Raw genomic sequence first — 57,671 nt, 5'->3', positions numbered from 1 at the left:
GGAATGATTTCGTAGATGGCTTTTCTACCGAGATATCCTGTTTGATAACAAGCATTACAACCTACTGCTACATGATGTGTGTTAATATGTTTGGGCAGTACAACATCTTTTGGCAACGTCGCTGTTGCTATAGAAGCTACTTTTTTACAATGATGGCAAAGTTTTCGAACTAATCGTTGCGCCACACTCATGTTCAGTGTACTTGCGATAAGAAAAGGCGGAATGTCCATATCAATCAATCGTGAAATCGTTGCCCAGGCGGAGTTGGTGTGTATGGTAGATAATACCAAATGTCCCGTAAGCGCTGCACGAATTGCCATATTGGCGGTTTTTGCATCACGAATTTCTCCTACCATGATAACATCAGGATCTTGACGTAAGAAAGTTCGAAGTGTACTCGAAAAATCGAGTCCGATATTTTCTTTGAGTTGTACTTGATTGATACCTTCTAATGTATATTCAATCGGATCTTCAATGGTGAGAATATTGGTTTCTGCATCATTTAATAGTTTGAGTGTTGCGTATAATGTGGTAGTTTTTCCAGAACCTGTCGGTCCAGAAATCAAGATGATTCCGTTAGGTTTTTTGATGATTTCTTTATAGGTGTATAGTTCATCATCAGAAAAACCAAGTTCATCCAAATTGATATGATTGGCATCTTTACTTAAAATACGAAGCACAATTTTTTCTCCGTGTAAGGTTGGCAGAGAAGATACACGAATGTCAAATTCTCCTTGCGCATTATTGATTGTAATACGTCCGTCTTGTGGCAATCGTTTTTCAGAGATATCAAGTTGTGCTTTTATCTTAATTTTATTGATGATTACAGGATATTCTGCTGATGGAATGACATATTGTTCTTTTAGTTTTCCATCCAATCGAAAACGAATACGACAGGAATGTTCATACGGTTCAAAGTGAATATCACTACTGCCAATGTCTTTTGCTGCCATGATGATTTTTTGTAAAAAATCGTCTGTGTAGTGTAATGCTTCTGCTTTGCTGCTTGTAGTTTTACGAAAGTTTGTGGCTAAATATTTGTCAATTGTTTCCGCAGTAGTTACTTCAAGATTGATTTTTTGATTAAAAACAATCGAGAGTTCTTTTTTTAATGATTCATCGGTAGTCTCCGCTAAAAACGTAATGATTCCATTTTCATTTTCTTTTGGAACAATGCGATAGTGATACGCTTGCGAACTGCTGATGAGTTGCTGCAACGAAACGTGTATGTTGTAGTCTTGTACTTCCATTTTAGATGCTGTATATATTGGATAAAAAACCTGTCCAATTCAGTAGATAGACAGTCATAAAAAATAAACTCATGTAACCTGCGAGTGGTACGGATGTTTCCTGTGTTTTATTTTTAAGTAGTATATGTAAAAGCAGAGAAAATAATAAGGAAAACACAAAGAATATGATAAATGTTGCTATGGGAAATGCGATACTTACTGCTAGAAAAAATAGGACATCACCTAAACCGAAAACTTGTTGTAAGTCTGTTTGTAATTTGAATTTTGAATAGGCTTGGAGCACTAAAATAATACTAAAAATAATCCCTAGATTGATAAGTGATGTTGTCCAAAATAGTTCAAAAAAAGTGTTCGTATAGTACAAATATGCAGCAGTAAAAGCGACTATTGGAAATAGAAACCAATATACTTTTCTTTCTTTGATATCTTGAAAAAGTATGCTCATAAGCGACAGAATTAATATGATTTTAATGAGAACTATCAATCTTTTACAATTTCTTTTGGATTCCCTTTTTCATCAATTTCCCATACGTTACGGACTCCATCACCATCAAAGTCTTCCACAGCTTCTGCGCGTGCTTTAAATGTTGCGCCTTCTGCCGCAGTTATTTCATAGCGATACCGTGCTGTGCCTCCTTTGTCTGCTGTAATTGGTGGTTGAAAATCTATTTCGTTAAAGTCGTTAGAGTAACGCGAATACAAATAGCGATACTGCGTTTGCATGGAGTGAATCGCTTTGAGTTGTGTTTGCGCTTCTATAGATTTTGCCTTGGAGATATATGGCATTAAATTGGGAAGTGCTAATAAGAGTAAAATTCCGATGATCGCCAGTACAATCAGGATTTCTTGTAAATTAAATGCTTTAACTTTATGGTTTACTAATGATTTTTTATGGAGTTTCATCTACGTTCTTTTTCAATATCAATTCGTGTATTCTAACAGACTCAGAATAGGGAAAATTGATAGTGACAAGGTAACGAACGTGTGTGTTTTATTTTTGACGCTTATATATTTTTTGGGAGTGTTTTTTGTTAGAAATAATGTTCTTTTTTCCTTGACAAAGTAGGATATCTTAAGTAATGAGTTGTGATTCTATTTCGTTCAATATTAAATTATTCTTGGCTTACCAATTTAAACCACAAAAGGAAATGAATCCCTTATTTTATTTATTCTAAGAAGCTTTTATTACTTCAAAGAACTAAAATGAGCCCCTTAATTGAGGCTCATTTTTCACTTAAATTATTGATAATCAGTATTTAATTTTTGTTTTTTTCAAAAGCATCATTTTGCCCCCATTACTTTGCTATTTTTATTTCTAAACTAATTGTCATCGTTAGTTCTCTTTTCATAACGCCTCCCTAATCTGTAAAGAATAAAAAAAAGAATAATTAAAAAAGTAATAGGTATCATTTTTAAAATAGCATATGCGATATCTATATTATCTGAAAAAACTATGAGATATATAGACCCTAAAATCACTATTAAAATGAGAGCTGCTATGACATAAAAACCATTTTTCATTTTAATTCCTTAAAGTAAAAATTCAATACTTCCCATTCATCTTTAGAGTTTTTTTCTAACTTTAGTATAATATTCGCTTTGCCATTTTCTCCATAAACATCGATCTCAATTTGTGCTTCTTTTTTTTTCAATACTCCTTGAGGCATCAAAGAAAAATCTTTTATTTTTCCTATACGTTCTTCGACTTTTTTACTTTTTAAAATTTCCTTTTTAGCAAACTCATATGCATCAGAATTTGAAACTTTAATTGCAGCACCTATGCTTCCAATAGCTATTAATAAAATTATTGCTCCAACAACAATTAAAAAGACTTTTAAAAATTTTTTACTCATTTTTATCAGTTAAAGTGTTGATTATTTCAAAAAATAAAGATTTATATTTCTCCATATTATTTCTAATAGCACTCCCCCTGTAAATTACAACTTTACTACCTTGTTTTTTCCAAACAATTAGTTCTGCTATATCTACTTTGTAAGCTTACAAAAAGGGTAAGTCTTCACAATGAACATAAACAAGCCCCAAAAAGGAGCTTGTTATTTATTTAAATTACTGATAATCAATATTTAGTTTTAGGTAATTGATAAAATCACCCGTTTGGGACACTACCCATTCTGTACCATTACTATCATTATATCTAAATCTTTCATCAATTCATTTGTAAGTGGTTTTATTCTTTCTAGCATTCCTTCTAAATTTTCATATTCTTCTTCAATAAGTTTGTTATCAACAAAACCTTCATCATAACTAGACCAACCTAGTTCTGAATGGATCTCCCATTTATTATTTTTATTTGGGAAAAATGTAAAAGAAAAACTTAAGCAGTGTAGATCATTTTTTAAGGGTACAGATAAATCTGCATTCAATGAACTTGAAATAGACGGATATTTCTCATCTGGATAACCAATAAAACTTGATGTCCTTGAGACATTTTTAAATTCTTTTAATTTCTTTAACTCTACTGCTTTATTTTCTAAAATAACTTGAAAATCAACAAGAGTCCCAATCAAGTTTTTAACTTGTTCTGACATAAAAATATTTTAATTTATTTATTTTTTAGGGTATTTCCCGCTTTTACTCTTATCAATAGCTTTAACAATTTGCTCTGGAGTTGCTGTGACAGAAACGTGACCTGAAGGATTTCCATTTACACCTCCATCTACTTTGACCGTTCCTTTAGGTAATTTATTTGTATCTACAGCCATATACGGTTTACCAGGTTTCATAACGGTAGCACCATCTAAAGGGTTTGAGTTATGAGCTCTAAAAGAAACTGCATCATCACCAGGTCTATATTGCACATCTTTTATTGCTGAATCATTTGTTCTACCTCCTCTATAAATTGTATCTGGAATATCATCAACAACATCCGCTGCTTTCGATGCAGATTTCGAAGCTTTTACAGCTTTACTTACAACATTTAGAGCTTTACCTGTTCCAAACCCAACAGCTTCTTCAGTAAGGTTCATCCCTCTATCAGCAATATTATCTGCAATTGCATCAGTATCTCCATCAGCAACAGCAGATACAAGGTTGATATCATTTACAATAGCATCTCCGATTGGTCCACCTACAGCACTTAAGCTTAATTGAGATAAAGTTCCCCAAGGATTTTTTTTAACCGTTTCATAAACCTTTCCTGCTGTTTCCCTAGGATTCGTTACAGCATGCCATTTTCCTTTTAATTTATTAACGTAAGAATTTCCTACTTTTTTTAAGAAATTCCAGCAAGTTTCACAATTTCCATCAGGATCTGTATAATTAATAGGATTATCTAAACCGTATTTATATGGCGTCCAATCATAGAACTCTTCTGCCATATTGTCTACAGAAAACCATCTACCTAATGAAGCATCATAATTTCTAGCTCCGTAATCAATCCAATTAAGATCTAATTCATTCTGCTCTTCTTTTTCACCATTAAATCCATATCCGTATTGATGATCTCTCCCTGTAATCTGGTTATTATACCCTTTATGTTTCAAGCCAAAGGGATAGAAGTTATTTTCTTCCTTGATTTCAGTTTCAGCTTTGATGATTCCATCTCCATCAATATCTTCATAGGAAAGTCTGATGTTTCCTAAGTGATCTTTGTATTGATAGGTGTAGTTAAATCCTATGATTTTTGTTGGCTTGTTTGGATCAAATTGTGGCTCTACATAGCCTTCTTCACTATTAAAGAACGTAAGTGCAGGCGTAGTTTGCGTATTTGATTTTTTGTAGATGTAATTTCCAGCATATAAGGTGTTTTGTACACTTTCATTGCTTTGGTCATTCACAATTTTCTCTTGCTTTACCCCGCTTGCATCGTAAATGTAAGAAATACTACTGCCATTATCAAATGAAATTTGTATCGGTAGGTTTAAGTGATTGTAACTGATACTACTAATGCCTTTATTTTTATCTTGGATCATATTTCCGTTGGCATCATAGCTATAGTCATTACCTACGGTATTTCCATCTTTAAATCCAAAGTCAATTGCAACATGATCGGTTACTTTTTCCAATTGATTTCCGTTGTACTCGTATACCAACTGATCCATCACACCAAATATAGTAGCTGCCTGATTTCTGTGTCCGCTACGTTGAAGGCGTTTTATGTTTCCATTCACATCATATTCTACTTCATCTAAGTTGTAGTTTCCTGTATTATCCACAGCACTTATAATTCTGTTTAAAGGGTCATAATCATATACATAGTTCTTTAACGAGCTGTCTTGTCCTTTAGTTTTCCATGAAGTACCAGAGATATTTCCATTGAATAATTGCTTAGTTGGATCAGCGATATCATTGTAATTAAGCGCAAAGCTAAACAAGTCATTTCCTTGATTGTTGACATCATTGATTCCTTTGAGCCAACCTCTTACATTGTAGGCATAATCTACCTCTTGTAATTCTTTTTCTAAATCAACTAAAACTAGATCGTTAATTTTACTATCAATATGGTACATCGCCACATCCCCAAGTAATGGCGCACCATTGTCTACTATTGACGAAACATAAATGATTTGATTGTTCTGCAAATAGTATATTTTATGATCTCTACGTTCTATCTTAAACTCATCGCCTGCTGAATAGGTTGCTACATCCCAAGTGATACTTCCATTGTCTCTGATATGAACCTCTCTTGTAGATGTGGTATAAATGGCATATTTGATACTTTGATAACTATCGTTACCAACTACATCAGAGAGTCCTATCATCATGGTTTTGTTTGACTGAGAAAGTATATAACTCAGGTATCCATCACCTGTAATAGTCTCTACTGTAGTAAGTCCACCATCCCATGCGGTAGCTGATGTTTTAGCGAGTTGCTCTTTATCTTGTGTAATATTATTAATATTCGTGTAAGCACTTATTTTTGGCAAACGACTACCTACTTGTTTTTGTACTAATTGCCCTAATTCATCATAGTGATTTCTAGCAATCAGTTCTTTATCTTCATTATTAATTTGCTTTGTCTGATAGCGCAATCGGTTATGAGTATCATACATATACTCATCACGAGTTACGATTGGATCATTGTTTTCCTGTTTGTGTGTAGTATTGGTCTTCAGTACTTTTCCTGTAAAGTCCAATAAACTACTAACAGCATCGCTAGTATCAAGATAATCATTTGTTGAACTTGTATGAATTACACGTCCTTTTTCATCGTAATAAGACACCGTTGTGATCCAGTCATTAGTCTCTAGTACACGTACTTTACTTCCTGTTGCCATACCTTTGACATTGCTTGTGAAATCTTGTCCTAACACAGAATACCCAACGTATACATTTTCTATCGCGGTATCTGGATCACAAAAAGAAGCATCTCCAACGAGGGTTCCCAGATCACTTGTGATTACCGAATGAAAAGTTTCTCCGTTTTTCTTGTATAAGATTTGATTCCCTGAGCGTTCTACTCTAAAGGTGTCTCCTATGTTGCAGTAGGTAGCAGGGAAGGATTCTGGTAATCCATTTTTATAAGCGTATACACGTTTGCTGGTTCCATAGCCTGTGTATATGGCATAATCCATCGTATTATAATGTATTGCACCTGCCGTTGCTTCGCTAGTAAGTCCGACCATTACACGCTGATTGTCAGTTTGAGTAATGGTATATTGAATGTATCCGTCACCCTGAATCGTAGCTTCGGTATCAAAGCCTGAATTTGTCCATGAGACTGGTAATCCTACACTTTTTTTCTGAACAATTCCTGTCGTGGTCACTCCATCATTTCCATTAAGATTGTAATTCGCCTCGAAGGAAGTCCCTGTATCCCAATTATAATTGTCATAGTAATTGATAGTAAGCACTTCTAATCCCGTTGTTGGGAAAACACTATTACTGTAAAATACAGAGCTATCTCCAATGAGATTAGATGTAGCTATTTTTGTCTCATATAAACTATTGCTTGTAGCAACGGTATTCTGTAGGTTTTCCCTAGTGGTATTGGTAGCACTTATATATTTCCCTGTATAAACGACTCTTCCAAGCGCATCGTATTTGGTAAAAAGCCAAGTATCAGTATTGCTTAAGTTTACATCTTGGGTAAGTACTGGACGATCAAGCGTATCATACACAATATATTCCCATCCTTTGCCAGGGATTTTCTTTTCAATGAGTCTGTTTCGATGATCGTATTTGTATTGATAACAGAATTTATTTAATACATCGTTTGTAAAAATATCCGCTTGAGCTGATGCCATAGGAGGTAATACATAGGTTAGATTTCCAAAGTCATCATAGATGTAATAAGTATTTAACTGTTTTGCCCCATCATAGGTGCGTTTTAGTACGATTTGTCCAGATTTGTTTTTAAACTCCTCAGTAGTGTGATCGGTTGGATACGTTTGATTTGGCTGCCAATTTTCATCTTTCGTAACTGTTTTGGTAAGTTCTCCTGTTGGATAAACACCATTAATCACTAACTGAATATCTTCTGGCTGACCAAAAGGATGCGTTACATCATAACGTTTTACAGCATCTACAACAGCATCATTAAGATCATATTCCATTTTAATGGTGTGATTAAATTCTAATGACCAATCTTTCCCTGGTGCTGCTACTTGAGTCGGTCTGTCAATCTCATCATAGACATTGGTGCTATAAGATGGATATAAAAGACCTGTCTCTGGAGTGTTATTGGCAATGTCATCAAGCAGGTCTTCAGGAATATTCTCCAAAGCATTTAGCATGGTGAGTCCTCCGTTACTGGTAGTAAAAGAGGCTACTTCATCTTGATATTTATTATGATAGAACTGTTGTTGCTCTTTAATCTCCTGATTGATGTCTGGATTGGTATTAGGCGCGCCAACTACTTTATTGACAAAACCGCCACCTTTTTGAGTCCCTACGTATGGTAAAAAACTGGTATTAGCGCGTCCATAGCTATCATAGGAAATAATAGTTTTAATATCTCTATTATCTTTTGGTGATTGTCCGATAGCCACTTGTAACTCTGCGCGTCCCATACCATCAAAATAAGTGACTTGTTCAATCTTGTCTTTCTCTGCAATATTTGAGAGTTCTACTAAATATACTGGTTGTTGGTATGCCACACTATGTACATAGTTCTTGTTTTGACTAATCCCTTCCGTAGTGGTCACATCAGGACAGCCGTTATACTGACCAAAGGTATTAGGACAGCTATCTCCTGCATTGGCTACATAACCCGCTGGCGGTGACCCTGCACAGGACATGGTAACGACTTCAATATCTCCAAAACCATCACCATCACTATCTTGATAATATAGGGTTGATTGTTTTAGATTACCATTGGTATCATCGCAGTCTAATTGTAAATAGGAAAAATTCTGTAATACGGCATCCGCTCCGATAAGTACTGCATTGGGATCAGTTGGTGTACATGCTTTCTCAACACTTCCGATGACAAAAAAACCATCACCGTCTCCATCAACTAATACTGCCCAATTGGTATTAGGATTGATCTGCGGATCAGTATCATCACAATCACTGCTATTGCAGACTAATTTATTGAGTTCTCTAAACTCTGGAGTTACGGTCTGTGTGCCTGTATAGGCAGTAGTTCCTCCAAAGCCATCGCGGTCTAAATCGTAATAATATGTATCACAATTCACAGGACCGAATTGCGCTTGCATGGTGGCTGTAAAACCACAGATAAGCAAAAGGGTATATATGTATTTTTTCATTTGTATATGTGGTTTTAGTTATTCTTATAGTGGTAGTTGTTGGTAGTTAGCACATGCTGATCGTGATCTAAGGTGTGCTTAAGACGTCCCATACTATCGTATATGTAGTACATACTCCTGCCTCGTGGATCAGTTGTTCTTGTCACTCCAATAAGTGGATCATATACATAAGTACTTACCATTGATTGTGGCAATCCATCGCGAAGTGCTTGTAAGGTATTCTCTAAGGTTGTTCCAGTCATATTTTGAATACTGTTCTCATCCACAATGGCAGCAACTTGGCTGTAGGTAGCATTTTCAATTTTTGCGATCGGGTAATTGTAATTATATCCCCATAGGTAAGTAATGTGCGTTCCATTGGTTTTTGATACCTCACGTACTTGTCCGTATTTGTTATATCCGTGATAGCTTACACGTTCTTCAAGAGGATTGGTCTTTTTAGCCCCTGAGACCGATTGCAATAATAAATTTGTAGGATTGGTTGCAGGATCAGTTCCTGTAAAACTTCCATATTGACTTACTGCGGTTTGCATTAGCGTTGCATCTTTATACTGTTGTGTTTTTAAAGGAACCGTGAGTCTGTTTTCGGTAAGTAATCCAGTATGATTTTCTTCATAAGGATAACGAATCACTGTTTCATATACATCTCCCTTACTATCGGTAAAACGTGTTTTGGTTGGATTGTAATGATTGGGAACGCTCTCATAGAAAGTCTCGGTCACCTGCGTAAGTTCACGTGTTCCTTCTTTGCTAATTACCGTTTGTCGGTTAGGAAGCTTTTGGCCTGGCCAAATGTTGTAAAGGTTTAGTGAAATATCACAGCCATTATCATTCACACAATCCATTACATTATCATGACTTGCAACATCAAAAGGAAATAAATGATATTCTCTACTCAGTACAAAGCCTAGAATATTATTTGTACTCTGTTCTTCAAAGGTTTTGTATCCTGTAGCAGTACTACTTTTTCCTGTGATTTCTTCTAATTCAGGGTTTCCACCTACCCAATCTTGAGTATACGGCGCTCCTGGAAAAGCTATGTCTGTTGAAGCTGGCGTATAGGTGCGTCTTACTTGTCTGGTTTGTGAACTTCCCGCATCTAAAGTACTGTAACCCGTTTCGGTGGCTACCTCATGGATATTTTCAATCACTGTCTTGTAGCCTGCATAGCCTGATTGTGTAGTCTGTAAAGGCACCCAACTTTGTGATACATATTTATAAACACCACCTGTACCTACTGAAAAATAGAAAGGCTGACTTAAAATATAGCCATCACTATAGTCAAAGCTTTTGTAAGCTGTAAGTTTTTCTTGGTCATAGGTCTTGATGGCTTTTACGCGAAGCCCTCCAAAGTAATCAAATACTTCTGTAGTTTGATTAGGGTTGTCATCAAACCATGAAAAAGTCACATCGCTGTAATAATCCACTAAATTATACTCAGCATTGGTTGCGCTAATCTCTATTTTTATTTTATAGGTTCTCCCTTTATCCACTAATAGTGAACCCGATTCCCATATAGAAAAACGCTGCACTAGGGTTTCATTGAATCCATTTACTTCATAGAGATCAAAAAACATGGAGTTACATACCTGATCTGCACCCGTGTAGAGTGCATCGACATTGTCACATCGATTTGAAAATCCGAAATACTCCATTTGGACTTTATTTTCATCACTCGCTGATGGTTTGGCATCATTACTTACGGTAAAATTATTTGACCAAAATACATACGTAATTTCATTTCCATTCTCTGTGAGACTGTGCTGATTCGAAGCTACTGCTTCAACTTTTACTTTATTTTCTATATAGGGAGGCAAAACAACATTACGTACATCTCCACGATTATTTTCAAAGTATAATTTAGTAACACCACCTTCTGGATAGGTAACTTTATTTAAAATACAAGCACTACTGTAGTCAGGATCTACCTCACGATTGGCTTTTTGACTGGTACTGATACTGTAATATGGAATTAAATTACTATTACTTTTTCCATTGTAATAGCCCCAATGATCCTGTGCATAAGATCGTTTGTGAGGAAGCATTATATCTGTGTTATAACCAAAACTATAGCTATAATCATCCGAAGGATTGTGTCCGCCATAATGCCCTTCAAAGGTTACTTTTTGTAAATACAATCGTTTGTTTAAAAAACTGTCGGTGTTTGCTGAAATGTACCCATTAGTTCCTGTAGCAATAAATTCACTATTAGTTACATATGGACTATTGAAATATCCATGCGTAAGTTTGATACGCTGAGTAAGTTGATTATCACTGTTATAGACTTCTATATATTGCAAGCGTTGTTTACTAGATTGAGTATCTAGACGATTGGTTGCATCGCGTACAAAATGCAGCGAGCCTTTACTACTTGTGATTTTAGAAAGTAGCGTATAATGACGTTTGGTAATAGAATAGGTGTCAATACGTTTTTTCTCCGTAAGTTCTTCTCCACTTTGATGTGTAATGAGTGACTGTGAACCTTGCGTGGTAGTGATATCATTGAATGGGTACGCTGATGGATAACCGTCTAATATTGGACGATCATACTCTAAAGTAATCACATCTCCGTTTGGACTGGTTACACTTATCAAATTCCAAGTTTCAATATAGCTATTCCCTTCTCCATCTTCTGGAGAAAGTTCTATTTGACCTGAAACACTTTGAAAGGTATCTGCACTATGGAATTTATTTCCTTCTGTAAATTCATACACGATACCATTTGTATCAGTAATTTTCCAACCTGTGATGATATCACCTGTATAACTTGGAGCAATCTTTACGTTCTTATTGGGAAACTGCACAATTTCTCCTTTTGGATTTACATCACGTTTTTGATTAAACATAAAACGTCCTGACTGCCCAAACATACTATAATTAAAGTCATCTGGCTCATAGTCAAAACGCTGATCGATGGCTTGTTGTCCTGTGTAGTATGCACAGCCATTAGGGTCATTGGTAATAGTTTGGTCACATACATCTTTTATGTACTGAACCGTATATTGATTGTAAATAAATCCATGAGTACTATCATCTGGATAGCCTCTGACAGTACGACTGATTTGTCCTCCTGCTGAGAGGCTCCAACCGAGTCCAACCCAACTGGATTCTTCACTCACGCGGTGACCACCTGCGTGATACGATAAATTAACGGGTGCGGAAAGCTCTCTTCCTTGTAAGGTATAGATCGGCACACCAACATTAGGAATACCATTATAATACGAAACAGGAACTTCGCTGTAACGAAGTAAGGATGCCACTTCTGGCGCTTGAGGAATAACTGCTGGTGTGCTGTATTCTGTATTACTGATCTGAGCATAACTCAGGGTAAAACAAAATAGCATGCAGACCACGGCAATACGATTTTTCATATAATTCTGATTTTTGTTTATTAATTATTTTTATTTTAAAAAGATTCTTGTGTAGCTATACTGCCGCTTTCAAAGCAATATGTGATGTAGTTTTTACCATTTTCTTTGAAATCACACGATTTTTTCGAAAACTCACAGGTAAGACCGTTTCCCCTTTGAGATATACCAAGCGATACTTGGATTCATACGATTTTAAATGACTCATATTGATTAAATAAGAGCGATGAATACGAACAAATCCATCATCTGAGAGTTCTTCTTCATAGTATCCAATCGGTTTACAACTTAGCTGACGTGTACCATCTGTTAAATGAAACCATGTATAACATTCGTTGGCTTCTATATACCTAATCTGTTCTTTTAGCAAATACTCACCCTTGTGTTTGCTACCCAAACGAATATGTTTAGTGCTGTTTGAAATATCCTGTTTGTAGTTGTTTTTTTCTTTTGTCATTTTCATGTATTGCTGTTTTTAAATTTCTAGTCTTTTTTAGCTTGGGTGATTCTTTAGGAATTGGGTTTGTAAATCAAAGTAGGGCACTTTTTCTGTTCGATACAATTATTTTGTATAAGCGTCAAATTGCCACCAGCAAGCGTCATATTTTGATAAAATATTATGTTTTTTCTTGTTAATTTCATGTTAACAAATAATTTTAAATCATAATGATTCCTCTTGCAAAAATGTTGAAACTCATCAAATTTTTGCACGTAATTCTAGTTGCAGTCCTGTCATTGCAGTAAAAAATATTTAGGGTAGTTTTTCTAAGCAGGAGTTAAAAATTGACTTCTGTTTTAAAAAATTATATGAGTGGGTGAATGTTTTCAAAAAGGAGCTATTCCATTACAATTTATTCCCAAACTAAAAATTGAATTCCCTAAGTTGCTTGATGTGGCCATTGAGACATTAGATTCATTATCAGAATTTGAACTTTTTGAAGTTACACAACTTAAAAATTATACTGATTTAGGAATCAATCTCAATAAGCGTGAACTAAATAGACATTGGCAAATTAACGGCTTTGATCTTCTCAAGAAAATTGGATATCCTACTGATTTACAACATCCTTACGTGAGTTTAAGCAAAGGATATATTTTACTGCAAACACTCAATCAAATTCTAGATAATAAACAAAAATATCCCTGGCTGTATTTAATTCAGAATTTTAGACCTGTAGCTGATCTAACAGAAGGAATGAACATCATTGATCGGAAAATAAATAAATTATCTAAAAAATTAGACTATTTAAAAAAAAGGCAAAGCTTATTGGATATTTAGTATACCGAACATGTAAAAAAGCGTGAGTACATTCAATCGCAAGTAAGCGGTTTATTTGTATCAAGAAAATGTATTGAAACCTACATTAAAAATATACTTGATAAGCAACTTGAACAAATGGATTTCATCAATACTGATGTAGTGGATTACGAGCCGAAAATCCCCAAATTTTACTTTGATAGCTTTGTTGCGGGAATGAGTTTATTATATTATAAACATAAAAAACCAACGCTTTTACAAGTAGAAAGTTTTAGTAAAGAAAAGAAGGTTGCTAGCGATGAACTATTACAAGAAGCCATTGAATTAAGTGCCATTGATTATGTTAGAGATAGATACTTCCATGATGAAAACTATGTTTGGATAGATGGAATGCGTTATTTTTGGCAGAACTTGTAATTCGATAGAAGTTTTGTGGATGATAAACAACGATCTGAACATAGCCATATACTGCCCTTACCTATCGCTATGATGATTGCAAGATATTTGCAAATGAATGAAGATACTTCAGTTTTGATACCACCGCAGGAACAGGAAATTTATTGGTTCGAGCAAATAAACGCGTTACCCATGCCAACGAAATTTCTAAATTGAAAAGAAGATCACTAAATTTTTTAGATTTTAGTAAAATTACTAAATACGATCCTACTTCGCCTTATCCAAAAGAAATGCATAAATCCTTTGATCTAGTAGTTTGCAATCCGTCGTTTATGAAATCTACCAATACCAAAAATGAAAAACTAGATATTATTGAACAGCATTTTGACAATGCTTATTTCATGGCTGATGATTTTCAAGTTCGTGAATTGATTATGGCGCTTGCACTATTAAATATGAAAGATGATGGAAAAGCGGTTATTGTTCTAAATTCTCATATATCATTTGATGAACAAGGCATGATAAAACACAAAAGAACATTTTTAAACTGGCTTTATAAGCATTATCATATATGTGATATCATCAATCTAGATTCCACAATCCTCACAAAAGATAAAAATAAGAAACAGAAAAAAATGTTGGCACTTATTAATGAACGAAAAACAAAGCCACTCTAATACGCCCACAAAAGAAACTCAACCACACCTAGCCGATGTGATTGGTTCATTGTATGAGCTTTGGGAACGCTTAAAAAGAAATCGAATCCCAAGTATTGATGTGATGATTAAACAGCTTCAAATTGCTGTAAAACAATAATGAATCAAAACTTATTGATTGCGGGCATTACGTAAGTTTTTTTGTCGCTCTGATGAGTTCAGCATATCCATTTACAAAGTACTTAGAAACTTTAAGTACTCCATAAACTGCCATACCACAAATGACTACTTTAGTCACAGGGTGCGTCAGTATCTTTTTTGAATCAATGAGTGGCTTGGTAGATTTAGGAATTGAATCCAAATCTAGCTTATCTAAAATTGATTTTCTTTTAGTTTGTTTTTTACGTACCATTTTTCCGCGTATTTATGTTATAATTACATGAGAAAACGGATACTTTTTAGCGATGGATAAACAGCTAAAAATCTAATAAAATATAGTGGAATTTAAGGTGTCAAAAAAGTACCGTTTCAGAGTACCGAAAAGCATGGAAATTAACCATTTTTCGGACTTCTTACCTTGTAAATTACTGAAAATCAGATATACAAAAATTAACCAACTGCTTGTTGTTTGTAGCAATATTTATTCTATTTTTTAAATCGAAATACAAACTTGTAAACCTTTCAACTTCTAAACTTCTAATTGATCTATTCGTTTTTCTTTTTTTGTGAAATTTTTCTACGAGAATAATTATTCAATACAAATTTCAAATCGTCAGTTTGAGCAGCATCTAGTAGAAATCGAAAAACGCTCACCTTGAGCGCAAAATCAAAACACGCTATCAATGAAGATAACGTGTTTCAAATCTAACGATAATAATCATAAAGATTATCGCACTATTGTTCCTGTTGGGAATGATGAAGCGTTTAAGTTAAAGTCGTTAGTTGCTGGCGCAGTGTCATTTCCTGCAGTTCCTACTAGGGGCTTTAGTAAGAATGGCGCCGGACTGTTGTCTGGACTAGGCTCTACAGAAATTACTACGGTACGTCCGCGTACATCTAATGGGAATGTAAAACCTGCTGGTTCGTTGAGGAAAAAGTCTTCTCCAGGAATTGGAGGTCCTACTGTATTTTCAGCTCCGCTAAATCCGTTAAACTCATCAACAGCTCCAAAAGTTGTAAATGTTCCTGTTGTCAATGGTCCTACACCATCAACGACAACCCAACCTTCATATTTCCAACCATCTGCTAAAGGTGGCAAGTTCAAACCAGATGTTGGTGGCATTCCTGGATTGCCATACCAAACACCATATTGATCGTTTCCATTGTTTCCTGCTCCTGGCATTTCATCCGTTGGAGTTCTTAAAAAGAATACACCTGAAGCATTATCAAAGTTTCCGCTACTTGTTACAGGATTCAATCCTACACTTGCGGTGTTTCCTGAAAAATCTCCTGCTAATAATTTTGTAGCTGCTGGTGCTGGATCTGGGTCAACAGTTGGTTCAATAGAAAGCACAAAAGTTGTCGCTGCGGCTAATTGATCTGCATTTACCGCAAAAGAAGTTCTTGATAAAGCTCCTGAATCATTTACCGTAAATGTTCCTGTTGAAACTGGACTTCCATCTACAATAATCCATCCTTCATATACAAAGTCTGCACCTAAATTTTCTAACCCATTAAGGTTTACATTTAAATTGGATAATGCTACTGTGGCATCATCATCGTTACTACATGAGACAGCGAAGAATCCTAACGCTAATCCCAAAAACATTTTTTTTATCATTGCGAGTATTTTTTTATGATTATGATACAAATGTATTGTAGTAAAATCACCTAAAATGTTAGCTAGCTAACACTTCTTAAAAATTTTATATTTTTTTTAAAAAAACTCACTTTTTTGATCTTTTAAAAATTAAGTCATTAAAAATTTCAATAAACTAAATATCAGTCACTTAAATAAATTTAATTAAACAAAAAACACAACATAAAAACAAAACCCAAAACTGTCATGCTGTCATGTCAATTTTGGGCAACTTTTAGTCAAGTTTTAGGGAGAATCAGTAGTTTTTCAAGCTATGTTTTTTAACCGATAAAACGAATTTCTTTTCGATTGAAATCAATGATATTTTCTTCTTTTAATTCGTTCATAATGATGTTTAATGTTGGTCGTGAAGTGCCAATTAGACTTGCAATATCTTTTTGTGTGTATGGATGTTTTACTACATGATCGCCTGTTTCTGGACATTCATATCCATGTTCTTCACAGAGTTCTTTTAGGAATTCTAGCAAGCGAGTTTTGGTATCTTTAAAGAGTAATAATTGCAATCTGCGTTCTAGTTTTTTGATTCGAAAACCGATGAACTTATAAATTTTTAATGTGAAGGTTTGATTATCTCTCATTAAATCGTGCATGGTGTCAACAGCAATTGGACAGATAGACGTTGAATTGTCAACCGACTGCGCAAATTCGTTTCGTTTTTCTTCGCCCAAAATTGCTTTTTCGCCAAACAATTCTCCTTTCGATAAAATTGATTTTACTACTTCTTCTCCATCTTCTGTGTAGTACCCAAGTTTTACTTTCCCTTTGTCAATTAAATAGACTTTGTTGGCGGAATCTTCTTCAAAATAGATATAGTCTTGTTTTTTGTACGCGTCAAATTCATGGCTTTTTTTGTACTTCTTGAATTTATGCGGACATAGGATATTAAAGAGATTTACATCATTAAAATACCAAAGAGAATTCATAATTTGTGTTGTTACTTTTTTTAGGCTTTATCGAGGTTATTAATTCAGAAGTCGCATAAAAAAGTAAGAACTTACAGTAAGGCAAAAAAAAACTCCAGTGAATTGCTGGAGTTTTAAATATATATTTTATAGCTTTTTACACGTGCAATGCTCTATCTTCTGTTGCGGCTAATGCAGCTTCTTTGATTGCTTCTGCAAATGTTGGATGTGCGTGTGACATGCGCGCGATGTCTTCCGCAGATGCTCTGTATTCCATAGCAACAACGGCTTCCGCAATTAAATCGGCAGCTCTAGCGCCAATCATGTGAACTCCTAAGATTTCGTCTGTTTTTTCGTCAGCTAAGATTTTGATGAAACCATCTAAATCCATACTTGCTCTACTTCTACCTAAAGCACGCATTGGAAATTGACCTGATTTGTACGCAATTCCAGCATCTTTTAATTCTTGTTCTGTTTTTCCAACGGCTGCAACTTCTGGCCATGTATAAACAACGCCTGGAATTAAGTTATAATCGATATGTGGTTTTTGTCCCGCAATGATTTCTGCTACCATTGAACCTTCTTCAGAAGCTTTGTGTGCTAACATTGCTCCTTTTACAACATCACCAATTGCGTAAATATTGGAAACATTCGTTTGCAAATGTCCGTTTACTTCTACGCGTCCGCGATCGTCTAGTTTTACACCAGCAGCTTCTGCGTTCAATCCGTCAGTATATGGACGACGACCTACAGAAACTAAACAGTAATCGCCTTTAAATTCTACTTCTTCTCCATTTTTATTATCCGCTTTTACGATTACCTCATCACCAACGCGTTCTACTGATTTTACTTTGTGCGACGTATTGAACTTGATCTTTTGCTTTTTAAGCACTTTCGTTAATTCCTTAGAAAGTCCTGCATCCATTCCCGCAATAATTCTGTCCATGAATTCAATTACTGTAACTTCTGCTCCTAAACGTTTGTAAACTTGTCCAAGTTCCAAACCAATAACGCCACCGCCAATTACTAGCATGTGTTTTGGTACTTCTTTTAGTTTTAACGCTTCTGTTGAAGTGATAATACGCTCTTTGTCTAAATTGATAAATGGCAAGTTTGATGGCTTACTTCCCGTAGCAATGATGATATTTTTTGCTTCAATTTCTTCTGTAGCACCATCATTCTTAGCGATGTTTACGTGTGTAGCATCTTTAAAACTACCCAAACCTTCATATACATCAATTTTATTTTTTTTCATCAAGAAATCAATTCCTCCTGTGGTTTGATCGACAACTGCTTGCTTGCGCGCGATCATTTTTTCAAGATTTACTTTTACATCTCCTGAAATTTCAATTCCATGAGTGTCAAAGTGCTTGATCGCTTCTTCGTAATGGTGTGAAGAATCTAGCAATGCTTTCGATGGAATACAACCTACATTTAAGCAAGTACCTCCTAAAGTGCTATATTTTTCAATGATTGCAGTTTTCATTCCTAATTGCGCACAACGTATTGCGGCAACATATCCGCCAGGACCAGAGCCAATTACGGCTACATCGTATGAATTCATATTCTTGTGTTTTTTGAACTATTTTGATTGTCAAGAATACAAAAGTACAACTATTTTAGGGTTGTGCAATGCTTTGCCGTGAGAAACACTTCTGCTTTTAAACTTGTTTTTATATTGATGCGAAACTCTTAGGTTATTTCGCGATTATGCGATTCAGTTATTTGATTGAAAAAACCATTCAATAGCATTATGAGCTAACTCGGAAAACCTAGCATTTCACCCATGCCAACTGTAAATAACCAACTTCCATAGATTGCATGTTCTATAGAGACTAGAAAGGTAGAACGTGTTTTTTGAAAGGTAAGCGCAAAGAGAATTCCGCCAAGGAAAGTTAGAATTAAAACCAAGCTATTTTTAAAAAAGAAATGTGCCAAACAAAATACAATTGCATTGATAAATACTACTAAATTCTTGTTTTTGAATAGCGTTTCATACCGTAAGAAGAAAAATGTACGATAGATAAGTTCTTGTGGATATACTGAAAACAGACTATATATGAATAAAATGATAATCCAAATTAAAGGTTTGGTTCGCACAATGATGAACAATTTAGAAGCATCTGTAAAGTAAACATAAGCTATAGTAAGTATGATGATTGCACAGAGTAAAAACAGCGTGCGCCGCCAAAATAGTTTCCAGTTTAACGATTTGTTGATTTTGAAACGTTGTTTTTCCACTTTGAGTAAAATCCAAAGTATGTAAAAGAATCCGATGAGAATTGCTGCTATTTTTAGATAGATCGGATACTTCAGTACCAAACTCACGGGCAATGCTATGAATAGTAAAAAGAATTCGGTGAGTTTGTAGGAAGTACTTTGTATCTGCATGCTATACTGCTTTTTCTTTGATTTCTTGTTGAATTTGCTTGGAAGTCTTCCGCGAACCATCATGACTCCATCCTGGTGGATAAAATACGTATTTTAAACGCTGTCGCCAATTTAGATTGGGAGTTTTTACATCATTCCAAATGGCTTTCCATTCGTGAAACACCACATTTACAGGTCCTTTATCTTTTAATTTTGAAGTTAAACCATATTGAATAGGTTCGTAATTGTCTTCTTCTTTTTGAAATGTTCCGAAGATACGATCCCAAATAATGAGAAACATGCCCATATTTTTGTCTAAATATTTTCCATTGGAAGCATGATGTACTCTATGATGTGATGGCGTGACTAAAATCCACTCTAGGAAACCCATTTTTTTGATCGATTCCGTATGCACCAACGTTCCGTAGATTTGCAATATCGCGTACGCCGCCATGACATGCAACGGATGAAATCCTAAGAAAGCCAACGGACAAAAGAATAAATATCTGTACAACGGTTGAAATACCGAAGCTCTGAATCCCGTAGAAATATTAAAGTATTCTGAGTTGTGATGTGTGACGTGAACTGCCCAAAAGAAACGACTTTTATGATCTACATAATGTTGTACGTAATAAGCAAAATCTTGTAGAATGAAAACGCCAATCCAATACCAAAGTGTAAATTCCAAATCTAATACTCGGTAATAATAAAAGTACAACATAATTCCAAACGAAATACCTTTCATCAGCAGATCGAGTCCAAAATTAAACAAAGCCGCATATACATTCGTAGCGGTATCTCCAATGGTATACAACTTGCGTTTTAAAATAGAAGAATAGATCATTTCTCCTATAATTGCAGTTGCATGTATAGGAACACTCCACATGTATATGAATTCTTGTGTTAGATACTTTTCCATCTCAACAAAAGATAAATATAAAAAGTTTCTGTATTAAATATTGATTGATGTGGTATGTTTTACTTCATCAATGACAAATATACTATGCGTATTTCCAATATTTGGAATCGCTGTAAGTTTTGTAACCATGAAATCGCGATACGCTTCCATATCTTTTACCAAAACTTTCAGAATATAATCATAATCACCACTTACATGATAGCATTCTAAAACTTCTTCTAGTTTTATGATTTCACGTTCAAATTTGACAACAAATTCTTTTGAGTGTTGCGTAAGACGAACATGACAATGCGCCATAAAGTTTTTTTCAATTTGTTTTCTATTCAATAACGCCACATATCTTTTGACAACTCCTTCTTTTTCAAGCTTTTTCACACGTTCATAAACAGCAGTTACGGAGAGGTTCAATTTATTAGAAAGCTCTTTATTGGTCTGTTTACTATCATTTTGAAGCAATGTGAGTAATTCTTTATCGGTTTGATCGAGTTTTAACATGGAAAATAATCTATACGTTTATATTTATTAAACTGTCTAATTTATTTTTTTCATTTAAATAGCTAATTTATAGTTTTATTTTCTATTAAATAAAATAATAGTTGATTTTAATTCCTATTTTATTGAATTTTGATTGATATTAAAAACATACTCTTATGAAATTCAATCCCGCAAACAACATTCAAGATTTACAATATTTTGGCGAATTTGGAGGTGTCAATCCTTCCATTTCAGATTCATCAACCTACACGTTTCTTTCTGCAAAAACCATGTTTGATACATTTGAAGGCAATGCCGATGGTTGTTATTTATATTCACGACATAGTTCTCCAAGTAATTTATACTTAGGAGAAGCTTTGGCAGCAATGGAAGGAACAGAAACCGCCAATGTTTCGGCTTCCGGAATGGGCGCAATTACACCTGTGTTGCTTCAATTGTGTAAAAGTGGCGATCATATCGTGTCAAGTCGCACAATTTATGGTGGAACGTATGCTTTTTTAAAGAATTTTACACCGCGTTTTCAAATTGAAACTTCTTTTGTTGATATTACCAAATTGGACATGGTAGAAGCTGCCATCACACCAAACACAAAAGTACTGTATTGTGAAGCAGTAAGTAATCCTTTGTTGGAAGTTGCGGACATTGCTGGACTTTCCAAAATAGCAAAAAAACACAATATACAATTGGTTGTAGACAATACTTTTTCGCCATTATCAATTGCGCCTGCAAAATTGGGTGCTGATATTGTTATTCATAGTTTAACAAAATTTATCAATGGTTCCAGTGATACTGTTGGTGGTGTAGTTTGTGGAACACAAGCATTTATAGATCAATTGCGAAATGTAAATGATGGCGCAAGTATGTTATTAGGTTCAACCATGGATAGCTTACGAGCAGCTTCGGTATTAAAAAATCTAAGAACACTTCATATTCGCATGAAACAACACAGTGAGAATGCCGCTTATTTGGCTGAAATGTTCGAAAAAGATGGTTTAAAAACTGTATATCCAGGATTAGCGTCTCATCCTTCACATAAATTGTTTAAAAGCATGATGAACGAAGATTATGGGTTTGGAGGAATGCTAACTGTAGATGTAGGAAGTATTGACAAAGCCAATGAATTGATGGAATTGATGCAAAAACGCAATTTAGGCTATTTGGCAGTAAGCTTAGGATTTTACAAAACACTATTCAGTGCGCCAGGTACATCGACTTCCTCAGAAATTCCAGAAGATGAACAAGCAGCAATGGGCTTAACAGATGGCTTAATTCGTTTCTCTGTTGGTTTGGATAATGACATCAAACGAACGTATGCAATAATGCGCGAATGCATGGAAGCACTAAATATCTTAAAGCCTGAACTGGTGTAATTTACAATATTTAGTTAACATTATTTTATGTAGAAAGGAACGCCGAAAAAACGTTCCTTTTTCTTTTTTGTATTACAACCTAAAAAGAAATCACTTAAGTAATTCTACTTGATTTAGAATAATTTTTTTCAAATTACGGATTCCCGTAAAATAAGGCGATTGTTTTTAATTATTATTGAAGTCCCAGATAATGGTTAAACCACAATATGTTTTATGAGTAAGAATGTCTATATATTACGAGAAAGTAAAGAAACAGGAGAATTACATCTTTTTTTGGCAAATTCTACTGAAAAAAACGAATGTAAATCACAGCATAAGTCTATTTGTGGACAGATGAATATTGAAGATAAATCGAGAACAATTTTTTCCTGTCAGCCAGAAGATCGTGCGCGTACACAATGTGCTAAAATTGGCAGAGCTGTTTGTACTACTTGCGTGAGTCATTTGTATATGGATAAAATTTAAACAAAAAACCTTTTCCCGATTCTCCCTCTTTTTTGAGTACTATTAGATTTTATGGCTTTCCGTAAGTTTCTATATGTACTCATGTGTAATTTTGTGAGGAATTTAAAATCTGATTAGAATTATGAGCGATTACAATCTGTACACTTTAAAAGAAAACGACCAAGAGCAATTTCATCTATTTAAATCAAGAAGGGAACTAGATGGTAGTTGTTCAGCTAGAAGTAAGTCTATATGTAAAAAAATGGATCACAAGAGAGCAAGTAAATTTACCTGTAAATCAGAAAAAGAAGCAAGACTTAAATGCGCAGAAATCGGCAAAAGCGTTTGTGGCACATGTGTGAGTCATTTGTATGCAGATTATGAGTAAATGACGAGATTCCTGCCTTCGCAGAAATGACAATTACACAACAGCTAACAACCAACAGCCAACAGCCAACAGCCAACAGCTAACAGCTAACAGCTAACAGCTAACAGCTAACAATTTACTTCCCCTTTATCCGCTCCCAAAAAATATGCAATACTTTCTCCATAGTAACATCTTCATCAATTTCAGGATCAAGTTCTTCCATATTGAGTCGGTCGCCTTGTTTATAAACTCTAAATGAAAAATCAATGCTTTTTCCGTTACCAATATCTAGCGAAGGATAACGTAAATCTGTATAACTATAAGAACCGTCTTCGTTTGCTTTCAAATTGTAATAATCATCACTAAACCAATTTAGCTTTTTCAAATCAGGATGAGATTCTGGAATTAAATTGTGACTTTTAGGAATAATCTTCCAATCAGTAAAAATCGCTTTTGAGTCAAACAACGAATAATAACCAACTTGATAATTTTTTTCTGTCTCTGCAACTCCGTACCATAAAATATTATTAAAAACAGACGTTTCCGTATTGTAACGTTGATATTCTATTCCTTTTTCTGCCAACGTTTTTTTAAACAATGTATTGATATACAACTTATTCCCAATCGTAAATAACATGTACGCAGAACTGATTCCCAACCCCAACTTTAACCATAATCTTCGTGTCGGATTCTTTCTATTGAAAAACATTAGTACAATTAAACACAATAAAAATGGCACTGTATAACTAGGATCTACCACCGAAATATTACTAAATGCTACTCGATAATCACTAAATGGTAAAAATAACTGTGTTCCGTATCCTGTAAAACAATCTAAAATAGGATGTGTAAAAATTGACCAGAAAAAGAGCCAATTCCAGTCTTTCCGTGTTGTTGTGTCTTTCCGTTTACCTTTATCATACAATTTATGAATCAACCATCCGAAGAAAAAAGCTGCTGGAATTGCAAAAAAAATGGAATGCATAAATCCTCTATGAAATAACATGGCGTCAATTTGATTGTCGTAGATCATGTTTCCCACAAAAACATCCAAATCGGGAATTGTGCCACCAATAGCGCCAAATAACAAGGCCTTATTACCTATTTTCTTTCCCATTGCAGCTTCGCCACAGGCAGCTCCAAGTACAATTTGTGTCAATGAATCCATAAATAGATTTAATTATAAGTTTGCAAAGGTACGCAACCAAATTGATTTGCATAGTAGTTTACAAAATCGTAACATTACGCTAAGAAACTAACCGAATCATTATGCAAGACAAGAACAACATTTCTGAAACAAAAGCAAACGATCAAACCATCATAAATAATAAGGAGTTAAGCATTTGGGAAGCATTAATTCCTGTGGTAATTTTGATGGGTTTATTAGCATATAATATCTTTCTTGTAGAAGATCAGGAATGGTTTGGTGGCTATACCAATCAAATTATTTTACTCATTGGTGGTGGCGTTGCCATGATAAGTGGCTTTTTTAATAAAGTATCTTTCGGGTTAATGTTAAAAGAAATTTGGGAAAATCTACGCAGCGTTTTTGTTCCAATTATGATTTTATTTTTGGTTGGAGCTTTAGCTGGAACTTGGCTTGTAAGCGGAATTATTCCTGCCATGGTATATTACGGTTTGCAAGTGCTGAGTCCAGAAATATTCTTGCCAGCTTCTGTAATTATCGCCGCTATCATTTCGATTGCTACAGGAAGTAGTTGGACAACTTCTGCTACGGTGGGTATTGCGTTGATTGGAATTGGTAGTGCTTTGGGAATTCCAACAGGAATGATTGCTGGAGCCGTAATTTCTGGAGCTTATTTTGGAGATAAAATGTCTCCATTAAGTGATACTACCAATCTAGCTCCTGCGATGGCTGGAACAGATTTATTTACACACATTCGTTACATGACATTTACAACTGTTCCTACAATTGTAATTACGCTTATTGTATTTGCAATATTAAGTTCAACGATTGAAACGAACGGAAACGGCGCAGATACGGCTTTTATTCTAGAAACTATTAACAATAACTTCAATATTACACCTTGGCTATTTGTGGTTCCTTTGGCAGTAATCGCACTAATTTTACTCAAAACAAAACCACTAATTGCACTATTAACAGGTGTAGTACTTGCTGCAATTTTTGCATTTATCTTTCAACCAGATGTGATGAAAAAACTTTCTGATTCAAAAATGTCAGTAATCACAAATGCAATCTTTACAGATACGAACATTGAAATTCCAGATGAGCAATATGTAGCAACATTCTCGGAAAAAGAACTTGAAACGATTAAAGCTGACGAAGATTTAAAAAATATTTTTACAGGAGATGATGTAAAGAAAATATACACTAAAAAAGACTTAGCGGAAGTATTTGCTGGACATTCATTATCGCAAGAAGCTGTCGCAACAAAAGCAGATAGTTTGGAGAAACTCATCACAATTAAACGATTGAAAAAATTATTCGGTTCTGGCGGAATGAATGGAATGTTATGGACAATTTATTTAATCATCTGTGCCATGGTTTTTGGTGGTGTGATGGACGCAATTGGTGCGTTATCAAGAATTACACAAGCATTACTAAAAATGGCAACGAGCGTTTTCGGACTCTTTGCAAGTACGGTGGCAAGTTGTTTAGGATTAAATATTATTGCTTCCGATCAATATTTGGCATTGGTAATTCCTGGAAAAATGTTTAAAAAAGCTTATGAAGATAGAGGTTTGGCTCCTGAAAACTTAAGTAGAACCTTAGAAGATTCAGGAACGGTTACTTCGGTATTGATTCCTTGGAATACATGTGGAGCATATCAATCTGGCGTATTAGGTGTTGGCGTTGGCGAATATTTTATGTACGCTATTTTTAACTGGTTAAGTCCATTTACAACCTTATTATTTGCTGCATTTAAAATTAAAATCAGACAGTTGCAAGGGAAAACAGCCTAATACACAACAACATACAAAAAGCCTTGAAAACTTAATATATTCAAGGCTTTTGCCTTTTTATAACAATAACCTATTGTTTAAAATTTGACTTATAAGTATTATCTATTATTCGATAAAAAATTAAAATTTTCTTCACACAAAACTCCTTCTTACTTAGCTATATTTGCTACTTGAAAATTAATAATTTTAAAAAGATATAATTATGGCATTTGTAGGAAAAAAATTTCCAAATTTAAATGTAGACGCAATGAACGAAATGGGCGATACTTTCAAGTTAAACGTCCTAGAAGAAGCGGTCAATCACAAGAAAAAAGTATTATTATTCTGGTATCCAAAAGACTTTACTTTTGTTTGTCCAACAGAATTACACGCTTTTCAAGCAGCTTTGGCTGAATTTGAAAAAAGAAACACAATTGTTATCGGAGCTTCATGTGATACTCCAGAAGTACACTTTGCTTGGTTAAACACTGCAAAAGACAACGGAGGAATTGAAGGTGTAACGTATCCTTTATTAGCAGATAGCAACCGTAACTTATCAAGCATCTTAGGAATTTTAGATATTACAAACGAAGTATATGACGAAGAAACTGGAACTGTACAAGTAGAAGGTGATAACGTAACATACAGAGCTACGTATTTAATTGATGAAGAAGGAACCGTTTTCCATGAAGGAATCAATCACATGCCAGTTGGAAGAAACGTGAACGAATTTTTACGTTTAATCGATGCGTATTCTCACGTGCAAACAAACGGAGAAGTTTGTCCTGCAAACTGGGAAGAAGGTAAAGAAGCAATGCAACCAAATGCAAAAGGAACTGCAGAATATTTAGCAGCAAACTAATATAAAAATTGCTATGATACAAGAATTATCACAAGACAACTTAGCAGAAGTAATTGCAGAAAACGATACCGTTTTGGTGCAGTATTCAGCAACTTGGTGTGGAAATTGTAGAATTATGAAGCCTAAATTTAAAAAATTAGCTTCTGAGAATGAAAATGCTGTTTTCCTTATGGTTGATGCAGAGAAATTCTCAGAATCTAGAAAACTAGCTACGGTTGACAATTTGCCAACATTTGCAGCTTTTAAAGGTGGAGAATTCGCAAAACAAGTACAAACCAATAAGTTTGACGTATTAAAAGAACTCGTTGAAGAAGTTGTGTAATTAGTCAACATTAATACAAGATTTCCTTTTGCAAGGGAATAAAAATTATTTTTATGAAATTACCAGTAATAAAACATTTAACTTCTTTCATTTCAGAAAATGACGAAGATTATGTTATTGAAACGATTGAAACTTTAGAAGCTTTAACGGAAGTTCCTTCTTTAAAAGACGAAGAACTTGACGTGATTGGCGAACTGATTTCAAACATGTACGCGCTATTGAAGTACACAAAATGGAAAAAGAAGGAACGCCAAGAAAAGAAGCATTGAATAGTTTTATGCAACGTGTAATGGGATCGATTGATAAGTAATACACAAAAGTGTACATGCTAAAAAATCCGCTTCGTTTGAAGCGGATTTTTTTATACATGAATTTTGATTCTTATACCAAATCTACTATAAAATGTGATTTTAGAAACGAAGTTGCTTTGGTAGTGTAGAACGTAGTGGATTCTTTGCAGCCGTAGCTACGGAAAGGAGCTTCTAGAAACTACACTACCAAATGAACAAGCTTATATGTTGCATTTTATGGTTGCTTTGGTATTACTTTAAATCAAAACGATCTAAATTCATTACTTTTTCCCAAGCTTTTACAAAATCATTTACAAATCTCTCAGTAGCATCATCACTTGCATACACTTCTGCAATTGCTCTCAATTCAGTATTAGAACCGAAAATTAAATCTGCACGTGTTCCTGTAAATTTCACTTCTCCTGTTTTGCGATTACTACCTTCAAAATAACGATCATCATCAGAAGTAGCTTTCCAAGTATATGTAAAATCTAAGATGTTTTTTAAGAAATCATTGGTCAAACTTCCCACGTTATCTGTAAAAACTCCATGATGAGAACCATCGTAATTTGCACCTAATACACGCAAACCTGCAACTAAAACGGTCATTTCAGGTACCGATAAAGTCAATAGATTAGCTCGATCAATCAATAAATCTTCCGCAGCAATGTCTAAATCTGATTTGATGTAATTTCTAAAACCATCTGCCAAAGGTTCTAAATAATTAAAACCTTCAATATCTGTTTGTTCTTGTGTAGCATCTCCTCTACCTTGTGTAAATCCGACAGTTACAGAATGTCCTGCATTTTGAATTGCTTTCTCCACACCAACATTCCCTGCCAATACAATTAAATCTGCCATAGAAATTTCTCCGTTAAAATCACGTTGAATATTTTCTAAAGCTGATAATACTTTTGCTAATTCCGTTGGATTGTTTACTTCCCAACTTTTTTGTGGTTCTAAACGAAGTCGTGCACCATTTGCGCCACCTCTTTTGTCTGAACCTCTATAAGTTGAAGCTGAAGCCCAAGCTGTGGTTACTAACTGAGAAACACTCAACCCAGAAGCTGAAATCATTTTCTTCAAATCAGCAATATCGGCATCACTTAAAGTGTAACTTACTTTCGGAATTGGGTCTTGCCATAACAATTCTTCTGAAGGAACTTCTGGACCTAAATAACGATCAATTGGTCCCATATCACGATGTGTTAACTTGTACCAAGCGCGTGCAAAGGCATCTTCAAACGCTTTATGATCTTTATGAAAACGTTGAGAAATTTTTAAATATTCTGGATCTGTTTTCAATGCAATGTCGGCAGTTGTCATCATCAAAGCCTGTTTTCCGTTTGGATCACCTGCTTTTGGAGCCATTCTTGCATTAGATGCTGCAGTTGGTGTCCATTGATGCGCTCCCGCAGGACTTTTAGTTAATTCCCACTCATAATTTAATAGTACATCAAAATAGTCATGATCCCATTGTGTTGGATTTGGCGTCCAAGCACCTTCTATTCCACTTGTGATGGTATCATCTAAAACTCCTGTTCCAAAAGAATTTTTCCAACCTGTGCTCATTTCTTCAATTCCTGCTCCATGTGGTTCGGCTCCAACATATTTACTAGGATCGGCTGCTCCGTGTGCTTTTCCAAAAGTATGTCCACCAGCAACCAATGCTACCGTTTCTTCATCATTCATTGCCATTCTTCCAAAAGTTTCTCTCACATTTGCCGCAGAACCCATCGGATCAGGATTACCGTTTGGTCCTTCAGGATTTACATAAATCCAACCCATCATCACTGCTGCAAGCGGATTTTCTAAATCTCCATCTTCATAACGCTCATCATTTGCTCCCCATTCTGTCTCGCTTCCCCAGTAAACATCTTGTTCTGGTTCCCAGACATCTTCACGTCCACCCGCAAAACCAAAGGTTTTAAAGCCCATAGATTCTAAGGCACAGTTTCCTGCAAGGATCATCAAATCTGCCCAAGAAATTTTGTTACCATATTTCTGTTTTATCGGCCATAACAACAATCTTGCTTTATCTAAATTTCCATTATCTGGCCAACTATTTAAAGGAGCAAAACGCTGTGTTCCTGATCCTGCGCCTCCACGTCCGTCACCAACTCTGTAGGTTCCGGCACTGTGCCACGCCATACGAATCATAAAGCCTCCGTAATGTCCATAATCGGCTGGCCACCAATCTTGTGAATCTGTCATCAAGTCGATAACATCTTGTTTAAGTGCTGCAAAGTCCAAACTATTGAATGCTGCTGCATAGTCGAAATCTTCACCTAGTGGATTTGATTTTTCAGCATGCTGTCTTAAAATATTAAGTTTCAATTCGTTCGGCCACCAGTCTCTATTTTTTACACCATTACCAGCAGTTTCATTGGTTTTTCCACTAAAAAAAGGGCATTTTGCCATATTTTCATTGAGTTCAAAGCTTTCGCCACTGGCATTTCCATTTGAATGGGTGTTGTTTTCCATGAGTTTAAGGTTTTTCGATTATTATTAATAAGTACTAAAATTAACCATAATTTATTTAGAAAGCATCATGGGTAGATTGATTATAATTATTAATTAATAGTTTTTGACTATGAAAACATATTTTCAATAAGAAAAACTTATTTTATAAATTTTTGTGAAGTATTCGCCATTAAACTCATTATTGATTAAATTTACATGAAATAATTTAAACCAAAATACCATGGCAACAGTAAAATTAGGAGAAAACGAATTTCAAACCTCTGGAAATTTACCAAACGTAGGTGATAAAGCACCCGATTTTAAACTTACAACAGTTGATTTAGACACAAAAAGTTTGAGTGACTATAAGGGTTCAAGAGTAATTTTAAATATATTTCCTAGTATTGACACTTCTGTTTGTGCCACATCAGTAAGAACTTTTGACAAAGAGGTTGCGGAACTCGATAATACAAAGCTACTTTGCATTTCGCATGATTTACCATTTGCGCATAGCAGATTTTGTAAAGAGGAAGGACTCGAAAATCTTGAAGCACTTTCTGACTTTAGAGACGGAAGTTTTGGAAAAACATACGGTTTGGATTTGTTAAATGGTCCTATGCAAAAATTACATTCACGCGTCGTTATTGTGTTAGATGAAGAAGGTACTGTAATTCATACGGAGCAAGTTCCTAACATTGCCGATCAACCAAAATATTCTAAAGTTTTAGAAATACTTGGGAATGCGTAAATTTATTTTGGGAAGAATTCGTGGAATCGGATATGCGTTTAAAGGTGCATATTTGCTCATTACTACGGAAGCCAGCGTAAAAACACAGTTTTTTATTGGTGTTTTGGTCACTATCGCTGGTTTTTATTTTGAAATCTCTAAAACGGAATGGATGATTCAAATAGCAACTATTGGACTTATCATGAGCTTGGAAGGTATCAATACTGCTATTGAAGAAATTGCAGATTTTATTCATCCAGAACATCATAAAAAAATCGGATTGATTAAAGATTTGGCTGCAGGCGCAGTGTTTATCTTTGCGATAACCGCAGTGATAATTGGTTGTTTTATCTACATTCCAAAAATTATTCATTCCTAATTATCAAGAAATTAATTCTTCAAATTCTCATTTCATTTTTCTATCTAGTCTAAAAACATACGATAACTTCTCTCCTATTCGTTATAAATACAAGTATTTTGCGGAAAAACGTTTCGCATAAAGATTAATTTTAAATATCTTGCAACTTAAGCGTAATTTGTAATTTTGCAGTAAATAGCGATTCCTGAATGGCAAAGAAAAAAACCGTAAAGAAAACTAAAAAAACTCCGAGAGTCCCGAAATTCAAAAAACCTGATTTTACACTTACCCGACAGCATCGACTGATATTGGGAAGCTTACTCATGTTATTTGCAATTGCTTTGTTTATTGCGTTTGTTTCGTTTTTCTTTACATGGAAAGTCGATCAGAGTGAATTAGGCGGCGTTTCTCCATCAGCAGAAACCGCTAATTGGATGCAAAAATTTGGGGCAAATATTAGTCACTTTTTTATCTACAAAGGATTTGGAGTTGCTTCTTTCATATTTACAGGTTTACTTTTCTACACAGGATTGCACATTTTCTTGGATTCCAAAAAGAAGTTATTCAACCATTGGTTTTGGGGAAGTGTTGTGGTTATTTGGTGTTCCATATTTTTTAGCTTTTTCTTTTCTGATGTATCGCTTTTAGGAGGAACTGTTGGTTATGAAGTCAACTATTATTTAGAAAGTTATATTGGTAAAATTGGTATTGGACTTTTATTACTTTTTGGAGCCATTACGTATGCAGTATTGCGTTTGAGGCTTACGCCAGAAAGTGTCATGGAATATTTCAACAGGAAAGCAAAAGATATTAAAGACGATTTCGAAACTGTTGATACTACCGCCGAACCTACGTTAAAAGAAGAAACGACAGCATCAGAAACTGTTCCTTCACCAGAAAATGCTACCATTGAAGAAGCAACAGGCAAAAAAACAACAGTCGCAACTAAAACTACCGAAGATAAATCTGAATTTGAATTATCGGTTGAAAATTTACAGCCAACGATCAAAAATCATTCAGATCGAACTAAAAAAGACAACACTATCAAAGATGCTTCTTTCGAAGTTGAAATTCCAAAAGACGAAGAAGAAACTACGATTGAAGTAGAAAAAGTTATCGAAGAAAAAACCGTTACGGAAAATCTATCGGACAAACTTGTCAAAGAACACGGAGAATTCGATCCGAAACTCGAACTTGGAAACTTCCGTTTTCCAACTATTGAACTTCTGAAAGATTATACCAACGGAAGTTCCATCACTATCAATCAAGAAGAACTCGAAGAAAATAAAAATCAAATTGTTACCACGCTTCGTAATTATAAAATAGAAATTGCCAGCATCAAAGCTACGGTTGGACCAACGGTAACTTTATACGAAATCATTCCAGAAGCTGGTGTGCGTATTTCAAAAATCAAAAATTTAGAAGACGATATTGCACTTTCACTTGCCGCATTAGGTATTCGTATCATTGCGCCAATGCCAGGAAAAGGTACTATTGGAATTGAAGTGCCAAATAAAAAACCTGCCATTGTTTCCATGCGATCTGCAATTGCTTCCAAGAAGTTTCAGCAAGCAGAAATGCAGTTGCCAATTGCGTTTGGTAAAACGATTAGCAACGAAACTTTAGTGGTCGATTTAGCTAAAATGCCACATTTACTAATGGCTGGTGCAACAGGACAAGGAAAATCGGTTGGATTGAACTGTATTTTAACGTCCATTCTCTACAAAAAACATCCTGCTGAGGTAAAATTTGTATTGGTCGATCCGAAAAAAGTAGAATTGACTTTATTCAACAAAATAGAACGTCATTACTTGGCGAAACTTCCTGATTCTGAAGAAGCAATTATTACTGACAATTCTAAAGTAATAAACACATTGAATTCCTTGTGTATTGAAATGGATCAACGATATGACATGTTGAAAAATGCAATGTGTCGAAATATCGTAGAATACAACACAAAATTTAAAGCTCGAAAACTGAATCCGAATGACGGACATAAGTTTTTACCATATATCGTATTGGTTGTGGATGAATTTGCCGATTTAATCATGACCGCAGGAAAAGAAGTAGAAACACCAATTGCGCGTTTGGCACAGTTAGCACGTGCGATCGGAATTCACTTAATCATCGCGACACAAAGACCTTCTGTAAATGTAATTACAGGAATGATAAAAGCCAATTTCCCTGCCAGAGTTGCGTTTCGTGTCATGTCGAAAATAGATTCACGTACGATTTTAGACAATGCAGGAGCCGATCAACTCATTGGTCGTGGAGACATGTTATACACGCAAGGAAACGATTTAATTCGTATACAATGTGCCTTTGTTGATACGCCAGAAGTTGAAAAAATAACCGATTTTATTGGCGCACAAAAGGCATATCCTGACGCACACATCTTACCAGAATATCAAGGTGAAGAAAGTGGCACAAGTCTTGATGTAGACATTGCAGACCGAGATAAATTATTCCGTCAAGCTGCGGAAGTAATTGTCATCGCACAACAAGGTTCAGCTTCGTTATTGCAACGTAAGTTAAAACTTGGGTATAATCGTGCAGGACGAATTATCGATCAATTGGAAGCAGCGGGAATTGTAGGTCAGTTTGAAGGAAGTAAGGCGCGACAAGTGCTTGTTCCCGATATTTTAGCTTTAGAACAATTATTAGAAAACGAAAAAAATGGATAAAATGAGAAAATTAGTTTTAGTGTTCGTATTAAGTGTATTTGCGTTCAATGTAAATGCTCAAAATGCAGAAAAAGCCAAAAAACTATTAGATGAAGTTTCTGCAAAAGTGAATAGTTATGAAAATATTCAAATCGAATTCAAATACGAATTAAACAACAAAGAAGCCAATACCAAGCAAGAATCTAAAGGAAATGTAACGCTTGAAGGAGATAAATACTTGTTGAACTTTTTAGGATTTACCAAAATGTACGACACTAAAAAAGTGTATACCATTGTTCCTGCCAACGAAGAAGTAACCATTACAGATGCTGATGAAGATGAAACTTCTTTGTCGCCTTCGCAAATGCTTACTTTTTACAAAAACGGCTATTCGTACGCTTGGGATATATTACAAAACGTTCGTGGTCGAAAAATTCAATATGTAAAACTAACACCAATTGACTCAGAATCAGACATCAAAAGTGTTTTACTCGGAATTGACATCAAAACAAAACATATTTACAACTTAATTGAAACAGGAAAAAACGGTACAAATACGACTTTAACTGTTAATTCTTTTAAAACTAATCAGCCTTTATCAAAAAGCTTATTTATATTTGACGAATCGAAATACGAGGATTATTATATAGATAAAAACGATTAGTCTACTTGAAAATATTAGATAGATACATATTAAAGAGTTACCTCTTTACGTTCCTAACGGTGTTTGTAATATTTATGTGTATATTCATATTACAAACCGTTTGGCTTTTTATAGGCGAACTTGCAGGAAAAGGCTTAGATGCTGGAGTTATTTTTAAATTTCTACTCTACACTACACCAAAACTGATTCCGCTCGTATTGCCGTTAAGTATCTTGGTATCTTCTATTATGACTTTTGGTCGATTTGCGGAAAGCTACGAATTTGCCGCAATGAAATCTACAGGAATCTCGCTACAACGCGCCATGCGAAGTCTTATCATATTTATTGTAATTCTTGGTGTTGGAACGTTTTTCTTTAGCAATAGTGTTATTCCGTGGTCAGAATTCAAACAATACAACTTACGTAAAAACTTAGCAAAGAAAAAACCTGCTTTGGCTATTGGTGAAGGTGTTTTTAACGACATTGGAAACATCAATATCAAAGTAGACAACAAATACGGCGATAACGATCAGTTACTAGATAAAGTAATAATTCATCAAAAATCGAATGACAAGAAAAATCGTATTGTGATGAAATCAAAAAAAGGAGAATTGAAAAGTTCGCCAGATTCTGATATCTTACAAATGGTGTTGTTTGATGGAAATCGCTATGAAGATGTAAAATCGAATGATCCAAAGTCTGTCTTGCGCATGCAACATGCCAAAGTTTCTTTTGACAAATACATTATGAATGTTGACTTGCGTGACATTAATAAGGTTGACTTAGACGCGACAGATTACAATACATACAAAATGTTCAATGTAAAGCAATTAAATGATACAATTGCACTCTCAGAACGCAAATACGGACAAGAAAAAGTTGGTTTTGGAGATAATATGTACAAACGTACCGGAATGGTTATTATCGAAAAAGATTCGACCAACAAAGTACATCAAGATTCTATCATAGCTAACAAAAGTATTACTGACATTCTTTCGCTTAAAAACAAAAAACGTGCTTTAGATATTTCAATCACAAACATCAAAGGACGTATCACTACGCTTGAAAATACAAACAATCGTTTCAAACGTATTGAAAAGAAAATAAATCATCAAAAAATATACATGCACGATAAATTTGCTGTTGCTATTGCGTGTATCATTCTATTCTTTGTAGGCGCGCCATTGGGAGCAATCATTCGTAAAGGTGGAATTGGTTTGCCAATGGTTGTGGCAATTTGCTTATTTTTAGTATATCACTTTATAGGAATCTTTGGTAAAAACAGTGCTGAAGATGGTAGTATTCCTCCGTGGCTCGGTACATGGCTTTCTACTATGATTATGCTTCCTTTAAGTATTTACTTTACTCGTAGAGCGACTTCCGATCAAGGATTATTTAGCTTCTCATTAAAAGGATTGTTTGTAAAAGCAGAAAATGACGATGAAGATGTTGTAGATGAACCTGCTGTTATTACGAATACAGACCGAGAAAGCACTGACAAATTCAATGCTTTAAGCGATCAACAATTGATGGACGTTGCAAAAAACTATCGTCAATACAATTATACTGATGGTGAACGCAGTTTAGCAATTGAAATGTTGGGAGAACGTGGTATTTCTGAACGACGTTTAAAAGTATTAGGCTTCTTTGAAAATAAACAATACACTAAGGCACAAAATGCATACGATCGATTTGTGAAAAATTCAAAAAAAGCGATTATATACTATATTCCAACACTTATCATTAGCATTGTTTTACCCGTATTAGCCAATAATGTAGACATGCCTCTTTATCTTGCAGTTAGCATACTAATCGTAGGAATTATTGTTTCATTGCTTTATCTCTACTTCTTAATAAAATCATTCTTCAATTACCAATCGCTACATGAAGCACTAGATAAAAAACTAGATTTTGGAGGAATTTTAGCATTTCTTTTATTGGGAATGCCATTGTATTTTATTGCCTATTTCTACACATTACGTGTGGCAAAAGACCGCATGAAACTATTGAATTAAAGCTAACATAGCGACAAATAATACTCACATCAATCTTTACTATCTTTTAATCGATCTTTTTTGATAAGAATGATTATTTTTGTCTTCAAATTATACAGAACAAATGACCACATCTACAAAAGTGAAAGCCAATACACAATTAGACAGCATCCACGAAGCCATTGAAGATATCCGACAAGGAAAAGTAATTATTGTAGTAGATGATGAAAATCGTGAAAATGAAGGTGATTTTTTAGCGGCGGCTGAAAAGGTAACGCCCGAAATGATTAACTTCATGGCAACTCACGGACGCGGCTTAATCTGCGCACCTTTAACGGAAAATCGTTGTAAAGATTTAGAACTCGGAATGATGGTGAGCAACAACACCGATCCGATGGAAACCGCTTTTACCATTTCTGTAGATTTGAAAGGAAACGGCGTAACTACTGGAATTTCTGCTTCCGATCGTTCAAAAACCATTCAAGCATTAATTGATAAAAACACAAGACCTTTTGATTTGGCACGTCCAGGACATATTTTCCCGCTCAAAGCGAAAGAAGGTGGCGTATTGCGTAGAACTGGTCATACAGAAGCTGCTATCGATTTTGCACGCCTAGCTGGATTGCAACCTGCTGGTGTGATTGTGGAAATTATGAACGAAGACGGAACCATGGCGCGTTTACCACAATTGCTTGAAGTTGCTAAAAACTTCGATTTAAAAATTGTTTCTATTGAAGATTTAGTTGCCTACCGAATGGAACATGATTCCTTGATTGAAAAGAAAGAAGACTTTGACGTACAAACCCGTTTTGGCGATTTTCGCATGCGTGCTTACCAACAAACCACCAACAATCAGCTACATATTGCTCTGACAAAAGGAAGTTGGGCAGATAATGAACCCGTGCTTACACGAATTAATTCCACTCTTGTAAACGATGACATTTTAGGAACCTTGACCAACAATGCCGATAAAAAGCTAGATGACATGTTTCGTTTGATTAACGAAGAAGGAAAAGGTGCGATTGTATTTATCAATCAAGATAGCAGTTCGCTGAATTTACTTCGCAGAATCAAAGAATTGAAAGCCTTGCAAAGTGATGGTGAATACAAAGCTCCAAAGATAAAGATGGATTCGAAAGACTTCGGAATTGGTGCGCAAATTCTACACGACATCAACATTAGCAAAATTCGTTTGGTTACTAACACACATCAAGAAAAACGTGTTGGAATGATTGGTTATGGTTTGGAGATTGTGGACTATGTTTCTTATTAAGTAGAGCGCACTTTGTGCTTTTAGATCGCTGCGCTTTTAGATGTCAGATCGCTTCGCTTTTAGACTTTTTCTTGAATGCTGAGTGTTGAATGTTGAATTTTAAATTGTTTAGCTTGTTTGTGGAAATGTTTCAAAGTTTACACAGTATTTCCTTTGAAATCTCTCAATACTAATATCTCAATTCTCAATACTGATTTTTAGACCGCTTCGCTTTTAGACTTATTCTTAAATGCTGAGTGTTGAATGTTGAATTTTAAATTGTTTAGCTTGTTTGTGGAAATATTTCAAAGTTTACAACGTATTTCCTTTGAAACCTCTCAATACTAATATCTCAATACTCAATACTTTTTTTAGATCGCTTTGCTGTTAGATCGCTGCGCTGTTGGATGTTAGACCGCTTCGCTTTTAGATTTATTCTTAAATGCTGAGTGTTGAATGCTGAATTTTAAATTGTTTAGCTTGTTTGTGGAAATATTTCAAAGTTTACACAGTATTTCCTTTGAAACCTCTCAATACTAATATCTCAATTCTCAATACTTATTTTTAGATCGCTTTGCTGTTAGATTTTTTCTTGAATGCTGAGTGTTGAATTTTAAATGTTGAATTGTTTAGCTTGTTTGTGGGAATATTTAAAAGTTTACAACGTATTTCCTTTGAAATCTCTCAATACTAATATCTCAATTCTCAATACTGGTTTTTAGATCGCTTTGCTGTTAGACTTATTCTTAAATGCTGAGTGTTGAATGTTGAATTTTAAATTGTTTAGCTTGTTTGTGAAAAAGCTTTAAAATAAGCACCGTATTTCCTTTGAAACCTCTCAATAACTTCGTTTTCGATATTTGAAATAAAAGAAAATAATACTGATTCCTACAATCGCAAAACCGATAGTTTTCCAAATATTTACAGAGGTTGACAATGCTTCGGTGTTGCCAGTTAACACCATTCCGCTCCAATAATAAGGAGAGCTTTGACTCGTATTTGCATACTTTTTTAAATACATCAATTTTGCATGGTGTAAGGCTTCTGACTTTGTTTGTCCTGCGGCTAAATTTGATCGGAAAGTTGTAAAGATTTCCATTCCTGATTTTTCATTCAAATTCCATAAAGAAGCCACAACACTTTTACTACCTGAATTCAAAAATGCTCTTGTCAAACTAAATACACCTTCACCTTCATTAAAAATTCCCGCAGATGTTTTGCAAGCATTCAACACTACAAGTTCCTTCGGATTGTTCAAAAAGTAAAGCTCATTTGGATATACTTTTTCATCAAACATTGCCAACCAAGGAATTGTATTTGTAGTTCCCGCATGCGATGATATATATACTTGTGAAGTTTCATTGTATGCTTTTAAAAACCTTTCTTTCGTAGCATTTTCATTTAAGAAAGTTGTTCCTTCAAATACGTTTTCAGAAGTTGTACTTAAGCTTGTCAATGTAGTATCTTTAAATTTTGTAAGCATAAATGAAGTACTTTCTGGTTTTCCGTTACTGCGATTCAACTCATTTTGTCTATCTAATGAAAACGAATACCGATAACTTACTTCTTTCTCTTGTATAAGATAGGTTTCTTCTAGTTTTTTAGAGATTGAAGTCGGTAATAGTTCTAAAGGAAGTGTATGAATATTTCCATCAGAAACAACCGTTAATTTGGTTGCTTTTTGATACATAGTACTTTCCCAAAAAGGCAACAATTGCTGATATATTTTAAATCCTTCTTGCTGAAAATTTGTTGCTTCTGCTGTAGTTTCAAAAGGTTTGGTATATAGTTTTTGAAAGGCAGTTATGCTACTTTTCAAAGATTTCAAATCTTTCAAAGGATATATTTGCAACGACTTTTGATTCATCAACAAAACATATCCATCTTCTTCTCCCAATATATAAGCGATGACAACTTCATATTCTGCCAAGCTTTCTTGAACTTTTTCAGTAGCAATTATTGGCAAACTTGTTCGATACCGAAGGTAATTAGGATATTCTTTTTCAATCCCACGTACGTATTTATGATACTTTTCTTTTGCTGTAAAATAATGTGATTTTAAACTGTCTTTCTTCTTATCAGATACAAACAATTGCTCCATTTTTTTTACGCTTTGAGAAAGCATTTGCTCTTTCTCTATCACTTCTTGTGGCAACTTAGCCATTCGCTTTGCGCTAAATGCGGAAATATTTTCTAAAAGTGTAACACCTTTACTTTTTTCAATATAATAAAATGCTTTTGCGGGATTATTAAGTAAAAAACAGATTTTAACTGCATTTACATATAGCTTCGCTCCTTCTTTCCGCCAAAATAGTTTGGATAGTTTTTCTTTACTTTCAAAGTAGATATCGTCAATTACTTTATCAATCAATTGTAAGGTTTGTTCTGCTGCTAATAAGTCTTTTTTGTTTTTTGTAGTTTCATAAAAACGAAGCCAAGCATGTTGTTTATCAATCAAATAACCTAAAATAAACTTTCGATCAGAAGAAGCTATAATCTTCTCATAATCAGGAAGATTTTCTTTTGTTTCCCAATGAAAAGGCAACAATTCATTCACAGCCTTATTGTAAAATTTTATTCCTTTTTCATATTGCTTTTGTCGCACATAAATATCGCCCAAATTATCATAAATAGTACTTTTTTCATCCACAGCATTTCCAACAAACAACAATGCTTTCTCATTTAATAAAAGTGCTTCGTCGAGTTCCGATTTTTTAACATAAACCAACGCTTTGTTCATGTAGATTTGAGCAATTTTTAGAGAATCTTCTATTTTTTCTGCAATTAGTAAAGACTTATTATAATACGATAAGGAAGTTTTGTTTTGCTGGCTGTGGTATAGTATTGTTCCTAGATTGAATAAGATCATCAATCGCTGTTTTTCCGTAGCCTTTGCTTTATCCGCAAAATTTAAAATTTCACTTTCCAAAGCTTTAAAATCACTATTCGTAAAGCGGTATTTTTGCTCAACAAACAAGGTCAATTTATTGATATAAACACCTAATAGATTTCTTTTAGCTTCCACTTTTTTAAAGATAGTTTCTGCTTGGTCAAAATAATCCAATGCGCGTTGATAATCGCCAGTGTTTTTGTAAACACGCGCCATAAGTTCATAGGCTTTTCCACTCCTTTTATCTTTTACTTTTACAAAAGATAACAAACTGTCATGATAGGTCAGCACATTGTTGTAATCTTCTTGAAACCAATAGAAATATCCTAAATTATAGTACGTTCTCGCTATGAGGTTTTTATTAGATGAAACATACTTTTTACGCAGTGCCAATTCTTTTTTCAGGAAAGGAATTGCGCTTGGTTTGTCCACTTTATTACATAGTTTTACAACCAAATAGCAAACGTCTGCATGCGTTTCCTTGTTTGAGTATTCCTTATGAAGTATTGTAGTTTGAAACGCAGTAATTTTTTCTTTCTGAGAGATTTGAAGTTGCATGACAGAATCATAAACTTTTTGTGCATTATGTTGCGCTTTTACCGTACACATAAAAAAAAGCAAACAAAAAGTGAGCACGATATATTGTATAATACGATTGTTTTTCACTTTTTGCAGGCTCATTATCAAATCTTCTTTTTTTTAGTAGAAGATTCTAAAATACTATAAATCTAAATAAGAAGCATATTTAATTTGGTTTAGACTGCTCGATTGAATTTTATCTTGTAAAATCCTGTGATATAACATATCTACAGACATTCCTTGTTGGTATTTTAATGCTGCAAATCCTGCAGTTTTTGCTGACGAATACGAAGACCCTGTAATTGAAATTGGAGCTGTTTCTGGTGCTGAATAAAACGGAATTCCTATGCCTTTTACAGCAATATCAACAGATACAAAACCATAATTGGAAAGCGACAAAACCAGATTTGGCGGTATTTCACCATCTACAGCCGTTACTGACAGCACATTTGCCGTGGTGTAAGACGATGGAAAATGTGGAGTCAAATCATTATCAGCACCTGTATTTCCTGCGGAAGTTACCATTAAAATATCGCGTTCTGTCTCTTTAATATAACTTTCAATAACTGTTGAGGGAGTTTCTGTCCATCCAAAACTCATATTGATAATATTTACTTTTTTCTGAATAAGATAACTCAACCCACAACCTATTTGAAACAAGGAACCTTTTCCTGCTGCATCAAAAGCTTTTGCGGGTATAATCTCAAAATTAGTTCCTGTATTTTCAAGTTGTTCGTATGCCAAATAACTGACCATTGTTCCGTGTCCGTTGTCATCAAAAGATAGATTATTATTTTCGACAAAATTCCAACCAAAAAATTCATCGCTACACGTTTCTTCATCTAACGCGCTATTGTGCAAAAACGCTTGCTGAAATCCGAAGTACGTAGGATCAATTCCTGTATCTAACACACCAATAGTTACAGCCGCTTTTTGTGTTTTTATTTTTGGCAATACATCTTGATAATGTATCGTTCCGACAACACCATTAGGTACTTGACTCGAAATATTGATATCAAAATTAAAATCTGCGCCTTCCATTTCTGGGTCTTGTTCCATAGAAGTCACGCGTTCTTCAATGGTAGCGCCTTCGTAAATGGTTTCTAAATCCCATGATTCTAAATTCTTATCTCCACAAGAGCAATTTTCAAAGGCAATAACGCCGTATTTTGCTCGTATGATGGCTTTCGCTGTAGCGGATAAACCTTCCGTAAATCGGATGACAACTGTTTCGTCTTTAGGAATTGTTGTTCCGCCAGATGATTTTTGATTTGTGAATGATTCGTGTACTGTTGATGCTTCAATCGTTTCAGATTCGCAACTCATTAAACAGCTAATAAGTATAAAATATATTATTTTTTTCATGATATAAACGTTTAGGTTTTAGTAGGAGAAAGATAGCAAAGCTCTTTAAAACAAGAGCTTTGTTTGTATATTATACCACTTTACACATAAAATGATGTTTATAAACTCGTTCATTTGGCAGTCTAGTTTCTTGCGAATACTTTCCGTAGCTACGGCTATGCAAAGGATTCACAGCGTTCTACACTGCCAAAGCAACTTCGTATCCAAAACACCATTTTAAATGTAAATTGGTATTACTCTGCTGGACTCCAAGAACCTGATAATTCTCCGGGTTCGTTAGCGACACCTCCAGGATTTGACACAAATCCCGTATCATCAGGAACGGCACATACAAATCCAACTACAACACCATCATAACATATCACAAAAGAAATTGCTTGCCCAGTAGCATTTGCCTCGGCTTGTTGCGAAACTTGTTCATGTACAATCGCTTGTGCTAACGTAATTTCGCCCGCTAAAAACTGTAATGCCCAAGGAGACGAACTATTTGCCAAGTCATTAAAATAGTTACATCCTGCAAAAGGCAACGGATTACCAATATTTGGCATTCCAACATTCATGCGTCCTGCGTCAATTGCATATATGGGTTGGTTCGGAACTTTTAAAATTTCCATGCCTTGAGTTCCTTGTCTTCGCAATGAATTGTAATGTCCGTACGTCATCCAAATCTTTACCGCTTCTCTGTTTATAGGATCGTATGTATTGATACTTCCCCATTGATCGTAGCTATAATTTGTTTTGTTTACTACGGTTTCAGCAACTGTTCGCGCTTCTTCTTGAAAGGTTTCTTCATGGTCTGTACTACAGCTACAGAAAGCAAAGATGATGATGATAAAAATGGTTTTTTTCATAATAAGGTTAATTTTAAATGGTATCTAACTTTGGTTTTGCGTGTTAGATATTAGACGCTGTTTTCCCATGTAGAGTATTTTTAGCATCTTTGTTACGGTTTTTTTATTAAAAAAATAATCATAGCTTTTTAAATGACTGAAAACGAAGATTGTATTCGTAAATTTATAGATGGAGACGCTGCTTTTCTAAAGCAACTATACGCTAAAAATTACTTCGGAGTTGAAGCTTATATCTTAAAAAATAGTGGAACTAAAGAACAAGCAAGAGATGTTTTTCAGCATGGATTATTGGTTCTTTACACATTGCTAAAAAAGGAAAAGTTACAGATTTCTAATTTTGACAATTACCTATTTACGGTGTGTAAAAACTTCTGGATAAAACAATCTTCACAAAATAGCGTAACAAAACTAAATACGGTAACTCTTGTTGATGAAAGCCCTGATTTGGCAAGTTTTCACATAGAACAATTGCAATGGAATCTTTTTAAAGAAAAACTTGAATCGCTCAAAGAAACTTGTAAAACCATCATTAAGCTAACACTTGCCAAGGTTTCGTATGCGGAAATTTCAAAGAAACTAAAGTTTTCTAATGAAAATGCAGCGCGACAGAAAGCTTTTCGGTGCAAAACTAAATTGTTTAAAATGATACAAGCTGATGTTCGATTTAAAAAACTTAAAAATAACTAAGCATGGAAGATTTTCTTTGGGAATTAAAAACCGAACGTTTCTTAAAAGGTGAAATGACACCTGAGGAGCTTCTTGACTTTGAACAGGAGCAAAAAGATCAACCTGAACTGAAAGAATATGTAACGCTTAGCAAACAGTTACAACAAGCCATAAGTGAAAAAGATTGGTTTGCACATAAAAATACGAGTAAGCATTACCATACTGTTCAAAAATGGTATCAAGAAGTTGATGTACTTGATTTTAAAGAGAAATTGCAACAACATGCTGACACTGCTTTTGAAACAGAAAAGAAAACATTCACTTTAAAAAAATATTGGTTTCCGCTTGCTGCTGCTTGTATTGCGTTGTTGCTAACTATCGTATATCAATTTACTACGCAACCAACTTTAGATGAATTGTACACACAATACGGAACTTGGAATGATACACCTTCGTTTATTGTACAAGATCAAAATACGACAGATATAAAAGAAAAAATTGAACTTTTGTATAAAAATAGTGAATATCAAAAGTGTATTTTGGTAGCTGATCGCTTTTTAAATTCTGCTACGACAGACAAAACAAACGTGAGGATTTACAAAGGATTTTCGTTGGTGCAACTCCATCAAAATTCGGAAGCATTGCAGGTATTTAAGACTATTTCTGAAAGTGATGCAATTGATGCTAGCAAAGGATTGTGGTATATGGCGTTGGTGTATTTGAAAACAGAAGATGCTAAGAATTTACAAGAAACTTTAAAGAAAATTACGGCTTTAAAAACAAATTATAAATACTCAGAAGCCTTGGAGTTGTTGGAAACTTTGGAGTAGATTTAGTTGTTAATTCGTTAGTTTCACTAATAAACGCCTCAACTTATAAACTTATAAACTTATAAACTCATAAACCAACCTTTCCCAATCGTCACTTCGAGTCAATTTGTATCACAAATTTATATCAATAAGTATTTGGAAGCAAGATGTTTATTTTGAATAATGTAGCAGATCTCGACACAAAATTCTTTCAGAATTCCACTCGATCAGACGGTCTCATTATCAATTTTATTATGGGAAGCTGTTTATTGTAGAACTATTATGTATTGATTATGAGATTGCTTCACTGTGTTCGCAATGACGTTTCAGATACTTTTCAATTCAACATCCAACATTCAACATTCAACATCCAACATTTAAAATTCAACATTTCAAAGCGAAGCTAAAATCACTTCACGCATTTTTGAAGCTCTGGCTTTTGCTTCTTCTGCTGTCCATGACATTTTAATCAAACAAGAAATATTTCGCGCAATATAATGATCTGACTGCTCGTAGGTTTTCGTATCTAAATACTTCATTCCTTCTTTGACTTCCGCAGAAATTGGATATAATGATTTTAAGTTTTTCAAATGTTCCCACTTGCGAATGTAGTGCCAATTGTTATCGTAATAATGAAAACACACATCAATTCCGTTGGCTTTGAATCCTGCCATGACTTTTTGTGCGACACCTAATTCTGGTAAGAAGAAGTTGAGAAACGCACAACTTTCTACGCCACCTTCAGGAACGGTTCTAAACGTCACTTCTGGAATGTCTGCCAAAGCTTCTCTAAGTATGTTGTAATGCTTTTTTTGAATGTTTAAGAATTCCGGCAAACGGCGAACTTGTGCCAAACCAACTGCCGCGTTCAATTCGGAAATACGAAAGTTATAGCCTAAAAACGGATGTGTTTCTGCACCTCTGTCGCTTCCCACATGATCGTGTCCGTGGTCGCTATAATGATCGGCATTTAATGAGTATTTGCTATTGTTTGTAATGATTGCGCCACCTTCTCCACAGGTCATTGTTTTTACAAAATCAAATGAAAAACAACCAACATCACCAATGGTTCCGAGCGCTTTTCCTTTGTAGGTTCCACCAATTGCTTGACAGGCATCTTCAACTAAGATTAAATTATGTTCGTCACAAATAGACTTAATCGCATCCAAATTCGCCATACTTCCGCACATGTGCACAGGCATAATGGCTTTCGTTTTTGGTGTAATGGCGTTGCGAACTGCTTCCGGATCTAACGTAAGTGTATCATCAATATCTACTAAAACAGGAATGGCGCCCAACATCATGATGGCTTCAAAACTTGCCACAAAGGTAAATGTTGGCATAATCACCTCATCTCCTGCTCCAATACCTGTTATTGCCAACGCGACAGAAACGGCGGCGGTTCCGCTGGAAACTAATTGTGTATGTTTTACATCAAACTGTGCTTCTAACGCACGTTCGAGTTCTTTTGCTTTCCAATGTCCGTTACGCATTCCATCAAATCCGTAACGCATTAATACACCACTGTCTAATACATCGTGTACTTCTTTACGTTCGGCGTCGCTAAATAATTCAAATCCTGGCATAGTGTTTTTTTTGCTTGATTTTAGGTTTTTTAGAAAATCAAAAAAGTTTAAATCACTTCAATATTAAAAAACCTCTTTCCTACACTACAAAAGTATAGAAAAGAGGCTGTATTTTATGTACATCTACTTAATTGTTTTCCATTAATTTTTCAAGAAATTTGTAATGTCTTGATGTATCGCGCATCATGTTATACGACATGATATTGTCGATTTCTTTTCCTTTATGGTCTACCGCAACAATGTTTGGAAATTTATTTTTGGTATTGTATTTCCTTGCTAGTTTTATGTTTTGCTGACGTTGATCTTCTGTAATGATATCAATTCGTCTTGGAAAATCTGCCATGACCAATACAAAGTTTTCAGCTTTTTTCTTGAATTTTTCTGTGTAGAAGAAATCTTCTTTCAACATTTTACACGGCGGACACCAATCACTTCCCGTAAAATATATTAAAATAGGCTTCTTTGTTTTCTTTGAAATTTTCTTTGCTTTTTCAAAATCTGTCAGCCAATTTAGTTTTACTTCTTCCTGCGCTACAGCAGAAAATCCGATAAATAATACGGCTAAAAAAAGTAGTTTTTTCATGTGTGTACGGTGTTAAGGCGTCAAACAAATATATATGTTTCTTCTCTTAAAACAACAATCTTGCCAAAATATTACATTTCAATCACACTTTCTGCAACCGACTTGCGCACTTTTGCCATATCTGAAAACATATCATCGGCAGCTCTGTAACCAACAGGCAATACCAATACTGAGGAAAGTCCTTTTGCTTTTAAGCCTAATACTTCGTCATATTTTTCAGGGGAAAACCCTTCCATTGGACAAGCATCTATTTGTTCTGCCGCACAAACTGTTAGCAAGTTTCCAAGTGCAATGTATGCCTGTTTGGACGCCCAAGTGTTGAGTTCTTCTTGTGTTTTCTTTGAGAAAGTATCAATCATAAAGTTTCTAAACGGTGCCAAGATATCTTCGGGCGTTTCTCTAAGTGTTTTTACACGATTGAAATATGCTTCGATGGTTTCACTGTTGATCGTCGTTTCAATACAAATGACTAATAAGTGAGACGCATCTGCTACTTGGCGTTGTTTCCAAGAGTATTGCACCAATTCTTCTTGAAGTGCTTTGTTTTTGATGACTACTAAACGGATAGGCTGCAATCCGTAGGAAGTTGCCGTTAGGTTAAAAGCTTCTTTTAAGGTATGTATTTGAGTTTCTTCTAAAAAGCGAGTTGCATCAAATTTTTTTGTTGCATATCTCCATTTTAGGCTGTCTACTATTTGCATATGGGTTATCTTTGAGTTCTAAATTTCACTTTAGAAGTGATTTTAATTTCTGAATCAAAAATAAGCAATACCCAAAAAGAAATAGAAGCTTTTGCGATAAATTAAACCAATTGCTTTATAACAAAATACATTTTCCATGAATCCACAAATTACCGAACGCATTAAAAATTCTGAAACACACATTTTTAAAGCGGTGTTTCCCAATACTACCAATCATTACGATACGTTGTTTGGAGGAACTGCATTACATATGATGGACGAAGCTTCGTTTATTTGCGCAACACGTTTTAGTAGAAAGAAAGTTGTGACTGTTTCTACCGATAAGATTGATTTTACAGAACCCATTCCGCAAGGAACTTTGGTAGAATTAATTGCTAATGTTATTAAAGTCGGAAATACGAGTTGTGTGGTACAAGTAGATATTTTTATGGAAAATATGTATGAAGAAGGACGCAAAAAAGCAGTGACAGGACTATTTACCTTCGTCGCGATTGATGACAACAAGAATCCTGTAAAGATGGTGGATTGATTGAAACATAGTTTAATAAAGCTAATACGTACACCTTTTTTTACACCTAAAAAATAAACCCTTATAAACATTTCGTTTACAAGGGTTTTGCGGAGAAAGAGGGATTTTGTTCCAATCTCCCTCTTACAGCATTTTGCAAATGCCAAAGTCTTAAAATCAAAAAAACCACTCAAGTAAACTTGGTGGTTTTTCTTTTCAAGCCTTGCGCTTGTTTGCGGAGAAAGAGGGATTCGAACCCCCGGACCTGTTACAGTCAACAGTTTTCAAGACTGCCGCATTCGACCACTCTGCCATTTCTCCGAGTGTCTCATCAGGTATTCCCTGATTGCGGATGCAAATATAGAAACCTTTTTCAATTCTTAAAACAAAATGATAGCTTTTTTTAAGACTTTTTTTATTTCTATTGGTAATTTATTGTTTCTGTTGATTTTAGGATGAATTTTTTAGATGCTTTCTAGTATTAAAAATAAGTATCATTATACACATACGCTCCAATTTCATAGCAATACCGCACGCTGATGTCCTTTTTGTTTTACTGTTTTTACTATAAACCATCCATTATTTAATTATGACAAAGTAGCTTTTAAGCAGTTTCAAATCACAATCTAACCTAGTGTTATGCAATACCTACACCACTCTTTCTATGGTTTTTCCATAATTTTTTTAGCATTTACTTTTCTATATTACTATGATAATCAAAACTTATAATCATGAGAGAAAAAAGTATGAAAAGCCTAGCGCTTCGTAAAAAAGTTATTAGCAATATCAATCCTGTTGGATTAAAAGGTGGTAGAGCTTTACCAACTACATTACAATCTACCGTAGTATTTACAGGTTGTGTTTGCGAAAAGAGCTAATACCAAATCTACTTAAAAAAGCAAACTTTTTGGAGTTTGCTTTTTTTGGTTAGTATTGTATGAGTTATAAAATTACAGGGAGTTTCACTCCTATCACACTAAACTCTGATAACTTTTGGTTGATACTAATTTCTTCTCCATCTTCGTTCGATAATATTATGGTGCGTATAGTCTCATCGAATAAACCTTTTTTATGCGATTCTTCCCTTACTTCAAATCTTTTTATTGTCAAGCCACTTTTTTTATAAGCATCGTCATTTATTTTTGAATGATACGCTAATACTATTTTACCTTCTAGCTCTTCTACTATACATGGTTTACTATCCATTAATATCCATTTGTTCTTGAATTCTTCACCTAAATCACTGTTCTTAACGATGGTCGCAAATGTGGTTTCTGTGTATGTGTGTTTATTTACCTTTAACCATTTTGAAGACTTTGGTTCTTTATGTAAAATAAATTTAGAATAAGCTTGTTTTGCTTCGTATGCAGGAACATACTCAATAAATTTTAAATCGCTTGGTACATCTTCATCTAAGACAACTTCCGATCTAGTTTGCAATTGTTTAAAGTACTCTTCTGCTTCTGCTCTAAACTCATCAAATGATTTTGTTAGGTCTTTTAAATTCTTCATTTGCACTTCAAAGACAACCATACCTACATAACTATCTACCTTTCCAATACCTTCTACATTATTTAGTTCTAATAGTAATCTATTCTTTTTAACATTGGAAAAAGCTTCTCCCTTTATTTCTATCACATATATAATTTTCTTGTAGAAGAATATAAAATCAGGGAAATACTTATGTGTACCATACTTAAAGTGAATATTACGTTCATTTCGTAACCAAAACGGCTCACTTTTCTTTTTGTATGAAGCATCATATTCCTCAGCTGCATCTGCTAGATCGTAACTTACTTCTTCACGTTCATCTTCATAGTTTAATGATATTACCTTTCCTTTTCCACTGGTATCTTTCGTAATGAGATAGTCTACGTAATCCGCTAAAAGCTTTTCAGGATAGGAATCAAACTTATCATAATCATACGCTGAATTCTCATAGCCATAAAAGTAATACCCATTTTTTATAAGAGCAATCAATTCATCTTTATCAGTACTGTTTCTTGAATCGTTGTTTTTATCCTTTGTTCGGATTTTTATCTTTTCTGTTTTAAACTCACGCTGTAATAACCAAGAGTTTGATTCAGAATCTAAGGTATCTAGATCTAGCTCAAAGTATTCATTTTCTACATAATGTATATAGAAATATGTAAAGCTATCTTTAAACCTATTGACAGCTAATTTATGATCTACCTCGTCTAAGTTGTAAAAGTAAAAACCTATCTTATTTAATAGTTTACCATATTCCTGAAAAGTAGTATATGTTTTAGGTATGTCTGGAATTGCTTGTAAATCTTTTAATACTCTACCATACACCTCTTTCATATCTTTTTCTGAAATACGCAAAGGTTCATATGGCCAGTCTTGGTCTTCACCTAATTTATGAAATATCTTTTCATCCGTAAATAAGTCTACTTCTGTAAAGAAATTATTTGGCGTGTATTTTAAGAATTTGCAAGAAGTACCATTAATTGTTCTTGGAAATGAATTAGAAGCAAGAAAGTCTTTAATGATCTTGTCATAATTAGTAATTACCGCTTGGATGTTAGCGCCTTGTTTACGTTTAAAATCAATAGTAACTTTGGGAATTTGAATTCCTTTTAACTTTTCTGTTTTTACAGGATTTTCAATAACTTCTTCTGCACCACGTTCCATTGCAAAGGTTTTGTCATTTAAGCCAAACTCTTGTTGTATTTGCAATACCACTTCTTCAAAAGACGCTCCTTTATCACAAACTATATGTAGCTTTTCGGTGTGTGTTAATAGGTCATTATCTTCAACCTCATCATACTCTCTTTGTAGTTTATTTAATCGTACACCACGACCTACTATTTGCTTTACTGACGTTTTAAACTCTGAAGGTGTATCGTTAATAATTACCATAGAATAGATATTTGGCATGTCTATTCCTTCGTTTAGCATATCAATAAAAATTACAATTTCTACTCTATTCTTTTGAATATCATCAAATTGCTTTTTTACTAATTTATCTGATTTAGAATGTAATAAGATGGAGGTTTGAGCCACTTTATCTATGTCTTTCAATAAAAGAGAAGTATCTGAATTGTAATCAGACTCGAACATTTCCAGGATTAGATTTGTTGTTTCTGTATCTTCTGCTTTCGCTTTTTCTAATATTACGTCAAGTATTTCAGTATCCATTGCTAAAACCGTTTTGATATAGATTTCTACCTTTTCTGCAAATGCTATCTCATTTTTAACCTTTACAAAACCAATGGGTTTTAGGTCTCTACATTTAATATCATTGTTTAAGGCTTTCTTTTTTACCAAATGCACTAAAAAGAAGGTAAGAAGCTTATATTTTTCTAAATCTGAAAGTTCCGTCTTTTTACCTTTAGTTTTTGATTCTTGCCCTGGTAATGCTAGTACACGTACTTTTTTACCATACTTGTCTTCTAAAAATCGCTTGATATCATATTTATATACAATGGTTTGATTCTTTTTAGCCTGACTTCTTTCTGTTTCTATGGCAGTTGCTGTGAATTCTATAACGGCTAAAGGATGAAACGCATTAATCACTTGCTTTGCTTTTCTACTTTGAGCGTGGTGGGCTTCATCTGTAATAATTACTAAATCATTTTGAGATAGAAATTCTAATAAACTAATGGTATTACCCTCTTTATCTTTCCAATCTGAACCTTCCCATTGCTTTTTTGTTTGTGTAGCATTCGTGCCAAACTTATCTATGTTGAATATGAAAATGTTTGCATCTGTATCTGTTGCGAAAAGGTCTTTTGTGTCTTTATAATTATCTCCAGTAATTAGGTTAAATTTAAAAGGAACTTCATCATTCCATACGGTTTCATTTGTACCTATCGTAAAGTTACGTATGGTCTTTTTATAGATTTCGGTAGATGACGGTGTTACAATTAAAAAATTTTTGACATTATGGTATTTATTCAAGTAATATACAGTTGCTCCCATAAGCATAGTCTTCCCTGAACCTGTAGCCATTTCATAGCCAATAAACGGTGCTAATTGCCCTGTTTCTTTGTCTACTTTCTCTAACAAAGGTTTTATATGCTTATAGCCTACTTGGCGTAAGAGATTCTTCTGAATATCTTCTGGTGACTTACATACGTCAATTGCTTGTTTATAAATAGAGTGTAGCGTATATATAGCTTCTTTTTGATAGTATCTAAAAGGATATTTAGTGACACCTTCTGCTAAATCTTTAAGGAAAGAGGCTTCTGGTGTAAGGTTACCAAATATATCTCCAGCAGTTGAATCTATTCTACCTTTAATATCTTCTAATTTAGAATGCAATATTTTTTGAAACTCTTGATAGTAAGGTTTTACTGTTTTCTTTGCCATAATACTATCTTTCTAATTCTGAAAATATTGCGTGGGGTACTTTTATAATAGCCAAATCTTCTGGTATCGTATCTTGTGCTATATCTATACCTTTATTACTGTAGATAACCAATGATTGAAAGTCTGGTTGATTCCTTAAAGTACTGTAGATAGTTTTCACCTCTTCGTTGGTAATCGTTAAATTACTTTCTTGTGGAGTTGCTAAAAACGCTAGACCATATACTGCTACATTAGAAGAACCCACTATTTTACCAACTGTAGGCTTATTGTCTTCATCCTGGAATATTTGGGCAGGAAATACATTAATATCTTGTACTACAAAATCATAAGATTGTAAAAGTGATTCTTGAATAAACTGCTTACCTAAAGACCAATTAAATTCTCCTTTTTTAGTTTCTTCATCTATGCTAATAATAGATTCTCCTAAATGATAATATTTAAAAGAACCACCACCTTGCCAATTGACAGATTTTGAAATGCCAGATGTATCAGTACCTTTTAATACAGCAGATAATCTTGGAATAATATGAGTTTCAGCGTGATTACCTATTTCAACACCAATCCATTTTCTATTCATTTTATGTGCAGTCCCAAAAGTAGAACCACTTCCTCCAAAAATATCAAGAACTGTATCACCTTCATCTGTAACCAACTCAATTAGTCTTTGAAGAAGTTTTTCAGGTTTTTTCCCTTTTCTAAAATCTACACCACCTTCATTATGTAAATCATTAGGTAAAGTGTCCATCCAAATATCTGAAAGAGGTTCACTAAAACTTAACTTGCCATCAATTGTTTTCAATCTATCTTTTACAAATAAAATAATACTTCCTTTATATATGTAATAAGGGTTTTTACCATTATCTCTTTCAAGTTTGAACACCTTGCTATCATCCTGTTTTGATTTTATTTTTAATTCTCGTGCAGATTTACTTATACTGTTAGAATCTAAACTGGCAAAACGAATTACTCTTTCAGAATTATCCGTTATAAAGTTTGTTATTTCATCTTCAAAAGAAGAACCAAAATGCTTCTTAACTTGTCTTTTTTCTATTTTATGGAAAGAAGCAAAAGCTTCAAGCAAAGAACAAAATTTCCAATTTTCAAAATTTGTATTGTCATAATTAGTAATGAACGTACTATAGCGTTCATCTCTTGACTTTCCAGAATATAATTTATTAGGTTTCCAGTTTTCAATATCATTACTATAAACAAGAATAAATTCAGAAATATTAACTAATCCAGGATTAATAACCTTTGCTCCAGTTGCTGAACCTCTCTTTAATGTAATAATGTTTTTCCTATTTTCTTTTCCAAAAATATCATCCATAAGAACCATTAAATATGGTAACTCTTCGTTGTCAATTGAAATAAAGATAGTACCTGAATCTTGAAGTGTTTTTTTAAGAATTGTTAATCTATCTCTCATTAAAGTTAACCACTCCGAATGTTTAAAATTATCGTCGTAATGGTCAAAAGCTGAACCTGTATTATACGGTGGGTCTATATAAATACATTTTACTTTTTCATTATCTGGCAACTTATCAAAGTGTTTTTTTAAAGTGTTTAGAGCTAAAAGGTTATCACCTTTAATTAGCATATTTTCTATATCTAATGCATCTTCTTCATTATCTATTTCTTGAATTGTAAATTCTTCGTCTTTCGCTACAGCTTTAAAGGCTTTTTGAAACACTAAAGGTCTTGCTTCTTTAACACGTATATCATCTCTATTTACCCAATATGGTGTATTTCCCTTTCCTTCTTCTTCGTTTAACTCATAAAACAGCGCTTCTTCTTTGTTAATCCAGTTAATACGAGGTGCAGGAATATCATTTTCTGATTTAATACTGTCCTCATTAAGATTTACTATTGCTTTTTGTTTATTAAACCATTCAAGACTTAATGAACCTTTATATTTTTTAGCCATATTTAATTTGCTTTTACACCTGAACATAATTGCCTTTGCCAACAAGTATTACAAGTTGATGGTGGGCAAGATTTCTGTAATTTATTATCTCTTATATCATTAGCAGAAGTAATGATACGTTCTTTTATTTCGTCAATTTTTGAGTTGTCTAAACGTTGTGTATGTTTAGAGTTTCTGTCTTCATCTAAATTAAAAATCTGAAGTCTATCCGCCGTTTTACCTGTTAGTTCTTTGTAACCAAGCGCATACATAGATAATTGCTCCATTGTAATGTCTTGGTCTTGTGATTCCTTTTTACTTTTAAAATCAATTATGGTCGTACTTTCATTTCCATCTAAATCAATTTTCTTGATTAAATCCATTCTACCATTTACCATAATGCCATCACCTAAATCAATTTGAATCTCTTGTTCAGCATATTCAATATTGTCAAACTCTTTGTGGTTTTCTTCCAAGTATGCAGTTGCGACGTTATTAGTAGTTTGCTTAATATTATCTAACACGATATTAGTTGCATAGGGTATATGAACGTGGTTTTCTACTAATTCATCAATATTAATGTTAGATACATCTTCACCGTTTAGATGTCTTCGATGCATTTCCATTAATACATTATGAATTGAATTACCATATCCCATACGCTCTGTAATTGGTGATACAAAACCATATAAACTAATTAGTTTAAAACGATAAGGGCAATCAAAAAATGCTTTTAATACTGAAAAGTTTAATTGAATTGCACCTGCTTCTTTTTTAGGTGTTGGTGTTAGATTTTCTAAATGTGAATAATCAGGGTTTTTATCTGATATTATATAATCAGAATTGCTTACTTCTTTAGCAAAGGGTGACTCTTTTTGATAGAGTCTATTCTCTTTACTACGAGTGATAAAAAGATACTTTTGAGAACGAGTTATAGCCACATAAAATAAACGTCTTTCAGCCTCTTCACTAACTTCTAATCTGTGTTGGTCTTTAATCCATTCTCTTTCTATAAAGTGCCATATTTGTTTACCTCCAGGTCTTTTAATTGGTAAATAGTTTTTATTTAAACCAGGAACAAAAACAATAGGAAATTCTAATCCTTTTGATTGGTATACAGTCATTATCTGAACTGCATTTGGTGTCTTGTAACTATTGTTTAACCAACCTTCTGGATAATATCCATCTGCTGAATACCTTAAAAAGTTTAAGAAACCTTTTAATTTCCATATAGGTTTATCTTTAAAATGAATACTTGCATAATCATTAATAATTTGAGAGAACATCCCTAAATTATAATAGATCACTTCATTAATATCATTGCCTACAATGCCCTCGTGTTCTTTGTCTGCAAAAACTTCTTCTGATAATTTAGCCTTTTCAATAAACGTCCAAAATATTTCCTGAATATTAAACGTACTGAAGTACATTTTAGGATTAGGTTTCTTTTTACTAATAGCTTCAATAGCAGCATCTATATCTTCACTTTTAATGTTTTCTGATACAGCTTCCCAATATGCTTTTAGTGTATCTTCTTCTATATCATTATTTAGGTATTGATAAATAGCTTTAGATGCTTTTATTTCAGGTCTTTCAAAAAGATTATTTACACCACTTACAACAAAAGGAATATTATGTGCTGCTAACATCTCCATTATGGAAGTTGCCTTTTTCCAGGTTCTTAATAATATTGCACAATCTGAATAGTCTAAACCTCTTTTTGCTCCTCCATTTCTATCTTGAAATTCTTTACCTCTTAATTTCTGAATGGTTTCTGCAATAAATTGGTTTTCACTTTCAACGTCTTCATATTGGTTGTAAATAATATCACCATCTCTAAAACGTTGGTGACCTTTAGCATTCATTATTTTAGGTAAGCGTTGTGTATTATTAGTAATACACTTTATAGCAGCATCTATAATACCTTTTGATGACCTAAAATTATCTTCTAATTTGATATAAGAAACATCTTTGTATCGTTCTTTAAATTGTTGTATATACTTTACATCTGATAGACGCCATTCATATAGTGTTTGGTCATCATCACCAACAACGCATATATTACAATTTGATTTTGATAATTCTTCTATTAAGTTTTCTTGGACAGGATTTACATCCTGGTATTCATCGACTACCAAATATTTAAGATTTCCTAATACATTATCTTGAAAATCTTTATTTGATTTAAGGTTTTTTATAACCTCTGTCATAATCATTGTAAAGTCAAAGTAAGAATGCTTATGCAAAGTTTCTTCATAACTTTTAACCGCTTCTTCCCATTCTTCTGGTAGCTTAACACCTTCATTTAATTCAGCTTCTCTAAACAAAGCCATAATTGCAAGAAAACGACCTGTATCTTTATACCTATCCATCCCAACAGAAGCCATTCCTATAAAGTTATAGTACTTATCTACAAATAGCTTTTGTTTGATATCATCTAATATTGAATATTTTTGATATTTGAATATGTTATCCTGAATTGCCTGCAAACACCAAGAGTGAATAGTACCAATATACATATCAGCAAGCCCTTTGATGTCACCCAATTGTTCTCTACATAACTTTAAAACTCTTGTTTTAAGTTCTGCAGCAGCTTTTTCTGTATACGTAAATGCGATAACATTTATAGGTTCAACATCTTTTTGTTTTAAGACTTCTACTAACCGTTGACTTATAACTTGAGTTTTACCTGCACCAGCACAAGCAATGATTTGTAGGTTATCTTTAATAGTATTTATAGCAGAATGTTGCTCTTTAGTGTATTGCATTCGGTGGTGATTGGTCTTTAATAGAACGATAATAACTTAGTAATCCAAATATAGAAAAACAATTATTGTTTTCCTTATTCTAACTTAGAATAACACAATACTAATACTTATTCATCAATGGTAAGTATGGAAATCCGTAAAAAACAAACCCACACTTTCAACAAACAAATCATCACCTTATAAGTTCCTCAAAGCAACCTAACAAAAAACTACCCGTTAAAAGAACTTTTTAAAAAAGGAAAATCACCCTAAAACATGTAGCAAACCACCAAAAATCCTCCCAAATGTGACTCCATAAAAAAACCTGCGGAGGTTTTATACAAAACCTAAGCAGGAAACAACAA

46 protein-coding genes, 1 tRNA gene and 1 pseudogene (1 of these 48 running past the window's edge) are annotated in these 57,671 nt (G+C 34.1%); 21 read left to right on the top strand and 27 right to left on the bottom strand.

Annotated elements, in window-relative coordinates:
* The 8 genes from KAOT1_RS04435 to KAOT1_RS21845 all read right to left on the bottom strand — a co-directional run.
* Window positions 1-1,250, bottom strand: partial view of a GspE/PulE family protein gene (locus KAOT1_RS04435; protein ID WP_007093517.1) — the 5' portion only. The gene continues 160 nt to the left of window position 1, outside the view; the window shows 1,250 of its 1,410 coding nt (coding positions 1-1,250); its start codon is at window positions 1,248-1,250; the stop codon falls past the left edge of the window.
* Between the two features lies 1 nt (window position 1,251).
* On the bottom strand, window positions 1,252-1,695 hold the full coding sequence (locus KAOT1_RS04430; protein ID WP_007093516.1) for a hypothetical protein: 444 nt from the start codon (window positions 1,693-1,695) through the stop codon (window positions 1,252-1,254).
* A 35-nt stretch (window positions 1,696-1,730) separates the two neighbouring features.
* Entirely contained in the window at window positions 1,731-2,153 is a 423-nt protein-coding gene (locus KAOT1_RS04425; protein ID WP_007093515.1) for a prepilin-type N-terminal cleavage/methylation domain-containing protein, read from the bottom strand.
* A gap of 614 nt (window positions 2,154-2,767) precedes the next feature.
* Entirely contained in the window at window positions 2,768-3,103 is a 336-nt protein-coding gene (locus KAOT1_RS04415; RefSeq protein ID WP_007093514.1) for a cytochrome c oxidase assembly factor Coa1 family protein, read from the bottom strand.
* Window positions 3,104-3,373: 270 nt separating this feature from the next.
* On the bottom strand, window positions 3,374-3,799 hold the full coding sequence (locus KAOT1_RS04410; RefSeq protein ID WP_007093513.1) for a hypothetical protein: 426 nt from the start codon (window positions 3,797-3,799) through the stop codon (window positions 3,374-3,376).
* A gap of 18 nt (window positions 3,800-3,817) precedes the next feature.
* Complete coding sequence (locus KAOT1_RS04405) at window positions 3,818-8,920, bottom strand: DUF6443 domain-containing protein (protein WP_007093512.1); 5,103 nt, start codon at window positions 8,918-8,920, stop codon at window positions 3,818-3,820.
* A 14-nt stretch (window positions 8,921-8,934) separates the two neighbouring features.
* Window positions 8,935-12,291 carry an RHS repeat domain-containing protein gene (locus KAOT1_RS04400; protein ID WP_007093511.1) on the bottom strand — a complete coding sequence of 1,119 codons (3,357 nt, stop codon included), beginning with the start codon at window positions 12,289-12,291 and terminating at the stop codon, window positions 8,935-8,937.
* Between the two features lie 55 nt (window positions 12,292-12,346).
* A complete protein-coding gene (locus KAOT1_RS21845) occupies window positions 12,347-12,745 on the bottom strand; it encodes a LytR/AlgR family response regulator transcription factor (protein WP_050765210.1) in 399 nt (132 codons plus the stop codon).
* A gap of 354 nt (window positions 12,746-13,099) precedes the next feature.
* On the opposite strand from KAOT1_RS21845, the gene KAOT1_RS04390 reads away from it, so the two are divergent.
* From KAOT1_RS04390 to KAOT1_RS22720, 4 genes are all read left to right on the top strand, one after another.
* Window positions 13,100-13,567, top strand: coding sequence for a hypothetical protein (locus KAOT1_RS04390; RefSeq protein ID WP_007093509.1), 468 nt, complete (start codon window positions 13,100-13,102; stop codon window positions 13,565-13,567).
* Between the two features lie 117 nt (window positions 13,568-13,684).
* Window positions 13,685-13,963, top strand: a complete 279-nt coding sequence (locus tag KAOT1_RS04385; RefSeq protein WP_007093508.1) for a hypothetical protein — start codon at window positions 13,685-13,687, stop codon at window positions 13,961-13,963.
* Window positions 13,964-14,154: 191 nt separating this feature from the next.
* A complete protein-coding gene (locus KAOT1_RS04380) occupies window positions 14,155-14,619 on the top strand; it encodes a hypothetical protein (protein ID WP_157560033.1) in 465 nt (154 codons plus the stop codon).
* On the top strand, window positions 14,594-14,758 hold the full coding sequence (locus KAOT1_RS22720; RefSeq protein ID WP_007093506.1) for a hypothetical protein: 165 nt from the start codon (window positions 14,594-14,596) through the stop codon (window positions 14,756-14,758). The genes KAOT1_RS04380 and KAOT1_RS22720 overlap by 26 nt, the downstream gene beginning before the upstream one ends.
* 27 nt (window positions 14,759-14,785) lie before the next feature.
* On the opposite strand, the gene KAOT1_RS04375 is transcribed toward KAOT1_RS22720, so the two are convergent.
* From KAOT1_RS04375 to KAOT1_RS04345, 7 genes are all read right to left on the bottom strand, one after another.
* Window positions 14,786-15,010 (bottom strand): hypothetical protein, encoded by a 225-nt coding sequence (locus KAOT1_RS04375; RefSeq protein WP_007093505.1) that lies wholly within the window; start codon window positions 15,008-15,010, stop codon window positions 14,786-14,788.
* A gap of 474 nt (window positions 15,011-15,484) precedes the next feature.
* Window positions 15,485-16,378, bottom strand: coding sequence for an anti-sigma factor (locus tag KAOT1_RS04370; RefSeq protein ID WP_007093503.1), 894 nt, complete (start codon window positions 16,376-16,378; stop codon window positions 15,485-15,487).
* Window positions 16,379-16,677: 299 nt separating this feature from the next.
* Window positions 16,678-17,340 (bottom strand): Crp/Fnr family transcriptional regulator, encoded by a 663-nt coding sequence (locus KAOT1_RS04365; protein WP_007093502.1) that lies wholly within the window; start codon window positions 17,338-17,340, stop codon window positions 16,678-16,680.
* A 136-nt stretch (window positions 17,341-17,476) separates the two neighbouring features.
* Window positions 17,477-18,883, bottom strand: a complete 1,407-nt coding sequence (lpdA, locus tag KAOT1_RS04360) for a dihydrolipoyl dehydrogenase (RefSeq protein WP_007093501.1) — start codon at window positions 18,881-18,883, stop codon at window positions 17,477-17,479.
* A gap of 194 nt (window positions 18,884-19,077) precedes the next feature.
* Complete coding sequence (locus tag KAOT1_RS04355; RefSeq protein WP_007093500.1) at window positions 19,078-19,710, bottom strand: CPBP family intramembrane glutamic endopeptidase; 633 nt, start codon at window positions 19,708-19,710, stop codon at window positions 19,078-19,080.
* Between the two features lies 1 nt (window position 19,711).
* Window positions 19,712-20,608, bottom strand: a complete 897-nt coding sequence (locus KAOT1_RS04350) for a sterol desaturase family protein (RefSeq protein ID WP_040559318.1) — start codon at window positions 20,606-20,608, stop codon at window positions 19,712-19,714.
* Between the two features lie 33 nt (window positions 20,609-20,641).
* Window positions 20,642-21,103, bottom strand: coding sequence for an Lrp/AsnC family transcriptional regulator (locus KAOT1_RS04345; RefSeq protein ID WP_007093498.1), 462 nt, complete (start codon window positions 21,101-21,103; stop codon window positions 20,642-20,644).
* A gap of 155 nt (window positions 21,104-21,258) precedes the next feature.
* Between KAOT1_RS04345 and KAOT1_RS04340 the strand changes: the two genes are divergently transcribed.
* From KAOT1_RS04340 to KAOT1_RS22715, 3 genes are all read left to right on the top strand, one after another.
* Window positions 21,259-22,473 carry an aminotransferase class I/II-fold pyridoxal phosphate-dependent enzyme gene (locus KAOT1_RS04340; protein ID WP_007093497.1) on the top strand — a complete coding sequence of 405 codons (1,215 nt, stop codon included), beginning with the start codon at window positions 21,259-21,261 and terminating at the stop codon, window positions 22,471-22,473.
* Between the two features lie 213 nt (window positions 22,474-22,686).
* A complete protein-coding gene (locus tag KAOT1_RS04335; RefSeq protein WP_007093496.1) occupies window positions 22,687-22,938 on the top strand; it encodes a hypothetical protein in 252 nt (83 codons plus the stop codon).
* Window positions 22,939-23,138: 200 nt separating this feature from the next.
* Entirely contained in the window at window positions 23,139-23,279 is a 141-nt protein-coding gene (locus KAOT1_RS22715) for a hypothetical protein (RefSeq protein ID WP_007093495.1), read from the top strand.
* Between the two features lie 141 nt (window positions 23,280-23,420).
* On the opposite strand, the gene KAOT1_RS04330 is transcribed toward KAOT1_RS22715, so the two are convergent.
* On the bottom strand, window positions 23,421-24,452 hold the full coding sequence (locus tag KAOT1_RS04330) for a metal-dependent hydrolase (protein ID WP_007093494.1): 1,032 nt from the start codon (window positions 24,450-24,452) through the stop codon (window positions 23,421-23,423).
* Window positions 24,453-24,553: 101 nt separating this feature from the next.
* Between KAOT1_RS04330 and KAOT1_RS04325 the strand changes: the two genes are divergently transcribed.
* The 4 genes and pseudogenes from KAOT1_RS04325 (at window position 24,554) to KAOT1_RS04310 (ending at window position 27,703) form a co-directional block, all read left to right on the top strand.
* Window positions 24,554-26,230: a Na+/H+ antiporter NhaC family protein gene (locus tag KAOT1_RS04325; protein ID WP_007093493.1), complete on the top strand. Its 1,677-nt coding sequence runs from the start codon at window positions 24,554-24,556 to the stop codon at window positions 26,228-26,230.
* A 202-nt stretch (window positions 26,231-26,432) separates the two neighbouring features.
* Window positions 26,433-27,071, top strand: a complete 639-nt coding sequence (locus tag KAOT1_RS04320; RefSeq protein WP_007093492.1) for a peroxiredoxin — start codon at window positions 26,433-26,435, stop codon at window positions 27,069-27,071.
* A 13-nt stretch (window positions 27,072-27,084) separates the two neighbouring features.
* Window positions 27,085-27,393 (top strand): thioredoxin family protein, encoded by a 309-nt coding sequence (locus KAOT1_RS04315; protein WP_007093491.1) that lies wholly within the window; start codon window positions 27,085-27,087, stop codon window positions 27,391-27,393.
* 53 nt (window positions 27,394-27,446) lie between these two features.
* Window positions 27,447-27,703, top strand: a pseudogene (locus KAOT1_RS04310) (DUF6952 family protein).
* 232 nt (window positions 27,704-27,935) lie between these two features.
* On the opposite strand, the gene katG reads toward KAOT1_RS04310, so the two are convergent.
* Window positions 27,936-30,167 (bottom strand): catalase/peroxidase HPI, encoded by a 2,232-nt coding sequence (katG, locus tag KAOT1_RS04305; protein WP_007093489.1) that lies wholly within the window; start codon window positions 30,165-30,167, stop codon window positions 27,936-27,938.
* 220 nt (window positions 30,168-30,387) lie between these two features.
* Between katG and tpx the strand changes: the two genes are divergently transcribed.
* The 6 genes from tpx (at window position 30,388) to ribB (ending at window position 37,804) form a co-directional block, all read left to right on the top strand.
* Window positions 30,388-30,894, top strand: a complete 507-nt coding sequence (gene tpx, locus KAOT1_RS04300; RefSeq protein ID WP_007093488.1) for a thiol peroxidase — start codon at window positions 30,388-30,390, stop codon at window positions 30,892-30,894.
* On the top strand, window positions 30,887-31,252 hold the full coding sequence (locus KAOT1_RS04295; RefSeq protein WP_007093487.1) for a diacylglycerol kinase: 366 nt from the start codon (window positions 30,887-30,889) through the stop codon (window positions 31,250-31,252). Before tpx ends, KAOT1_RS04295 begins: the two co-directional genes overlap by 8 nt.
* 188 nt (window positions 31,253-31,440) lie before the next feature.
* Window positions 31,441-33,915, top strand: a complete 2,475-nt coding sequence (locus KAOT1_RS04290) for an FtsK/SpoIIIE family DNA translocase (protein WP_007093486.1) — start codon at window positions 31,441-31,443, stop codon at window positions 33,913-33,915.
* A 1-nt stretch (window position 33,916) separates the two neighbouring features.
* Window positions 33,917-34,558: a LolA family protein gene (locus KAOT1_RS04285; RefSeq protein ID WP_040559877.1), complete on the top strand. Its 642-nt coding sequence runs from the start codon at window positions 33,917-33,919 to the stop codon at window positions 34,556-34,558.
* Between the two features lie 5 nt (window positions 34,559-34,563).
* The gene (locus KAOT1_RS04280; RefSeq protein WP_083777284.1) at window positions 34,564-36,552 is read left to right on the top strand and encodes an LptF/LptG family permease; all 1,989 of its coding nucleotides are present in this window, start codon (window positions 34,564-34,566) and stop codon (window positions 36,550-36,552) included.
* 103 nt (window positions 36,553-36,655) lie between these two features.
* The gene (gene ribB, locus KAOT1_RS04275) at window positions 36,656-37,804 is read left to right on the top strand and encodes a 3,4-dihydroxy-2-butanone-4-phosphate synthase (protein WP_007093483.1); all 1,149 of its coding nucleotides are present in this window, start codon (window positions 36,656-36,658) and stop codon (window positions 37,802-37,804) included.
* Window positions 37,805-38,621: 817 nt separating this feature from the next.
* Here ribB and KAOT1_RS04270 read toward each other — a convergent pair.
* From KAOT1_RS04270 to KAOT1_RS04260, 3 genes are all read right to left on the bottom strand, one after another.
* A complete protein-coding gene (locus KAOT1_RS04270; protein WP_162014335.1) occupies window positions 38,622-41,231 on the bottom strand; it encodes a CHAT domain-containing protein in 2,610 nt (869 codons plus the stop codon).
* 162 nt (window positions 41,232-41,393) lie between these two features.
* A complete protein-coding gene (locus tag KAOT1_RS04265; protein ID WP_083777283.1) occupies window positions 41,394-42,617 on the bottom strand; it encodes a S8 family peptidase in 1,224 nt (407 codons plus the stop codon).
* 233 nt (window positions 42,618-42,850) lie between these two features.
* Window positions 42,851-43,468, bottom strand: coding sequence for a hypothetical protein (locus tag KAOT1_RS04260; RefSeq protein ID WP_007093480.1), 618 nt, complete (start codon window positions 43,466-43,468; stop codon window positions 42,851-42,853).
* A gap of 132 nt (window positions 43,469-43,600) precedes the next feature.
* Here KAOT1_RS04260 and KAOT1_RS04255 point away from each other — a divergent pair, with 132 nt between their 5' ends.
* Together KAOT1_RS04255 and KAOT1_RS04250 are read left to right on the top strand one after the other, a co-directional pair.
* Window positions 43,601-44,155 carry an RNA polymerase sigma factor gene (locus tag KAOT1_RS04255; RefSeq protein WP_007093479.1) on the top strand — a complete coding sequence of 185 codons (555 nt, stop codon included), beginning with the start codon at window positions 43,601-43,603 and terminating at the stop codon, window positions 44,153-44,155.
* A gap of 2 nt (window positions 44,156-44,157) precedes the next feature.
* A complete protein-coding gene (locus tag KAOT1_RS04250; RefSeq protein WP_007093478.1) occupies window positions 44,158-44,964 on the top strand; it encodes a hypothetical protein in 807 nt (268 codons plus the stop codon).
* Between the two features lie 371 nt (window positions 44,965-45,335).
* On the opposite strand, the gene KAOT1_RS04245 is transcribed toward KAOT1_RS04250, so the two are convergent.
* The 3 genes from KAOT1_RS04245 to KAOT1_RS04235 all read right to left on the bottom strand — a co-directional run bounded on the left by KAOT1_RS04245 (window position 45,336) and on the right by KAOT1_RS04235 (window position 47,813).
* Window positions 45,336-46,529 carry a DegT/DnrJ/EryC1/StrS family aminotransferase gene (locus KAOT1_RS04245; RefSeq protein WP_007093477.1) on the bottom strand — a complete coding sequence of 398 codons (1,194 nt, stop codon included), beginning with the start codon at window positions 46,527-46,529 and terminating at the stop codon, window positions 45,336-45,338.
* A 127-nt stretch (window positions 46,530-46,656) separates the two neighbouring features.
* Complete coding sequence (locus tag KAOT1_RS04240) at window positions 46,657-47,112, bottom strand: thioredoxin family protein (RefSeq protein ID WP_007093476.1); 456 nt, start codon at window positions 47,110-47,112, stop codon at window positions 46,657-46,659.
* Between the two features lie 71 nt (window positions 47,113-47,183).
* Window positions 47,184-47,813 (bottom strand): NAD(P)H-dependent oxidoreductase, encoded by a 630-nt coding sequence (locus KAOT1_RS04235; protein WP_007093475.1) that lies wholly within the window; start codon window positions 47,811-47,813, stop codon window positions 47,184-47,186.
* Between the two features lie 136 nt (window positions 47,814-47,949).
* Here KAOT1_RS04235 and KAOT1_RS04230 point away from each other — a divergent pair, with 136 nt between their 5' ends.
* The gene (locus KAOT1_RS04230) at window positions 47,950-48,342 is read left to right on the top strand and encodes an acyl-CoA thioesterase (protein WP_007093474.1); all 393 of its coding nucleotides are present in this window, start codon (window positions 47,950-47,952) and stop codon (window positions 48,340-48,342) included.
* A gap of 215 nt (window positions 48,343-48,557) precedes the next feature.
* Here KAOT1_RS04230 and KAOT1_RS04225 read toward each other — a convergent pair.
* A tRNA-Ser gene (locus KAOT1_RS04225) sits at window positions 48,558-48,642 on the bottom strand.
* 410 nt (window positions 48,643-49,052) lie between these two features.
* Between KAOT1_RS04225 and KAOT1_RS22710 the strand changes: the two genes are divergently transcribed.
* Window positions 49,053-49,199 carry a hypothetical protein gene (locus tag KAOT1_RS22710; protein ID WP_007093473.1) on the top strand — a complete coding sequence of 49 codons (147 nt, stop codon included), beginning with the start codon at window positions 49,053-49,055 and terminating at the stop codon, window positions 49,197-49,199.
* A 64-nt stretch (window positions 49,200-49,263) separates the two neighbouring features.
* Here the strand turns inward: KAOT1_RS22710 and KAOT1_RS04220 are convergent, their stop codons facing one another.
* The 3 genes from KAOT1_RS04220 to KAOT1_RS04210 are packed head-to-tail and all read right to left on the bottom strand — an operon-like array spanning window position 49,264 to window position 57,327.
* Entirely contained in the window at window positions 49,264-52,656 is a 3,393-nt protein-coding gene (locus tag KAOT1_RS04220; RefSeq protein WP_007093472.1) for a DEAD/DEAH box helicase, read from the bottom strand.
* Between the two features lie 4 nt (window positions 52,657-52,660).
* Entirely contained in the window at window positions 52,661-54,580 is a 1,920-nt protein-coding gene (locus KAOT1_RS04215) for a site-specific DNA-methyltransferase (protein WP_007093471.1), read from the bottom strand.
* Window positions 54,581-54,582: 2 nt separating this feature from the next.
* On the bottom strand, window positions 54,583-57,327 hold the full coding sequence (locus KAOT1_RS04210; protein WP_007093470.1) for an ATP-dependent helicase: 2,745 nt from the start codon (window positions 57,325-57,327) through the stop codon (window positions 54,583-54,585).
* Window positions 57,328-57,671 lie beyond the last annotated feature (344 nt).

This window comes from Kordia algicida OT-1, from assembly GCF_000154725.1.
GTDB classification, from domain to species: domain Bacteria; phylum Bacteroidota; class Bacteroidia; order Flavobacteriales; family Flavobacteriaceae; genus Kordia; species Kordia algicida.
Note: the sequence above shows the minus strand (reverse complement) of the source record. Positions and strands in the feature narration are given on the sequence as shown.

Bases quoted from the DNA above. Each gene is read 5' to 3' on its own strand.
- KAOT1_RS04405 (WP_007093512.1), bottom strand. From the start codon at position 8,920: ATGAAAAAATACATATATACCCTTTTGCTTATCTGTGGTTTTACAGCC.
- KAOT1_RS04215 (WP_007093471.1), bottom strand. From the start codon at position 54,580: ATGGCTAAAAAATATAAAGGTTCATTAAGTCTTGAATGGTTTAATAAA.
- KAOT1_RS22720 (WP_007093506.1), top strand. From the start codon at position 14,594: ATGAACGAAAAACAAAGCCACTCTAATACGCCCACAAAAGAAACTCAA.
- KAOT1_RS04410 (WP_007093513.1), bottom strand. From the start codon at position 3,799: ATGTCAGAACAAGTTAAAAACTTGATTGGGACTCTTGTTGATTTTCAA.
- KAOT1_RS04370 (WP_007093503.1), bottom strand. From the start codon at position 16,378: ATGATAAAAAAAATGTTTTTGGGATTAGCGTTAGGATTCTTCGCTGTC.
- KAOT1_RS04325 (WP_007093493.1), top strand. From the start codon at position 24,554: ATGCAAGACAAGAACAACATTTCTGAAACAAAAGCAAACGATCAAACC.
- lpdA (WP_007093501.1), bottom strand. From the start codon at position 18,883: ATGAATTCATACGATGTAGCCGTAATTGGCTCTGGTCCTGGCGGATAT.
- KAOT1_RS04345 (WP_007093498.1), bottom strand. From the start codon at position 21,103: ATGTTAAAACTCGATCAAACCGATAAAGAATTACTCACATTGCTTCAA.
- tpx (WP_007093488.1), top strand. From the start codon at position 30,388: ATGGCAACAGTAAAATTAGGAGAAAACGAATTTCAAACCTCTGGAAAT.
- KAOT1_RS04260 (WP_007093480.1), bottom strand. From the start codon at position 43,468: ATGAAAAAAACCATTTTTATCATCATCATCTTTGCTTTCTGTAGCTGT.
- KAOT1_RS04210 (WP_007093470.1), bottom strand. From the start codon at position 57,327: ATGCAATACACTAAAGAGCAACATTCTGCTATAAATACTATTAAAGAT.
- KAOT1_RS04430 (WP_007093516.1), bottom strand. From the start codon at position 1,695: ATGAGCATACTTTTTCAAGATATCAAAGAAAGAAAAGTATATTGGTTT.
- KAOT1_RS04285 (WP_040559877.1), top strand. From the start codon at position 33,917: ATGAGAAAATTAGTTTTAGTGTTCGTATTAAGTGTATTTGCGTTCAAT.
- katG (WP_007093489.1), bottom strand. From the start codon at position 30,167: ATGGAAAACAACACCCATTCAAATGGAAATGCCAGTGGCGAAAGCTTT.
- KAOT1_RS04220 (WP_007093472.1), bottom strand. From the start codon at position 52,656: ATGGCAAAGAAAACAGTAAAACCTTACTATCAAGAGTTTCAAAAAATA.
- KAOT1_RS04425 (WP_007093515.1), bottom strand. From the start codon at position 2,153: ATGAAACTCCATAAAAAATCATTAGTAAACCATAAAGTTAAAGCATTT.
- KAOT1_RS04415 (WP_007093514.1), bottom strand. From the start codon at position 3,103: ATGAGTAAAAAATTTTTAAAAGTCTTTTTAATTGTTGTTGGAGCAATA.
- KAOT1_RS04270 (WP_162014335.1), bottom strand. From the start codon at position 41,231: ATGCAACTTCAAATCTCTCAGAAAGAAAAAATTACTGCGTTTCAAACT.
- KAOT1_RS04375 (WP_007093505.1), bottom strand. From the start codon at position 15,010: ATGGTACGTAAAAAACAAACTAAAAGAAAATCAATTTTAGATAAGCTA.
- KAOT1_RS04295 (WP_007093487.1), top strand. From the start codon at position 30,887: ATGCGTAAATTTATTTTGGGAAGAATTCGTGGAATCGGATATGCGTTT.
- KAOT1_RS04230 (WP_007093474.1), top strand. From the start codon at position 47,950: ATGAATCCACAAATTACCGAACGCATTAAAAATTCTGAAACACACATT.
- ribB (WP_007093483.1), top strand. From the start codon at position 36,656: ATGACCACATCTACAAAAGTGAAAGCCAATACACAATTAGACAGCATC.
- KAOT1_RS04245 (WP_007093477.1), bottom strand. From the start codon at position 46,529: ATGCCAGGATTTGAATTATTTAGCGACGCCGAACGTAAAGAAGTACAC.
- KAOT1_RS04255 (WP_007093479.1), top strand. From the start codon at position 43,601: ATGACTGAAAACGAAGATTGTATTCGTAAATTTATAGATGGAGACGCT.
- KAOT1_RS04355 (WP_007093500.1), bottom strand. From the start codon at position 19,710: ATGCAGATACAAAGTACTTCCTACAAACTCACCGAATTCTTTTTACTA.
- KAOT1_RS04365 (WP_007093502.1), bottom strand. From the start codon at position 17,340: ATGAATTCTCTTTGGTATTTTAATGATGTAAATCTCTTTAATATCCTA.
- KAOT1_RS04265 (WP_083777283.1), bottom strand. From the start codon at position 42,617: ATGAAAAAAATAATATATTTTATACTTATTAGCTGTTTAATGAGTTGC.
- KAOT1_RS22715 (WP_007093495.1), top strand. From the start codon at position 23,139: ATGGTAGTTGTTCAGCTAGAAGTAAGTCTATATGTAAAAAAATGGATC.
- KAOT1_RS04240 (WP_007093476.1), bottom strand. From the start codon at position 47,112: ATGAAAAAACTACTTTTTTTAGCCGTATTATTTATCGGATTTTCTGCT.
- KAOT1_RS04350 (WP_040559318.1), bottom strand. From the start codon at position 20,608: ATGGAAAAGTATCTAACACAAGAATTCATATACATGTGGAGTGTTCCT.
- KAOT1_RS22710 (WP_007093473.1), top strand. From the start codon at position 49,053: ATGAGAGAAAAAAGTATGAAAAGCCTAGCGCTTCGTAAAAAAGTTATT.
- KAOT1_RS04340 (WP_007093497.1), top strand. From the start codon at position 21,259: ATGAAATTCAATCCCGCAAACAACATTCAAGATTTACAATATTTTGGC.
- KAOT1_RS04330 (WP_007093494.1), bottom strand. From the start codon at position 24,452: ATGGATTCATTGACACAAATTGTACTTGGAGCTGCCTGTGGCGAAGCT.
- KAOT1_RS04235 (WP_007093475.1), bottom strand. From the start codon at position 47,813: ATGCAAATAGTAGACAGCCTAAAATGGAGATATGCAACAAAAAAATTT.
- KAOT1_RS04385 (WP_007093508.1), top strand. From the start codon at position 13,685: ATGGATTTCATCAATACTGATGTAGTGGATTACGAGCCGAAAATCCCC.
- KAOT1_RS21845 (WP_050765210.1), bottom strand. From the start codon at position 12,745: ATGACAAAAGAAAAAAACAACTACAAACAGGATATTTCAAACAGCACT.
- KAOT1_RS04320 (WP_007093492.1), top strand. From the start codon at position 26,433: ATGGCATTTGTAGGAAAAAAATTTCCAAATTTAAATGTAGACGCAATG.
- KAOT1_RS04315 (WP_007093491.1), top strand. From the start codon at position 27,085: ATGATACAAGAATTATCACAAGACAACTTAGCAGAAGTAATTGCAGAA.
- KAOT1_RS04290 (WP_007093486.1), top strand. From the start codon at position 31,441: ATGGCAAAGAAAAAAACCGTAAAGAAAACTAAAAAAACTCCGAGAGTC.
- KAOT1_RS04335 (WP_007093496.1), top strand. From the start codon at position 22,687: ATGAGTAAGAATGTCTATATATTACGAGAAAGTAAAGAAACAGGAGAA.
- KAOT1_RS04250 (WP_007093478.1), top strand. From the start codon at position 44,158: ATGGAAGATTTTCTTTGGGAATTAAAAACCGAACGTTTCTTAAAAGGT.
- KAOT1_RS04400 (WP_007093511.1), bottom strand. From the start codon at position 12,291: ATGAAAAATCGTATTGCCGTGGTCTGCATGCTATTTTGTTTTACCCTG.